Origin of the sequence: Streptomyces sp. CB01201, assembly GCF_002803085.1 — a bacterium.
Taxonomy (GTDB): Bacteria; Actinomycetota; Actinomycetes; order Streptomycetales; family Streptomycetaceae; genus Streptomyces; species Streptomyces hundungensis.
In genome coordinates this window covers 969-57,200 of record NZ_NNBJ01000004.1, presented here as the reverse complement: position 1 = coordinate 57,200, position 56,232 = coordinate 969, and the positions used below count along the sequence as shown (strand labels likewise).

Below are 56,232 nucleotides of genomic sequence, written 5' to 3'. Positions count from 1 at the left end.
GCGCCGTCGATGGTGATGGTGCCCTCGTCCGGCTTCTGCATGCCGTAGAGGATCTTCATCAGGGTCGACTTGCCGGCGCCGTTCTCACCGCACAGCGCGTGCACGGTGCCCTTGCGGACGGTGATGTCGATGTCCTTGTTGGCGACGACACCGGGGAATCGTTTGGTGATGCCGCGCAGTTCGACGGCGGGAGGGCTGGACGCGTTGATGGCGCACTCTCCTCGTGGGCAGGAGCGGGGGGCGGGAAGCTTCCGGGGAAGCCTGGAAGCGCACTGGGCCACCGGCCGGACGCCCGGCCTAGTAGTTCAGCACACTCCTGGCGCGCCAACTCCGGCCTACGCGCGTAGAGTTGACACTTCGTTATGGCCCGGTGAGGCAGGGCGGTCCCTGCTTCACCGGGCCGGATGCAACGGGAGACGGTCAGTGACCGTCCCGGGTCACGGGGTCGTCTTGACCTTGATGGAGCCGTCGACGATCTTCTTCTGGGCCGCGTCGAGCTGCGGCTTCAGGTCGTCGATGAAGCCACCGCTGGTGGCGAGCGAAACGCCGCCCTTGGCCAGCGGGTAGCTGTTGGTGCCGACCAGCGGCTTGCCGTCCTTGATCGACTTGATCAGGTCGTAGACGCCGATGTCGACGTTCTTGACGACCGAGGTCAGGATCGAGTTCTTGTACTTGGAGAGCGAGGCCTGCTGGTACTGGTCGGAGTCGACCCCGATCGCCCAGGCGCCCTTCTTGCCCGCGACGGCCTCGATCGCACCGGTGCCGGAGGAGCCGGCGGCGGTGTAGATGACGTCCGCGCCGTTGTCGAGCATGCCCTGGGCGGCTTCCTTGCCCTTGTCGGGGCTGGCGAAGCCGGACGTGTCCGAGCCGTGCGACAGGTACTGGTTGTCGACCTTGACGTCGGGCTTGGTGTCCTTGACGCCCTGGTTGAAGCCCGCCTCGAACTTCTTGATGAGCGGGACGTCGACGCCGCCGATGAAGCCGACGTGGTTCGTCTTGGTCTTCAGCGCCGCGGCGACACCCGCGAGGTAGGAGCCCTGCTCCTCGGTGAAGACGATGTTGTCGATGTTCTTGGGGCCCTCGACGACGGAGTCGACGATGCCGAACGTGACGTTCGGGTACTTGACCGCGACCTTCTTCATCGAGTTCGCGTACGCGTAGCCGATGCCGATGACCGGGTTGTAGCCCGCACCCGCGAGGTCGGTCAGCCGCTGCTCGCGGTCGGCCTCGGTGTCGGTGGTCTTGGCGGTCAGCTCCTTGACGTCACCGCCGAACTCGGCCTTGGCCTTGTCGATGCCGCGCGCGGCGGAGTCGTTGAACGAGTGGTCGCCACGGCCGCCGACGTCGTACGCGACACCGATCTTGACGCCCTTGCCGCCCGCGGCGGACGAGGAGGAGTTGCCCGAGTCCTTCTGGGAGGACGTGGAGCCACAGGCGGTGGCGGAAAGCGCGAGCGCGGCGGTGGCGATACCTGCCGCAGCGATCTTGGATACCCGGCGCACGAGGAGGTCCCTTCAAACCTGAACCGAGGCGCCCCTACCGGCGCTGGTTTCGCGTCGGATCGTAACGCGCGTAGATGTCGCGTAAAGCCCTGTTCGTAAGCCGTTATCGAATCGCCGCGAACAGAGGATGAAGTGTCCGGTTACGAGCGGTTGCCATCGAGCAGCGCCGCGGCGGTGAAGAGTTCGACCCCGACCTTGATGGCGGCCTCGTCCGCGTCGAAATCACCCCGATGCAGGTCGAGCCGGGCATTCGAGCCCGGAGTGCGGACCCCGAGGCGGGCCATCGCCCCGGGTACGTGCTCCAGGTACCAGGAAAAGTCCTCGCCACCCAGCGACTGCTCCGTGTCCTCCACCGCGTGCGCCCCGCGGCGGGCCGTCATCGCCTCCGCGAGCAGCTCGGTGACGATCGGGTCGTTGACGACCGGGGGGACTCCGCGGACGTAGTTGATCTCCGATTTGGCCCCGTGCAGGGTGGCCACCTCGTCGATCGCGGCGTGCACCAGGTCGGGCGCGTCGCGCCAGGCCGCCAGCTCCAGGCAGCGCACGGTTCCGGCCAGCTCGGCGTGCATCGGGATGACGTTGCAGGCGTGGCCCGCCTCGATGCGGCCCCAGGTCAGCGCGAGGCCCGCGCGGGCGTCGATGCGGCGGGCGAGCAGCGCGGGCACGTCGGCGGCGACCCGGGCGACGGCGGTCACCAGGTCGGTCGTCAGGTGCGGGCGCGCGGTGTGGCCGCCGGGCCCGTCCAGGGAGACCTCCAGGCGGTCGCAGGCGGAGGTGATCGCGCCGTGCCGCAGGCCGATGCGCCCGGCGTCCACGCGCGGGTCGCAGTGCACCGCGATGATCCGGCCCACGCCGTCCAGGCAGCCGGCCGCGATGGCATCGGCCGCACCCCCGGGCAGCACCTCCTCGGCGGGCTGGAAGAGCAGCCGCACGGGGGCGGGCAGCAGGCCCTGGCGGTGCAGCTCGGCGAGGACCAGGCCCGCGCCGAGGACGGTGGTGGTGTGCACGTCGTGGCCGCAGGCGTGCGCGCGGTCGGGCACGGTGGAGCGGTAGGGCACGCCCGCCTTGGCGTCGGGGATGGGCAGCGCGTCGATGTCCGCGCGCAGCGCAAGCACGGGACGCTCATGGTCCCAGGTTCCGATGTCGCAGATGAGGCCGGTGCCGGAGGGGAGCACCCGCGGTTCGAGGCCGGCCGCTTCGAGGCGGGCCTTGATCGCGGCGGTGGTCCGGAACTCCTGGTTGCCGAGCTCGGGATGCATGTGCAAGTCCCGCCGGAAGGCGACGAGTTCGGCGAACAGCGCCTCGCTCAGCTCGCCGGGCAGCGGTGCTTCGCCGGGCAGATCGGCTTCGGACGACTCACGGGACATCAACTGGTTCACTCGTTGAGGGTAGGCCTCTCGGAGGGTCAACTCACGCGCGATCAACAAAAGTTCAGCCGCATAGGGGAAAGAAAGCTGGTCGCACGGCGCATGCCGTTCGTGACAACTGGGTAAACTATTTCATCCTTCCGCCCGATGTCCGGGCATGGACGTTCCCCCCAGAGTAGGAGCGGCCGTCCTCCCCCGGGCCGGACGACATCCGCCGCCCCGCCCTAGGCAGCCACTCTGGCCAGGCCGTGGGCCCGGCGCGCCGCCCCCGTCACACCGTCGAGGAAGCCCTGGGCGCGCGGCGAGGCCTTGTCGGTGAGCCACCGGGGGTCTATGTCGCAGACCACGACCCGTACCCCGGTCCCCGCGAGCGCGAGCGGCAGGGTGTGTACCACGGTGGAGGGGAAGCTGAGGATCGTGCGGCCCACCGGGCCCCGGCGCGCGATGAGTTCGAGCGGCAGATCGGGCCGTACGACTTCGAGGCCGGTGCGGGCATGCAGGGTGTGCAGCTTCTCGGCGGACTCCCTGCGGTGCGCGAAGTAGCGGGTCACCCCGTGCGTACGGGCCAGCTGCTCGACCGCGGCGAGGTAGCTCTCCGGGTCGACGACCCCGGTCTCCACCAGTGAAGTCCCCACCAGGTCGGCGCCCTTGGTCAGGCGCGGCGGCCCGAAGCCCGCCCGCGTCCAGCCGAAGGTGTTGGCGGTGACGGTGACGCCCTCGGGCGCCTCGACGGGCATCGCGCTGAACACCTCCACGCTGCGGCGCCGCGCCGGGGTGAGCCGGCGGCGGGCCGCCGCGGAGACCGGCGCGAACACGAGGTCACGTATGCCGGCCCGGCTGCCCCGCCGGTGCCAGCGCACCAGGCGCTCGCCGCGGGCGAGTTGGGAGACGAACTCCATGGTGGCCGTCCCGTCGTCCACGACCACCAGGTCACGGGCGCGCGAGACGGTGAGCAGGAGCTGGACGTAGCGCGAGAACGGGTCGCCCATGACGATCCGGTCGGCCCTGCGCAGCATCGGGGTGAGCCCGCCGATGGTGTGCAGCGGCGCCGTGAGGCCGCCCCGGGCCTCCTCCCAGCGCACCTTCGTGCCGGCGTCCCGGGCCAGCTCGGCCATCCGGCGCAGCTGGCCGCGCGACATGGGGTCGGTCGGCGAGAGCACCACGACGGTCAGCCCGGAGAGGTCGGGCGCCTCGGGACGCTGCTGTGCGGGTACGCCGTCGAGCAGCGGGCCCGCCGAATGGGCCCACTCCAGGACGTTGAGCAGCTGGACCGGGCTCTCCACGAAGGCGAGCGTGGCGGAGGTGTCCCGAGGCACGGCGGGCCCGCCCCCTCAGACCGCGGCCGGGGCGCGGTCCCCGGCGCTCTCGGCGTCGGCGGCCTCGGCCTGGGCGACGACGCCGGCGACGCGGCGCAGCTTCTTCATCGGGGCCAGCTCGGAGTCGTAGACCTTCTTGACGCCGTCGCCGAGCGCCGCCTCGATGGTGCGGATGTCACGGACCAGGCGGGTCAGGCCGCCGGGCTCGACGGAGGCGGCCTGGTCGGAGCCCCACATCGCGCGGTCCAGAGTGATGTGGCGCTCGACGAACGCAGCGCCGAGCGCGACGGCGGCGAGCGTGGTCTGGAGGCCGGTCTCGTGGCCGCTGTAGCCGATCGGCACGTTGGGGTACTCGGCCATCAGGCTGTTGATCACGCGCAGGTTGAGCTCCTCGGCCTTGGCCGGGTAGGTCGAAGTGGCGTGGCACAGAAGGATGTTGTCGCTGCCGAGCACCTCGACCGCATGCCGGATCTGCTTCGGCGTCGACATGCCGGTGGAGAGGATGACGGTGCGGCCGGTGGCGCGCAGGGCGCGGAGCAGCTCGTCGTCGGTGAGCGAGGCGGAGGCCACCTTGTGGGCCGGCACGTCGAACTTCTCCAGGAACGCGACGGCCTCGGTGTCCCACGGCGATGCGAACCAATCGATGCCGCGCTCCTTGCAGTGCGCGTCGATGGTGCGGTACTCGTCCTCGCCGAACTCCACCCGGTGGCGGTAGTCGATGTACGTCATCCGGCCCCACGGGGTGTCCCGCTCGATGTCCCACTGGTCGCGCGGAGTGCAGATCTCCGGGGTGCGCTTCTGGAACTTGACCGCGTCGCAGCCGGCGTCGGCGGCGGCGTCGATCAGGGCGATCGCGTTGTCGAGGTCGCCGTTGTGGTTGATGCCGATCTCGCCGGTGACGTACACGGGGTGGCCCGGGCCTGCGGTGCGGCTGCCGAGGGTGCGCAGACGGTTGCTCATGAGGGTCTTTCCTTACATCGGATGGGGAGGTCGGGCGGGGAGGTCAGGCGGGGGTGTGGTGGGTCTCGGGGGCGTGCGGGGGCGGTGGGGTGTGGGTGAGTTCGGGTCCGAGGAGCCAGGCGGCGATCTCGCGGATCGCTCCTTCGCCGCCGGGGGTGCGGGTCACGGCACGCGCCGCTGCGCGCACCGAGTCGTGGGCGCTGCCGACGGCCACCGGCCAGCCGGCGAGGGCGAAGCAGGGCAGGTCGTTGACGTCGTTGCCGGCGTAGAGCACCCGCTGGGGGTCGACGCCCTCGTCCTCGCACCACTGCTTGAGCGCGAGGTCCTTGCGGTCGATGCCGTGCAGGACCGGGATCTTGAGCTTGCGGGCGCGGGCGGCGACGACGGGGTTCTGCTCGGTGGACAGGACGAGCAGCCTGAGCCCGGCCCGGCGCAGGGCGGCGATGCCGAGCCCGTCACCGCGGTGCACGGCGACGAGTTCGCGGCCCTCGGAGTCGATGAGGACCTTGTCGTCGGTCTGGGTGCCGTCGAAGTCGAGGACGACCGCGTCGACGTCGTCGCGGGTCGGGGTGGGCAGCCGGTCGAGGACGGGGGCGAGTGCGCGGGCCCGGTCCAGGTCGTGCGGCTCGTCGATCTCCAGGACCCGTGCCGGGTCGGTGCGCACCAGCGCGGTGCGGCCGAAGAAGCGGTGCTGGTGGGTGCGGAAGCCCTCGGCGTCCATGGCGTAGGCGGCGCCGGTCTCCAGGAAGTCCTGCGGACGGTCCTGGCGGCGCGGCCGGAACGACTTGTCGTGGCCCATGCCCTGGCCGCCGCCGAGTTCGTCCTCGCGCCACAGGAAGCCGTGGAAGGGGGCGACGGTGACGGCGGTCTCGGCGCCGTCCTCCAGGACCGCCGCGGCCACGCCCTCGACGTCCTCGCGGGTCAGGAACGGGCTGGTGCACTGCACGAGCAGCACCACCCGGGCGTCCGGGTGCGCGTCCAGGGCGTGCAGGACGGCGGCCTCGCTGCTGGCGGTGTCGCCCGAGATCCCGGCCGGGCGGACGACCACGTCGGCGCCGGCCGAGCGGGCGGCGGCCGCGATCGCCGGGTCGTCGGTGGAGACGACGACGTCGGTGACGAGCCGGGCGGCCCGGCAGGCGAGCACGGCCCGCACCACGAGCGGCACCCCGGCGACGGAGGCGAGGTTCTTGCCGGGCACACCCTTGGAGCCGCCCCGGGCGGGGATGACGGCGAGCACCTTGGGGGGCGTGCTCGGTGCGGCGGTCGGGGGCATCACAGTTCTCCCATCCGGCGGATGACGGGCGCGACCCGCTGCACGCCGTGGCGGTAGGCGCCGCGCGCCGCGTCGCGCACGGCGTCCCTGATCACCCGGCGCAGCCCGGTCCGCTCGGTGGCGGGGGCCGCGCCCGGCAGCGGGGTGCCGTCGGGGGCGAGGTGGTGGCGGGCGAGGATGCCCGGGAGGTAGCCGGGCGCGGTGGCGGCGGTGTAGTAGGGGGCGATCGGCGGCAGGCTCGCCGCGGCGAGCAACTCGGCCACGCGGGACCGCACTTGGTCGAAGGCGCGGTGGTACGCGTCACCCGGGGCCACACCCTGGGCGGCGAGCCACTCGGGGTCGGGCACGGGCCGGTGCCCGGCGTCGAGCCGGTCCCAGGAGGCCAGACAGCCGGAGCCGAGGAAGTGGTGGTTGCCGAGGACCTCGCGGACACCGAGGTCGGTGAGGACGGCCGTCGGCACCGAGCGGTGCAGGGACTCCAGGGCGGCGGTCGAGGAGACCGTCACCAGGAGGTCGGCGCGGTCCAGGATCCCGCCCATGTTCCCGTACGCCAGCGAGAAGTTGGGCGGCAGGTCGATGCCCTTGGCGAGCTTCTGGAAGGGGTGTTCCTCGATGTGCGTGGTGTGCTCGCCCGGCTTGGAGCGGAGCTTGAGGACGACCTCGCGCTCCGGGTGCAGCCGGGCGTGCCCGACCAGGCGGTCAAGGAGGTACCGGCGGTCGGCGCGGCTCTCCGGCACGGAGGGCTGGGCGGCGAAGACGACCGTGTCGCGGCCGGGCTCGGCCGTGTAGGCGGCGCCGCCGAGGAAGGGCAGCGCGGCCTCGGTGACGGCGGAGGCGTCGGCGCCCACGCCTTCGTACACCGCGCGGAAACGGGCCGCGTCATGGCGGGAGTTGGCGAGCACGATGTCGGCGCCGTGCCGCAGGAGCAGACCGTCGGCGAGCTTCTCGTAGACGACGCCCACATAGCCGGTGACGATCACGGGGCGGCGGCTCCGGCCCCGCAGCCGGGCGGCGAGCCCGTGCAGCGCGGCCTGGGCGGCGCCGCCGACGAGCGCGAGCACGATGACGTCGTACGCCGCACCTGCCGAGCCCGACTTGGCCACGGCATCCAGGAATTGAGCCATCGTCACTTCGCGCAGGGCGTCCGCCGCGACCCCCACCTCGGCGAGCTGGCGAGGCGTGGGGGTGGCGCGGCCCCGGAGCAGGAAGCCGTCGAGTTCGGGGGCGAGGGGCGCGGTCGCGGCGGAGTCGGTCCCGGGAGCCTGTTCGGCGAGGCGGCGCGCGGTGAGCGCACCCCATTTCCACCGGGTGTCCGAATCCGCGAGAACCGCGATCCGCAGCCTTGAATCGGTACGTGATGGCACGCCGTAGAAACTAGGAAGCCCCGCGTATTCGCGGCCCAACTCGACTGCAACAACTGGTTAACAGCGCGACTACTCAAGGAGTGCGGGGCGGCCCGGCGGACGGGTTAACAGTCCCGCCATTCTTCGTTCACCCATCATCTTGGTGCCGGACAGGACGAATGACGGAACGGCGCCATAGCGTCACCGCCGTGGTCAAGCTCTCCGTCATCGTGCCGTTCTACAACGTGCGCGCCTACGCATCCGACACCCTGCGAAGTCTGCGCGCGAACGCCCGCGACGACTTCGAGTTCCTGCTGGTCGACGACTGCTCGTCGGACGGCACGATCGAGCTGCTCGAACGCGCCGAGCGCGAGCTGCCGGGGGCGGTGCTGCTCAGACACGAACGCAACGGCGGTCTGGCCACGGCCCGCAACACCGGCCTGGACGCGGCCCGCGGCGAATATCTGACGTACCTGGACGGCGACGACTGGCTCGCTCCCGGTTACTTCTCCCAACTCCTCTCCGTCATCGAGGAGTTGGGCTGTGACTTCGTCCGCACCGACCACGTCCAGGTGACCGGCCAGGAGCGTACGGTGCACCGGGTGCCGCACGGCCGGCGCGGTGAGGTGATGTCTCCGCGCGAGGCGATCCTGCCCGCCACCCGCTCCACCTCGGTGGACTACGCGTTCGCCTGGGCCGGGATGTACCACCGCAGGCTGGCCGAGCGCGGGCTGCTCCACTTCACCGACGGGCTGCGCACGGCCGAGGACCGGCCGTGGATCTGGCGGCTGCACCGCGAGGCGGAGTCCTTCGCGGTGACGGGGCAGCTCGGCGTGTTCTACCGGCGCGGGGTCGCCTCCTCGCTGACGCAAATCGGCGATGTGCGACAACTCGATTTCATTCGCGCATTCGATCAAGTAATAGCGGAGACGGCCGCGGACCGGGATGCGGACGAATTGCTCCCGAAAGCCGTACGGACGTACTGCGCGATCATTTCCCACCATATGAGCGGCATCGAAAGGTTCGAACCGGCCGTGGCCAGAAAACTCAAGGCCCTGAGCGCGGGCGCGCTGAAACGGCTGCCGCAGGACCACCTCAGGGACGCGCTGAACTCGATGGACGCGCGCCGCGCCGCCCGGCTGCGCAGGCTGCGCCACCGCCCGGCCGCGCCCTCGGCGGGAGCTGCCGCCTGATGCCCACGACCCAGATCTTCGCGGCGTCCACCCTGTACGGGGTGGCCACGCTCGCCGCCGCCCTCGACAGCGGCTGCTTCCCCACGGCCGACCGGCGGCTGCTGCTCATCAGCAACAACGCGCCCGCGCCGGAGGTGTCGCCGTCGCTCGACACCATGCCGGGCTTCGAGCTGCTGCGCGGCCGATTCGACGGGGTGCTCTCCTGGAACGACACGATCGCCCCCTTCCACCCGGGCGGCTGGTCCCCGCGCCCGGACGATGTCCCGCTCTGGGAGCGGCAGTTGAGGGTGCTGTGGGACCTCGGGGACGACCGGATCGAGCTCGCCCTTGAGTCCATCCAGGTGAACCCGGCGCAGGCGGTCGCCCAGCTCTTCCCGGACGCGCCGATCACGGTGTACGCGGACGGCCTGATGACGTACGGCCCGACGCGCAACAAGCTGGACCCGCTGATCGGCTCACGGGTGCGCCGGGTGCTGCACCTGGACCTGGTTCCGGAGCTGCGGCCCCTGCTGCTCGGGGAGTTCGGCGTGCCGAGCGAGACGGTGCCGACGGCGGCCTTCGTGCAGACGGTGGGTGAACTGGCCGCAGCGGAAACCGAGTTGGGCCTGCCTTCGGAGGGCGAGCCGCCGGCCCTCCTGCTCGGCCAGTACCTGTCCGCGCTGTCCATCCTCACCCCGGCCCAGGAGGAGGAGCTGCACCTGCGCATGCTGCGGGGCGCTGCGGCGCGGGGCCATCGGCGGATCGTCTTCAAGCCGCACCCGTCGGCGCCGCCGGCCTGGTCGCAGGCGCTGGAGGCGGAGGCGGTGACGCTCGACGTCCAACTGACCTTCCTCGAACGCCCGTTGATGGCCGAGGTGCTCTACGAGCGCCTCTCCCCCGCGCTCGTGGTGGGCTGCTTCTCGACGGCGCTCCTGACGGCGTCGGCGTTCTACGGCATCGCGGTGGCCCGGGTCGGCACCGAGCTGCTCCTGGACCGGATCGCCCCGTACCAGAACAGCAACCGGGTCCCGGTGACGATCGCGGACGCGATGCTCCCGCCCCTGGAGGGCGAGGCACACCCGGCCGTGGACCTGCCGGAGCTGCTGCGTGCGGTGGGCTATGCGATGCAGCCCGAGCTGCGCCCGGACCTGCGCGGCGCGGCCGAGCGCTATCTCTCGGCCTCCCTGAACACCCACACCTGGCGGTACTTCAAGCGCCGCCGCCTGACCGCGCTCGCCCTGCCCGGCGCGATCCCGTCCCAGCTGGGCTTCATCCCGCGCAACGCGACGGTGCGCCGGGTGGCCCGGCGGGTCCGGCGGCTGACGCCGCGGCGGGCCTAGCCACCAGGAGCCGCGGACTCCGGCGCCGGGAAGCCGCGGCTCACCCCCGTGGGCGGTACGTCGCCTCGATGCCGGCCACCAGGACGGTCAGCCCCTCCTCGAACCGCTCGTCGAACGACTCGAAGATGTCCGCGCCCGCCGCGGCCGCCAGCGGGTAGGCGGACAGGCGCTCCGCGCGGGCGGCCACGTCGACGGACTCGCCCTGCCCGCCCGGCGCGGGCACGCTGCCCTGCTCCTCCGCGACGAAGCCCATCGTGTAGGCGTACGCCAGCGTGCCCGCCCGTACCGCGTCGCGCAGCGTCCAGCCCTCCTGGCACATCCGGCCGAGGTGGGCCTCCAGGGCCTCCGCGTGGTCGGTACCGGTGAAGCGGGCGCCGCCGTACACCTTCGCGCCGTCGCGGTAGCCGAGCAGCATCGCGCGCAGGGCGCGGTTGACGGCGCACAACTGGCCCTGCCAGGTGGGCTCGGCGAGTCCCGGCGGGCCGTCCGCGGCCATCCGCCGGTACATGACGGTCGCCATCTCGTCCAGCAGCGCCTGCTTGTTCTTGAAGTGCCAGTACAGCGCGGGCGCCTGGACCCCGAGTTCCTTCGCGATGGCGCGCAGTGTGAGCCCGTCGAGGCCCACCTCGTTCAGGAGCCGCAGCGCGGTGTCGGCGACCTGCGCCCGGTCGATCTTCGTCGTAGCCACCTTGACAACTTAACACCGTTAAGCGCACGCTTCCGAACATGGAACTTAACGACGTTAAGGAACCCGTGCCCGCGACCGCTCCCGCCACCGGCTCCGGGGCCCTTCCCGAGTCCACCGACGTCCTGATCGTGGGCGCCGGGCCCACCGGTCTCGTGCTCGCCATCGACCTCGCCCGGCGCGGCGTCCCCGCCCTCCTCGTCGAGAGGTCCGACCGGCTCTTCCCCGGCTCGCGCGGCAAGGGCCTCCAGCCGCGCACCCTGGAGCTGCTCGACGACCTCGGCCTGGTCGAGACCGTGCTGCGGGCCGGCCGCGCCTACCCGCGCATGCTGGAGTGGGTGGGCCCCGACGGCACCGAGCGCGGCCGCGAGTGGGACATGATCGAGCGCTACGAGCCCACCGAGCGCGAGCCCCACGCCAACGGCCTGCTCATCGGCCAGGCCCGCTTCCAGGACCTGTTGTACGCGCACCTGCGGAGCCTCGGCGGCGATGTCGTCTTCGACGCCGAGGTGACCGCGGTCACCCAGGACGCCGACGGCGTCACCGCCGCCCTGGCCGACGGCCGTACCGTCCGCTCCCGCCACCTCGTCGCCGCCGACGGCGGCCGCTCCGGCATCCGCCGCGCCCTCGGCATCGCCCTGCGAGGCGAGAGCGTCGACCCCCGTCCCATGCTCGTCGCGGACCTGACCATGACCCCGGACGCACTCGTCGACGACCTCAACTGGCATCTGTGGAACGGCAGTCCGGAGGGCAGCGTGTTGATCTGCCCGCTGCCCGGCGGGCCCGGCCTGTTCCAGCTGATCGCCCAGTACGCCGACGAGGGCGCCGTCCCCGACACCAGCGACGCGGGCGTCCGCAAGGTGGTCGCGGCCCGTACGCCCATGACCGAGGAGCAGGTCGCCGAGGTCCACTGGGCCTCCGACTTCCGGCCCCGGGCAGCGCTCGCCGACCGCTACCGCGCGGGCCGCGTCCTGCTCGCGGGCGACGCGGCGCACATCCACTCCCCGGCCGGCGGCCAGGGCCTCAACACCAGCGTCCAGGACGCGTACAACCTGGGCTGGAAGCTCGCCCAGGTGCTCCGCCACGGCGCCCCCGACACCCTGCTCGACACCTACGAGGAGGAGCGCAGGCCGATCGCCGCCGGGGTGCTCGGCATGAGCACCCGGCTGCACCGCACGGCCATGGTCGGCGAGAACAGCAGACGCCGGTCGGAGACCGGCCAGCTCGGCCTCGGCTACCGGGGCGGCCCGCTCTCCGCCGGGCGGGCCGGAGCCCTGGAAGCCGGCGACCGCGCCCCGGACGGCATCCTGCCCGAGGGCAGGATCTTCGACCTCCTGCGCGGCCCGCACTTCACCCTGCTCGCCTTCGACACCCCGGCCCCCGCCCTCGCGTCCGACCTCGTCCGGGTGCACGAGCTGGGCCCGTACGAGGCGTACGGGCGCGGCCTCTTCCTGGTCCGCCCCGACGGATACGTGGGCTGGGCGGGAACGGACGCCACCGGACTGGACGACTACCTCGCCCCGCTCGGCGCGGCCTGACGCCCGCCCCAGGCGACGCCCGGGCAAACCCGTTCCGGCAGCAGATGAACGCTCCGCGTCGGACAGCGGAACTCCACCGCCACGGCCCCGTTCGCGGGCCGTGGCGGTCCTACTCTGTCGACGCCAAGGCCCGACGGGCCGCAGCGGAACGCCGGGAAGAGGAGCGCCGTGACCAACACCCTGCCGCGGGTACGAAGCACCGGCGGCGGTCAGCCGCAGGAGGAGGCGCCCGAGCGCGCCCCGGTGGCGGCCCCGGTCTCCCGGCTGCGCGCGCTCGACGGGCTGCGCCTGGTCGCCGCCCTGATGGTGGCGCTCTACCACTACGGCGGCCGCTCGGGCGACATCAGCCGGGGCTGGGGCGCCTCCCCCAAGAAGCTGTTCCCGTCCGCCCACGAGTGGTTCTCCTACGGCTGCCTCGGGGTGCAGATCTTCTTCGTCATCAGCGGCTTCGTCATCTGCATGAGCGGCTGGGGCCGGCCCCTGCGCTCCTTCTTCGCCTCGCGCGTCTCCCGGCTCTACCCGGCGTACTGGGCCGCGCTGATCATCATCACCGCCGTGTTCGCGCTGCCGTGGGTGGTCTACAAGACCGTCACGCCCAGCGAGTTCGTGGTGAACCTGACCATGCTCCAGATGCCGGTCGGGGTGCCCCGGGTGCTCGGGGTGTGCTGGACGCTCTGGGCGGAGCTGCGCTTCTACGCCCTGTTCGCCGTCTGTGTGGTGCTGCCCGGCGCGACCCGGCGCCGCGTCGTGCTGTTCTGCGCGGGCTGGACGCTGGCCGCCGCGCTCACCGCGACGGCCCAACAGCCCTTCCTGAACGCCGTGTTCATGCCCGAGTACGCGTCCTTCTTCATCGGCGGCATGGGCCTGTACCTGCTGCACCGCAACCGGCGTGACGTCACCGCGTGGGGCATCGTCGCCGTCAGCTGGGCCATCGGCCAGCACTGGGCGGTCGCGGGCCTGTGGCACAAGCCGAATCCGGCGGCCTTCTCCAACCGGCACGCCTCGGTGATCATCGCCATCATCACGCTGGGCTTCGTGCTGGTCGGCCTGATCGCGCTCGGCCACCTGCGCTGGGCGAACTGGCGCTGGCTCACCGTGGCGGGCGCCCTCACCTACCCGTTCTACCTGGTCCACGAGCACCTGGGCTGGGTGGTCGTGGGCGTACTCCACCGCGGCCTGCACATCCCGGCCCCGGCCACCTTCGCCCTCACGGTCGCGGCGATGCTGCTCCTGGCCTGGCTGCTCAACCGCTACGTGGAACGCTGGGCGACGCCGCTCCTGCGCGGCGCACTGGCCCGCAAGCCCATCCCGGCGGGCAGACCCCGCTGACCCCGGCCGAACGAGAGTCGCGGGGTCAGTCGCCGTCGAGCAGGGTGTCCACGGACAGTTCCAGGGCGACGCCCACGACTTCCGGCACCGGCACGCTCTGCCCGCGCTTGTAGAGCTGGGGCTTGGCGTACTTACCGTCGACGGGGTCCTGGTACAGGAGCACCTCGTCGTGCTTACGGTCGGCGACGAGGTAGACGGGGATCCCGGCCTGGGCGTAACACTCGACCTTCGGGCCGAGGTCGTCGGACCAGTCCGACGACGTCACCTCGACCACCAGGCGGAAGACGTTCGGTGCGTAGCAGTTCTTCCGGACGTGGGCATCACGAAAGTCCTCGTCCACGACCGCGAAGTCCGGGATCGCGAAGTCCTGCGGAAGCGTGGGCAGCCAGAGGCCGACGCCCTGGACGTACTCATACCCCGCCTCCACGATCCCCGCCCGGTCGAATGCCCGGCCGAGCCTGGTCAGCGTCAGTTGATGCGAGCCGTCCGGCGGCGGTGTCACAGTGAGCCTCCCCTGGAGAATCTCCACACGGTGACCACGCAGCGCACTGGAGAGCAGGTCGGCGGCTTCGCTCATCGTCAGCTCGTGTTGCACTACGGCCACGGCATCCTCCCTGTCGGAAGCTCACTCTTCACGAGAGTGACCGGGGGCGTGCGGTTTCCGCCCCCGGTCACCCGTACGAATGAAAAGCGCAGATCAGAACGCGTCCGTGGGAACGTATGTCCCCCACACCTCGCGCAGCGCGTTGCAGACCTCGCCCACCGTGGCGCGGGCCTTGAGGGCATCCTTCATCGGGTACAGGACGTTGTCCTCGCCCTCGGCCGCCTTCTTCAGCTCGGCGAGGGCCGCGTCCACCGCCGCCTGGTCGCGCTCGGCGCGCAGGGTGGCGAGCCGGGCCGCCTGCTGGGCCTCGATCGCGGGGTCGACGCGCAGCGGCTCGTACGGGTCCTCGGTGTCGACCTTGAAGCGGTTCACGCCGACCACGACGCGCTCGCCGGAGTCGGTCTCCTGCGCGATGCGGTACGCGGAGCGCTCGATCTCGCCCTTCTGGAAGCCGTGCTCGATCGCGTTGACCGCGCCTCCCAACTCCTCGACCTTCTCCATGAGTTCGACGGCCGCCGCCTCCACTTCGTCGGTCATCTTCTCGACGACGTACGACCCGGCGAAGGGGTCGACGGTGGCGGTCACATCGGTCTCGTACGCGAGCACCTGCTGGGTGCGCAGGGCGAGTCGGGCGCTCTTGTCCGTCGGCAGGGCGATCGCCTCGTCGAAGGAGTTGGTGTGCAGCGACTGGGTGCCGCCGAGCACCGCCGCGAGACCCTGGACGGCGACGCGGACCAGGTTGACCTCGGGCTGCTGGGCGGTGAGCTGCACGCCCGCGGTCTGCGTGTGGAAGCGCAGCATCAGCGACTTGGGGTTCTTCGCGCCGAACTCGTCCCGCATCACCCGGGCCCAAATGCGACGCGCGGCACGGAACTTGGCGACCTCTTCGAGGATCGTGGTGCGGGAGACGAAGAAGAAGGAGAGGCGCGGCGCGAAGTCGTCCACGTCCATGCCGGCCGCGACCGCCGTGCGGACGTACTCGATGCCGTCGGCCAGCGTGAACGCGATCTCCTGCGCGGGCGAGGCCCCGGCCTCGGCCATGTGGTAGCCGGAGATCGAGATGGTGTTCCACTTGGGGATCTCGGCCCGGCAGTACTTGAAGATGTCCGCGATCAGCCGCAGTGAGGGCTTCGGCGGGAAGATGTAGGTGCCGCGCGCGATGTACTCCTTCAGCACGTCGTTCTGGATCGTGCCGGTCAACTTGTCGGCGGCGACGCCCTGTTCCTCGCCGACCAGCTGGTACATGAGGAGCAGCAGCGCGGCGGGGGCGTTGATCGTCATCGACGTCGACACCTTGTCGAGCGGGATGCCGCCGAACAGGATGCGCATGTCGTCGACGGAGTCGATGGCGACGCCCACCTTGCCGACCTCGCCGGAGGCGATCGCCGCGTCCGAGTCGTGGCCCATCTGGGTGGGCAGGTCGAAGGCGACCGAGAGGCCCATGGTGCCGTTGGCGATGAGCTGCTTGTAGCGGGCGTTGGACTCGACGGCGGTACCGAAGCCCGCGTACTGCCGCATGGTCCACGGCCGGCCGGTGTACATCGACGGATAGACACCGCGCGTGAACGGGTACGAGCCGGGCTCGCCCAGCTTCTCCGCGGGATCCCATCCGGCGAGGGTGTCCGGTCCGTAGACCGGCTCGATGGGCAACCCGGATTCAGACTCGCGCGCCATGTGCTGTGCCTCCCGCTAGAGCTCTACTACTCACTGGTACCCAACCCTCGCGACGGACTGTAGCGGCGGGCGTGCGGCGGGTGGAGAGGCGCACGCTGGGAGCTTGCTCACAACATCCGCGATGCCCGCGGCAGCTTTTGCAACCGTTCGGGCCGGGAATCTGTCTCAGGGGACACCACAGGAACAGGGGGCGACCGATGCGCCGGAACCAACGCACCACTCTCATAGCCAGAACCCTCGCCGCGACCGCGGTCATCGCGGTGGCCGTGGGCTGCGGTCCGCAGGGCGGCACCGCGGACGCGGGCGCGCCCGCCACTCCCGCGGCACCCTCCGCCTCGACGCCGGCCAAGGGCACGCCCGCCGCGTCCGCCTCCGCGGCCACCGACGACAAGCCGTCCGGTTCGCCGGCCGCTTCCGGCGCCCCGGCCACCAAGACGGCCAAGCCGGCGCCGCCGGCGAAGGTCTTGATGTCCAACGGCTCCAAGGGCGCCCAGGTCAAGGAGCTCCAGGCCCGCCTCGCCCAGATCGGCTGGTTCGACGACACCCCGACGGGCACGTACGGGGCCGCGACCACCGCCGCCGTCAAGGGCTTCCAGGGCAAGCGCGGGCTCCCGGCGACGGGCGCGACGGACACCGTGACCTGGGACAAGCTGCTCGGCATGACCACCAGGCCGACGGCCGACGAGCTGGCGGGCCGCGCGGTCAACAAGCCGACCGCCAAGCTCGACCCGCGCTGTATGACGGGCCGCACGATCTGCATCAACAAGACCAGCCGCACGCTGTCGTGGGTGGTCGACGGCAAGGTGCAGTCGACGATGGACGTCCGCTTCGGCTCGCAGTACACGCCGACCCGCGAGGGCGTCTTCAAGGTCTTCGAGAAGAGCCGCGACCACGTCTCGACGATCTACCACACGGCCATGCCGTTCGCGATGTTCTTCAGCGGCGGCCAGGCGGTGCACTACTCGTCCGACTTCGCGGCGCGCGGCTACAACGGCGCCTCGCACGGCTGCGTGAACGTCCGGGACAAGGCCAAGGTCTCGGCCCTGTTCGACCAGGTGCACATCGGCGACAAGGTCGTCGTCTCCTGGTAGCCGAAGCGTCGCGCGGTCGCTCTGCGTGGGGGGGGGCGCGGGCGGGACCGGGGGAACGTGTCCCGCCCGCGCCATTCGCGCGGAGCCATGGGTACGGGGGGAACCCCGGCTCATCTGCGCCGCCGATGACCAGTCGGCTCACTCTGTACTGCGCCGCCGTCTCAAAAAACGTTACTGCGGGCTCTTGGGCCTCAGTGTGAGGCGGCCGGGCCGAGCGTTGCGGGCTTGAACCAGTCCAGGAGCCGGCCGGGGCGGGGCCCGACGGAGCTCTGCTTGCCGCCGCCTCCGCCGCCGTACTTGTTCCCGGGGCTTTCGCCGTCGCCGTTGCCCCTGCCACCGCCCTTGCCGCCGCCGTGCCCGTCGCCGCCGGAGCCGCCGGAGCCCGTGCCGCCTCCGCCGTTCGACTTGCCGGGCTTGCCGTCGAGGACCAGATCGCAGAAGCCCTTCAGGGCGGCCGACCCATGGGCCTCGGACTCCAGGTCACGGCGCTTGTTCGAGTCGAGCTTCCCCGAGCGGTACTCGCGGCAGGCCTCGGTCGTCCGGGCCAGCCACCGATTACCGTCCGAGCCGCCCGCACCGCCCTCGTCCCCGCCCGGGCCGGACGTCGGGTCGGGGTCCTTGCGGCCGGGGTCGGAGGTGCCGCCCGTGGCAGCTCCTCCGGGGCTCGCCCGGTGGGTGGGGTCGCCCGGTGCGGGCGTGCCGAAGGACGGCACCGCCCGGTCGGGGCTCGGGGAGCCCGGGGGCAGGGAGTAGGTGGGCGAGGTGGCGACGGGGCCCGGGGTCACCGCCGCCGAGACGGTGGAGGCGGGTACGGGATCCTGCCCGTCGGAGGCGAAGGGACCGGGCAGCACACCGGTGCCCGCGGCTACCGCGACCCCGCCGATCGCACAGCAGGCCAGCGCCGCGGCGAGGCCGAGGCGTACCGGTGCGAACCGTCTGCGCCGGGGTGCCCCGGGCAGCTCGGCCACCCGTCCGACCCGTACGACACCGAGCGCTTCGCCGTCGTACGCGGTGCCTTCGGGGCGGGCCTTGCGGAAGGCGGCCAGGGCGGCTTCCTCGCCGGGGAGTTCGGTGGTGGCCGGCTCGGCGGGACCGAGGGAGCGCAGCAGGGCCGTGAGGCGGTCCGCCTCGGCGCGGGCCCGCTCGTCACCGGGCTCGACCCCTTCGCCGCGCAGCAGTCGATCGGCGGCATCCCCGTCAAGCCACTCGTGCCGCTCGTCAGCCATCACATGTCCTTCTGCGTCCGGGCGCGCGATTGCGTCACACCGCGTTCCGGCGCTCGCTGCGACGGCACGGCGCCCAGCTCCTCCACATCCTGGGCCACGTCCCCCGGGGAGCCGTCCGCGCCGAGCAGTTCAGCAAGCCGCTTGAGGCCCCGGTGCGCGGCGGTCCGCACCGCGCCGGGCCGTTTGCCCAGAGTCCGCGCCGCGCTCTTCGCGTCGAGGCCGACCACCACGCGCAGCACCACGGCCTCGGCCTGGTCCTGCGGGAGTTGGGCAATGAGCGCCATCGTACGTCCGGTGCCGAGGGCCTCCATAGCCTCGTCGGCGGTGTCGCAGGCGGCGGGCCGTCCGGTCAGCTCGCTCTCGTCGCCCCCGACGGCGGGTCTGCGGCCGCGCATCCGGATGTGGTCGAGGGCGCGGTTGCGGGCGATGCGGGCGGCCCAGCCGCGGAACCGGTCGGCGTCGCCCTCGAAGCGTTCGAGGTCACGGGCGATCTGGAGCCAGGCCTCGGAGGCCACGTCCTCGGTGTCGGGCTCGCCGACCAGGGTGCGGATGTAGCCGAGCAGGCGCGGGTGGACAGCGCGATAGACAGCACGGAAGGCTTCCTCGTCCCCGTCCTGCGCCCTGAGCACCGCGGCGGTCAGCTCCGCGTCGTCCCCCAGCAATCCCTGCACCCTGTCTTGACTGGCTGTTTCGATGTCACCGCTGGTCACCACTGTCGCGTCCCCGAACGCGAGTCTGCACGCTACGGCCTCGGCGCCCCCTAAGTCCACGACTTGTACAACCTGCAACGACCCACTGACACAGCGGGGTGTGACAGAAAACGCACGCTCGGCGCTGAAGCAAGTACGGGGTCGCCACAACGGCCCCGCCGGAAGACGGCCGGGGCCTCTCCTGTGGGGGGTGGCGGCCCCGGTCGTCCTCCGCACATGTGGCGCTCTGACCAGGCGGCATCCGGCGCGCACGGCTTCCGTACAACCACCGCGTGACCAACGGGTGGCCAACGCGTCCTGGCGCTCAGCCACCCCTGCGCACGCCGACGCCTCCGGGTCGCTCCCTGTCCGCGTCCCCGATTCCGTGGATCCAGGGAGCTTCCGGCCTCCCGAGACCGCAACCGCTACCGTGAAAAGCCATGACCGCACTGCCCGACTGGATGCGCCCGCCCCGCGCGGAAGGCTGGTTCGCGGAGGATCTTGATCACCTCCCCGATGCGCCGCGCCACACCGAGTTGATCGACGGAGCCCTCGTATTCGTGCTGTCGCCCCAGCGGTCCTGGCACGGCCGGCTCATCACCGTTCTGACCACCAGCCTCATGGCGCAGGCACCGACCGGCGTCGAGGTCGAACGGGAAATGACCATCCGCCTCGATGCCCGTAACCGACCCGAGCCGGACCTCCTGCTGACGGATCTGCCCTACGACCCCGACCGCACTTGGTACGCCCCCGGGGACGTGAAGCTCGTCGTGGAGGTCGTCTCCCCCGAGTCCGCCCACCGTGATCGGACGGTCAAGCTCCGCAAGTACGCAGAAGCCGGCATTCCGCACTACTGGTGCATCGAAGATGAGGATGGCGCACCCGTGGTTCATGTGTACGAGCTCGACGAGCCTACGGCGGCCTATGCGCCCGCCGGGATCTTCCGGGGCTCGCTTCGGCGCCCGGTGCCCTTCGAGATCAGTCTCGACCTCGACAAGCTCACGCCTCCACGGAGCAGCTGAGGGGCCATGACCGCCCTTCCCGGCGGCGCCTTTACAGCCGGCCCGCTCAACCCAGCCGGCCCGCTCAACCCAGCCGGCCCGCTCAACCCAGCCGGTCCGCCAGGGACTTGAAGTCCTCCCAGTCCATCGTCGGCGTGCGCGCGTCCCACAGCTTCTGGGCCGTGGCCCGCAGCGGCAGCCGGATGCCGCGCGCCACCTGCTCCTCGGTCTGCGCACCCGGCACGTCCGACCAGACCGCGAACCGGCCGCCCAGGATCTGCGGGGCGTACTTGCCGTCCACGGGCTTGGTGCCGCGCACCACGAGCGGCGTCCACTCCTCGTAGATCCGCTTGCCCGTCGGGTACTTGAAGGGGCCGGGCTCCCCCAGGACGTAGTACAGGTACTCGTCGTTGAGGTTGACCAGCGGGCGGCCCTGGGCCAGCAGGTCCTCGGGCGCCCGCTCGCCGGGTTCCTTGCCGGTCCAGTACTCGACCTCGCGGCCCTGGTCGGCGGCCACCTCGCCGCCGGCGAAGAAGCCGTCGTTCCACGCCTTCAGGGTGCGCCCGGCGTTGGCCGAACGCAGCACCGCCGCACGGTCGTTGAGCCAGCCCGTCGCCAGGTCCCGGATGCCCGCCTTGGAGCCGTACTTGTCCCGGGCCGCGGTGGCGAGCCCCGGGAAGGACGTCTCCGGGGACTTCACCGTCAGGGCCTGGTACTCGTCACCGCCCAGGTGCCAGTACGTGCCGGGGAACAGGTCCGCGTACTCGCGCAGCAGGTCGTCGACGATCCGGCCGGAGGCGGGGTTGGCGATGTCGATGGCGCCCTTGACCGCCTTGCCGTCCTTGTCGCGCAGCTGGAGGTCGGGGTGGGCGGCGAGCACCGCGCCGAGGTGTCCGGGCGAGTCGATCTCGGGGACCACCGTGATGTGCAGCTTGGTGGCGAGCGCGACGATCCGCTGCACATCGCGCTTGCTGAGGTGCTCGCGCGAGACGATCTCGGGGTGGCTCGACGACTCGATGCGGAAGCCCTGGTCGTCCGAGAAGTGCAGCCCGAGCTGGTTGAGCTTGAGGTCGGCCATCTGGCGCAGCTGGTCCTCGATCCACGCCTCGGTGTACGGCTTGCGCGCGATGTCGAGGTTGAGGCCGCGCTGCGGCTTGTCCGGCCGGTCGTCGACGACGCCCTCGGGCATCACGCCGCCGCCCTTGAGCGCCTGCTTGAGGGTGCGGGTGCCGTAGAAGACCCCGGCGTCGTCGGCCCCGGTGATCCGCACCCGGCGGTCACGGGTGGTCAGCGTGTACGACTCGGGCACCGGCTTCTGGCCGGCCGGCGGCGGGGTCAGGGCCAGCTCGACGTCGCCCTCGCGGGGCTGTCCGCCCAGGACGTAGTCGGCGCCGAGCTCCTGCGCGAAGAGCTTGCCCTCGTCCGCGAGGCTCTGGCTGTTGACATCCACGATCACCCGCGTCCCGTCCACCGGCCGGAAGCCGGGCCCGCGCGCGGGCCGGTGTTCGCGTACCGAGGGGATGGTCCGGGGCGGCGAGGAGATCGGGTAGATCGGCGAGGGGGAGGGCAGCGCGGAGGACGCGCGCTTGTTGTCGGCGGGGCCGCCGTGTCCGCCGTGGGTGTCGTCGTCCGGCCAGACCGCGATGATCAGGGCGAGCACCGCCGCGCCCGCGACGGCGACCTTGAGCACCAGCGCGCGCCGGCCACGGGGCCGGTGCAGCCAGGCGGGGCGGGACCGCGGCGCACGAGGCTGGGAGGCACGCGCCTCGGACGACGGGGAGGACGACCGCTTCGGGTCTTCGGATCCCGCCTTCCGGGCCCGTGACATCCTGAAACGCGACATCACTCAGAAACCTCCCGTCCAACAACAGTAAGGCCGGACCCGGCGGCCCCCGATACCGGCCGGACAACTGGGGCGAAGGTACGCCGAAGGGCCCGGGAGTCCGTCCACCGCGGGCGACCCGGTGTGCACGTCCGGGTGAAAATCGCGCAACAGTCGGGCAGCTCGCTTTCCACGTGGATAGCGTGGCGGCACTCCCACCTCACTTTCCACTCCAGTCTCCGTGCTTCGCAGCACGCCCCGTCCCGTACTGCCGCGTCCCGCGCAGTGTTCGAGGAGCCCACGCTGTCCAGCGATTCCCACGCCGGCCCCCGGAAGCGACCGCCGACACTTCATCACACTCCTCGTGCCCAGGGGCGGGCAGCCATACCGAATCAGCTCCGGGGCACATCCGTTCCGGCGGCCCCGCCACGGCCCGACGGGCTCGACCGTTTCAATCTCGCCCCGGTCGGCGCCGCCGAAACCGCCCTGCTCGCATGCTGTGCCAGCCGCCGCTGGGCACTGCGGCTCGCCGCCCACCGCCCGTACCCGGACCTGGAGTCGCTGCTCGCCGCGGCCGACGAGGCCAGCTACGACCTGAGCGCCGCCGACCTCGCCGAGGCGCTGGCCGACGAGTCCTCGCCGGGCCTGCACGAGAGCGCGCCGCAGTCCGCGCGCACCGCGCTGCGGGCCGCACACGCAGCGTACGAGAGCACCTTCCGGCACGCCTTCGTGATCTGTCTCGACGCTTTCAGTCCGGCCGAGCACCTCGACCAGGTGCTGAGCGGGATCCGGCTGCGGATGAACAACGATCCGGACGAGGAGCGCTCGATCGCCGCCGACGAACTGCGCCGCCTCGCCCGCGCCCGGCTCGCCCATCTCGTGGCAAGCCAGCCCGAACCGGACGCCCCGAGCGCGGCACACGGCGTTCTCTAGGCCGTACGAGCCTGTTTGATTGCCTGTTTGATCACACCTATGGACCCGGCGCAAGGGAACCGACATCTCGTCGCTACGATGACCGGGGCCGGTGGACCGTACCCGGCCGGGTCAGACCGACACTGAAGCCGGCCGGCCCTCGACACCGCTCCCGGAGGGTTCTTCCGTGCCGGCTGGAACGCTGTACCGCGGCCGGGAAGGAATGTGGTCCTGGGTGGCTCATCGAGTCACCGGCGTCCTCATTTTCTTCTTCCTGTTCGTCCACGTCCTCGACACCGCTCTCGTGCGTGTCTCCCCCGAGGCGTACGACAAAGTCGTGGCGACCTACAAGACGCCCATCGTCGCGTGTCTGGAGTACGGCCTGGTGGCCGCCATCCTGTTCCACGCGCTCAACGGCCTGCGCATCATCGCGGTCGACTTCTGGGCCAAGGGCCCGCGCTACCAGAAGCAGATGCTCTGGACCGTCGTGGGTGTCTGGGTCGTGCTGATGGTGGGCGCGCTCTACCCGGTGCTCGGCCATGCCGTCCGTGAACTGTTCGGGAGCTGAGGACTGAGATGTCTGCCGAAACCTCTTCCGCTGCCGCGATCGGCGAAGTCGAGGGCGCGAGCCTGTACGACACCGATCACCCGGCCCCGCTCATCGAGGCCCCGCGCAAGCGCACCAAGAAGACCCCGAAGTCCACCCGTACGAACTTCGAGCTGTACGGCTGGATGTTCATGCGGCTGTCCGGCATCGTGCTGGTCGTCCTGGTCCTCGGCCACCTGTTGATCCAGCTCGTCCTCGACGGCGGCGTCTCCAAGATCGGCTTCGCGTTCGTCGCGGGCCGCTGGGCGTCCCCGTTCTGGCAGATCTGGGACCTGGCCATGCTCTGGCTGGCCATGCTGCACGGCGCCAACGGCCTGCGCACCGTCATCAACGACTACGCGCAGCGGGACAACACCCGCTTCTGGCTGAAGATGCTGCTCTACACCGCCACGGTGTTCACCGTCCTGCTGGGCACGCTGGTGATCTTCACCTTCGACCCGAACATGCGCTAGTCCACGGGCTGAGGGACTGAGGAATTCAACGATGAAGATCCACAAGTACGACACCGTCATCGTCGGCGCCGGCGGCGCCGGTATGCGCGCGGCCATCGAGTCGACCAAGCGCAGCCGCACCGCCGTGCTGACGAAGCTCTACCCCACCCGCTCCCACACGGGCGCGGCGCAGGGCGGCATGGCCGCCGCGCTCGCCAACGTGGAGGAGGACAACTGGGAGTGGCACACCTTCGACACGATCAAGGGCGGCGACTACCTGGTCGACCAGGACGCCGCCGAGATCCTGGCGAAGGAGGCCATCGACGCGGTCCTCGACCTGGAGAAGATGGGCCTGCCGTTCGGCCGCACGCCCGCCGGTGAGATCGACCAGCGCCGTTTCGGCGGTCACTCCCGCAACCACGGCGAGGCCCCGGTCCGCCGTGCCTGCTACTCGGGCGACCGCACCGGCCACATGATCCTCCAGACGCTCTACCAGAACTGCATCAAGGAGGGCGTGGAGTTCTTCAACGAGTTCTACGTCCTCGATCAGCTCCTGGTCGAGGAGGACGGCGTCAAGAAGTCCGCCGGCGTCGTCGCCTACGAGCTGGCGACCGGCGAGATCCACGTCTTCCAGTCGAAGTCGGTCATCTACGCCTCGGGCGGCACCGGCAAGTTCTTCAAGGTGACCTCCAACGCGCACACCCTGACCGGTGACGGCCAGGCCGCGTGCTACCGCCGCGGACTGCCCCTGGAGGACATGGAGTTCTTCCAGTTCCACCCGACGGGCATCTGGCGCATGGGCATCCTGCTGACGGAGGGCGCCCGCGGTGAGGGCGGCATCCTCCGCAACAAGGACGGCGAGCGCTTCATGGAGAAGTACGCGCCGGTCATGAAGGACCTCGCGTCCCGTGACGTCGTCTCGCGCTCCATCTACACGGAGATCCGCGAGGGCCGCGGCTGCGGTCCCGAGGGCGACCACGTCTACCTCGACCTGACGCACCTCCCGCCGGAGCAGCTCGACGCCAAGCTCCCGGACATCACGGAGTTCGCGCGCACCTACCTCGGCATCGAGCCCTACACGGACCCGATCCCGATCCAGCCCACCGCGCACTACGCCATGGGCGGCATCCCGACGAACGTCCAGGGCGAGGTCCTCAGCGACAACACCACGGTCGTCCCGGGTCTGTACGCGGCCGGCGAGGTCGCCTGTGTCTCCGTGCACGGCGCCAACCGCCTGGGCACCAACTCGCTCCTGGACATCAACGTGTTCGGCAAGCGCGCGGGCATCGCGGCGGCGGAGTACGCGCACACCGCGGACTACATCGAGCTCCCCGAGAACCCGGCGGCGCAGGTCCAGGCGCAGGTCGAGAACCTGCTGTCGGCGACCGGCACCGAGCGCGTCGCGGTCATCCGCAAGGAGCTCCAGGAGACCATGGACGCCAACGTCATGGTCTTCCGCACCGAGCAGACGATCAAGACCGCGGTCGAGAAGATCGGCGAGCTGCGCGAGCGCTACCGCAACGTGTCCGTCCAGGACAAGGGCAAGCGGTTCAACACCGACCTCCTGGAGGCCATCGAGCTGGGCAACCTGCTCGACCTGGCCGAGGTCATGGCCGTCTCGGCCCTGGCGCGCAAGGAGTCCCGCGGCGGTCACTACCGCGAGGACTACCCGAACCGCGACGACGTCAACTTCATGCGCCACACCATGGCGTACCGCGAGGTCGCGGACGGCGGCAAGGACTCGATCCGCCTCGACTACAAGCCCGTCGTCCAGACCCGCTACCAGCCGATGGAGCGTAAGTACTGATGGCAACCCCGACCCTGGACAAGGCCGACACGGCAGGCGCGCCGGAGCCCGGCTTCGCGGACTCGCCCTACATCACGGTCACCTTCCGCATCCGCCGCTTCAACCCGGAGATCTCCGAGGAAGCGACGTGGGAGGACTTCCAGCTGGAGATCGACCCGAAGGAGCGCGTGCTCGACGGTCTCCACAAGATCAAGTGGGAGCTGGACGGGTCCCTGACCTTCCGCCGCTCCTGCGCGCACGGCATCTGCGGCTCCGACGCCATGCGCATCAACGGCAAGAACCGTCTCGCCTGCAAGACGCTGATCAAGGACATCAACCCCTCCAAGCCCATCACCATCGAGGCCATCAAGGGCCTCACGGTCCAGAAGGACCTGGTCGTGGACATGGAGCCGTTCTTCCAGGCGTACCGCGACGTGATGCCCTTCCTCATCACGAAGGGCAACGAGCCGACGCGTGAGCGTCTCCAGTCCCCCGAGGACCGCGAGCGCTTCGACGACACCACGAAGTGCATCCTGTGCGCGGCGTGCACGTCCTCCTGCCCGGTCTTCTGGAACGACGGCCAGTACTTCGGCCCGGCCGCGATCGTGAACGCGCACCGCTTCATCTTCGACAGCCGTGACGAGGCGGGCGAGCAGCGCCTGGAGATCCTCAACGACAAGGACGGCGTGTGGCGTTGCCGCACCACGTTCAACTGCACCGACGCGTGCCCCCGTGGCATCGAGGTCACCAAGGCGATCCAGGAAGTCAAGCGCGCCCTGATCACGCGCCGCTTCTGATCCCGGCATGTGCCCGAGGGCCCCGCACCCGGAAGTTCGCTTCCGGGTGCGGGGCCCTCTCGCACGTACGGGTGAACGCGCGGTGATCCCCGCCGGGGGGCCTGTCCGTCCTACGATGACGGCCTCGACCAGCACAGCCACGGGAGGCACGAGATGTCCGCCCGAACCCTCACGTCGCCCCGACCGCCTGGCCGATTAGGCTCTTGCCGTGGCAGAGAACGCGCGTGACGAGACGGATTCCGAGGCGGTGGGGTCCCGGCCCGCCAAGGGGGAGCAGACCCGCACTCTCATTCTGGAGACCGCCATGCGGCTCTTCCAGGAGCGGGGGTACGACAAGACCACGATGCGGGTGATCGCGCAGGAGGCCGGGGTCTCGGTCGGGAACGCGTACTACTACTTCGCCGGCAAGGAGCACCTGATCCAGGGCTTCTACGACCGGATCGCGGCCGAGCACCAGGCGGCGGTGCGCGAGGTGCTCGACACCGAGACCGACCTGGAGGCCCGGCTCGCGGGGGTGCTGCGGGTGTGGCTGGACATCGCGTCGCCGTACCACGAGTTCGCGGCGCAGTTCTTCAAGAACGCGGCCGACCCGGACAGCCCGCTCAGCCCGTTCTCCGCGGAGTCGGAGCACGCGCGGCAGGAGGCGATCTCCGTGCACCGGGAGGTGCTGGCCGGCACGAAGACCAAGGTGCCGGCCGAACTCGTCGACGTACTGCCCGAGTTGATGTGGCTGTCCCAGATGGGGCTGGTCCTGTACTGGGTCTTCGACCGCTCCCCCGACCGCGAGCGGAGCTACCGGCTCGCGGCCCGGGGGGCCAAGCTCACCACCCGGGGCATCGCCCTCGCCCGGTTCCGGGTGCTGCGGCCGCTCGTGCACGAGGTGCACGAGCTGTTCACGGACTTCCTGCCGGGGATGTCCCAGGCCGCCGCCTCCCGGAAGTCCGCCAAGTAGGGCTCCGGGAGGGTGAGTTCAGAGTCGGTTCAGAAGTGGTTCAGAGGTCCAGGGCCTCCCTGACCTCTCGGGCCACCTTCACGATGTCGCCCTTCGGCTCGGTCCCGTACGCGGGGTGGGTGCGCACCCAGGTGTCCTCCAGGGCGTACCAGTCGACCGGCTCCGGGGGGCGGCCCGTGGTCAGCGAGGCGGTCAGAGTGTCGAAGTAGGTGCGCCAGCGCAGCGTGTAGAGGCCGCCGACCAGGCCCGACCACTCGCGGTTCGCGTAGTCGCGCAGGGTGCCGCCGTTGGCCGCCGCGCGCGGACCCCACACCGTGAGCAGCGACACCGCGTCGTGGGCGAGGCGGTCCATCTCCTGCGCGGTGCCGCCCCAGGAGCGCGCGTCCGCGATCCAGCGGCCGAGCAGATGGCCCCGGTCGGTGGCCACCACCCGCTCAAGCAGGGCCAGATCGCGCAGCCACTCCCCGGTCAGTGCCGCGAGCGCGTCCTTGTCGGCGTTCTCGAAGGCGTCCCGGATGCGCGGGAGCAGCCGGCGGGACTCGTTGGAGAGGGTCTGCCGGGTCACGTCGAGGAGGTCGTAGCGGTAGGCCGACGAGCCGCGCAGGTTCGGGGAGACCGCGAGCAGGGCCGGCAGGGCCTCGGCGAACCCGGCCGCGTCGTAGCGGAGCGCGGGCGGGGACCAGAAGCCGCCCGAGGTGGCCTTCAGGTCGGGCCGGGCGCCGAAGAGGCCGTCCGCGGCCTCGCTCCAGGAGTCGGCCCGGGTGGTGCCGTAGGCGGTGCGGCGCAGCACGTCCCACGCCTCGGTCGCGTGCCGGTCCCTCGCGCCGTACCGGTAGCGCGGCCACTGCTCGAACCACTCCTCCAGATCGACGGGGCCGTCCGTCCAGGGCAGGTCGGAGAAGAGCGCGAAGGCGGCGGGGTTGTTGTCGGCACCCTCCGGCATGAGCGCGATGCCGTCCAGCGCGCTGTTCGGCTTGGTGCGCCAACTCTCGTACAGGGAAGCCCAGTCGGGGGTGTTGGCGCCCATCGCGGTGTGGCCGCCGAAGTTCCAGATGGAGCCGAACGCGTACGGGGTGCCCTCCCAGGACGCCTCGCGGTCGGTCACCGAGGGGTAGTGGTCGGAGAGGCCGTCGACGACGAACAGCTTGGTCTTGTCGACCGCCTCGATGATCTCCTTGTGCGGGTTCTGCTGCCAGCCGAGGATGCTCCAGATCGCCCCGGGGTGCGCGGTGCGCAGCGCCTTCTCGACGGCTCGGGCGGCTGCGCCGATCGGCACGTCACCGGGGGTGCCGCCCTCGTGCAGCAGGTCCATCTTGTACATGGTGGTGGCGCCGAGCAGCTCGTCCTGGACGCGGTAGAACGTGGCCGCGATCCGGGCGAAGTGCTCGGAGCGCGGGTCCAGCCAGTCGGGCCGGGCGAAGCCTCCCCAGATCCCCTGTGGCACCACGTGCGCGCCCGGGTTGCGGTCGGCGAAGCCGGGCGGGAGCGTGCCGAAGTAGCCGGGCAGCACCGGGGTCATGCCGAGCTCGCGCAGGCGGTGGACGATCCGGGTCGCCAACTCGGCCCGTTGATCGAGGAGTTGTCGGGACACCGGGCCGCCGAAGCCGGACATGTTCTGGAGCAGCCACCACGGCTGGTGCGCGGGCCCGGGGAGCCAGCTGCGCAACTCTGCGTCGCGGTAGCCGTGTTGGAGGAAAGTGCGGTGGTAGACGGTGTCGGCTCCGAGGTAGACGAGCACCTCGTTGTAGCCGTGCAGGGCCAGGACGTCGAGCTCGCGCTCCCAGTAGGACCAGTCGTGGTAGGGCCCGGTATAGCCGTCGTTGGTGTCGTTGAAGACGAACCGGTGGGTGACGTTGGCCGTGCTCGTGAGGGGCGAGGGCACCGCGGGGAGCAGCCGGGGCAGCCGGGTCTGCTCGCCCGCCCAGGAGATGTGGGCGTGCGCGATCTGTCTCAAGTACCGGTGGAATCCGGTGAGTTGGACGGCCGGGGTGCTGCCCTCCACCAGGATCTCGCCGGTCCCGCCCGAGACCCGGAAGCGGTCCCGGCCGGCGGCCGGCGCGAGCGTACGGAAGGTGACCTGATCGCGATGGTCCGGCAGCAGCCGGGCCAGGGCCCGGGCGGCGGGCCCCGGGCCGGCCGCTCCACCGGCCTCGGCGGCGTGCCCGGCCTCGGTGCCCGCCCCGAGGGCGAGGGCCGATCCGGCGAGTGAGCTCAGCAGCGTACGACGGGAAAGGCGCATCCCCCGACGGAAGCAGCGTGTCCGTGCGCGGTCAATGGAACAGAACCGGTGGGCGCCCGGACAGCAGCCCTTTGGGCCAACGCGGGCGCCCCCGGCCGGGGGCCGGAACTCAGATCCAGCCGAGTTCCCACAGGCGCCACACGCCCGTGCCGTCCGACAGGTACTGCGAGCCGCTGACGTCCTTGTTGCCGAGGACGTAGTTCTTGCCCTGCCACAGCGGGATCAGCGGGACGTCCTGGGCGACCTTCTCCTGGATCGCCTTGAAGTCGTCGGCCGCCCGGCCGCGGTCGGTGAACTCCTGGGTGCTCTTGATGAGATCGTCGACGGTCTTGTCGGAGTAGTTGTTGTGCAGGCTGTTGCCCGTGCCGACGAGCGGCGCGCCGAAGTTGTCGGGGTCCGGGAAGTCGGCGAGCCAGCCGGCGGTGTACGCGTCGTACTTGCCCTCGGCGTAGTTCTGCTGCATCTTCGGCCAGTCCGGCTCGGCGATGAGGTTGACCTTGAACAGGCCGTCCTTCTCCAGCTGCGTCTTGATCTGCTCGGCCTCCGCGCCGTTCGCGCCGAGCTTGCGGTACGCCATGTTGAACGTGACCGGCAGCGACTCGCCCGCGGACCGCAGCAGGCTCTTCGCCTTGACCGGATCGGGCTTCGGATAGGCGTCGAAGAAGGCGGTGCTGTGGCCGGTGAAGCCCTGTGGGATCACGGAGAACAGCGGGTCGACGGTGCCGAGGTAGACGTTGGAGGCGAGCGCCGCCCGGTCGACGAGAGCGGCCGCGGCCTCGCGGACCTTGGTCTTGGAGACCGGGCTCGACGACTTCAGGTTGAAGGTGAGCTGGCGGATGTCGTAGCCGGGCGAGGTGCTGATCCGCACGTCGGCCCCGGGCGAGAGCTTGGCGAGCACCTGGGGCGGCATCTCGCGGTGCGCCACGTCGACCTGCTTGGCCTGCCAGGCCGCGTTCAGCTGGTCGGCTTCGGCGAAGTACCGGACGGTGATGGGCATGCCCTGCTTGGTCACCGCGCCCTTGTAGCCGGTGTTGGGCTCAAGGCTCGCGCTGACCGGCGCCCCGGAGGCGTCCTTCTTGTACTCCTTGAGCAGATAGGGCCCCGAGCCGACGACCGAGTCGTCCTTGCGCAGGGCGTTCGCCGGGTACTGGCTGCTGTCGACGATCGAGCCCGCACCGGTGGCGAGCTTGGACGGGAACGTGGCGTCCTTGCTCTTCAGGTTGAAGGTGACCGTGTCGCCCTGCGCCTGCACCGAGCCGAGCATCGAGAACAGCGGGGCGGGGCCCAGCTTGTCGGCGATCTTCAGCATCCGGTCGAAGGAGTACTTCACGTCCTCCGCGGTCATCTTGCGCCCGCTGGAGAAGCTGATGTCGTCGCGCATCACGCACTGGTACGTCGTCAGCTTCTGCCCGACGAAGGCGCAGCTCTTGGCCGCGTCCGGGACCGGGGTGGTGCTGCCCTGCCGGAAGGTGAGCAGCGACTGGTAGACGTTGTTGTAGATCGCCCAGGAGCCCGCGTCGTACGCGCCCGCCGGGTCGAGCGAGGTGATGACGTCGGTCGTGCCGACGGCTATGGGGTCCTTCTTCGCCTGATCGGACGGCAACAGCTGCCAGCCGCCCACTCCGGCGACCACCACGGCCGCACCAATCGCCATAATTCGCATACGGATCGACCGCATCGCCGTGCTCTCCTCGGAACGCCCCACCCTGCCAGACGCGCGGAATCAGCACGCTGCGCCTGTGATGACGCTCACCCAATCACACGACCTTCACATTGTGGAAGGGTCAACCTTCCGCTCACAGCTACTTGTTAGCCGAGCGTGACGCAGCTCTCCGTAGCCGAGCGTTCACGCCACGACCGGACCGGCGAACGGAACCCCGCCCACCGGGCCCCGCCCGGCCGGTTCGATACTGGCAGTGCACGCCGTGCCCCACCCCCTCCCGAAGGACCTCCCCCATGAAGCTCAGCCGCCGCGTCTCCTGGTTCCTGCTCGCGTTCGGGGCCTGGTCCTGGGTGGTCTGGGTGACCTTCGCCAAGAACCTGTGGGCGGACGCGAGCGGGCTCGCCTTCGACGACGGCCACCCCACGGCGTACTTCTGGGTCCACCTGACGCTCGCGATCGTCTCGTTCGTCCTCGGGACGGTCATCGGGGTCATCGGGCTTCGGGGGATCCGGGCGAACCGGGTGAACCGGGTGAACCGGGTGAACAGCGAGGACCGGGCGGGGCATTCCACGACGCCCGCGAAGTAGCTGAATGCGTTCGCCGGTCGTCAGGACACCCCCGGCCGGGTGGGAGCTGTCGGCGGGTCATCCGTACGATGATCCGATCCGTGCCCGCAGCCTGTACGTTCTCGGACGTGTCTGCCCTGAACGTGAAGAAGAGCGCCTCGCGCCGGCGCGTCCCGCAGCGGCCCGCCGGGCTCGCCCTGTCCGTCGTCGTGGCCGCCGCGGCCACGCTGCCCGCGCTCGCCGCGGTCCCCGCCGCGGCGGTGCCCCGGGACGACAAGCCGGCCGCCTCCGCCACGCCCGGCGCGCCGGGCAAGCGCAATGACGCGCCCCCGACCGGCATGTCCAAGGTCGGCGGTGACCAGCTCGGCGAGGCGGGCACCCAGGCGCGGCTCGGCGCCGGCGCGCCGGTGCTGCCGAAGGAGGTGACCGGACGGTCCTGGATCGTCGCGGACGCCGAGAGCGGGCAGGTGCTCGCCGCGCACAACGCGCACTGGCGGCTGCCGCCCGCCTCCACCCTGAAGATGCTGTTCGCGGACACCGTGCTGCCCAAGTTCGACCGGAGCGAACAGCACACGGTCACCGCGGCGGACCTGTCCGGGATGGGCACGGGCAGCAGCCTGGTCGGGGTCAAGGAGAACCTGTCGTACTCGGTGCACGACCTCTGGCTCGGGGTGTTCCTGCGCTCCGGCAACGACGCCGTGCACGTGCTCTCGTCGATGAACGGCGGGGTGGCCCAGACCGTCTCCGACATGCAGCGCAAGGCGGACGACCTCCAGGCGCTCGACACCCGGGTCGTCTCGCCGGACGGCTATGACGCCCCGGGCCAGGTCTCCAGCGCGTACGACCTGACCCTGTTCGCCCGTGCGGGACTCCAGAACAAGGACTTCCGCGAGTACTGCGCGACGGCGACCGCGAAGTTCCCCGGCGCCGAGGGCAAGGACAAGAAGCGCGAGATGTTCGAGATCCAGAACACCAACCGGCTGCTGACCGGGGACTTCGGGCTCAACCCCTACAAGGGCATCGCGGGCGTCAAGAACGGCAACACCACCAACGCGGGCGCCACCTTCACCGGGGTCGCCGAGCGCAACGGCAAGGTGCTGCTCGTCACCGTCATGAACCCCGAGTCCACCGAGAGCCAGGCCGTCTACAAGGAGGCGGCCCGGCTGCTCGACTGGGGATTCGCGTCGAGCGGGAAGGTCACCCCGGTCGGTGAGCTGGTGCCGCCCAAGTCCGCGACGGCGAACCGGGACACCGCGTCGGGCGGCGCGCAGAGCGGCTCGAAGAACCGGCCCGGGCGGCCGGCCCACGCTGCCGAGGCCGAGAGCGGCGGGGTCGGCATGGCGCTCGGGATCACGGGCGGCGCGCTGGTTCTGATCTCGGGTGCGGTGTTCCTCATCAACCGCCGCTGGCCGCTCAGGAAGCGCTGAGCCCCGTACATCGCCGCCGGCCGGTCAGGACGCCGTGGGCCCCGTACATCGGCGCCGGCCGGTCAGGACGCCGTGAGGCCGGGGCCGTCGTCCTCCATGAGTTCGGGGGCGTCCTCCTCGGCCAGGGCCGGGTCGTCCTCCTTGGACGGGGTGGCCGTCCACGCGGCGCAGAACAGGAGCAGCTTCGCCGTGAAGTTGATCCACAGGAGCAGCGCGATGGGCACCCCGAAGGCCCCGTACATGCTCTTGGCGGCGACGCCCTTCATATAGCCGCCGAGCAGCAGCTTGAGCAATTCGAAGCCGACCGCGCCGAGCAGGGCCGCCACCATCAGGCGGCGGCGCGGCGGGTTCACGCCGGGCAGCAGCGTCAGGACGTAGAGCAGCAGCAGGAAGTCGGCGAGGACGGCGACGGCGATCGCCGCGACGCGCAGCAGCACGCCGCCCGCGCCGCCCTGGTCGATGCCGAGCTTGTCGGCGGCCCAGCCGACCGCGGTGGAGCCGACGGACGAGGCGGCCGCCGAGGCGAGTCCGGCGGCGCCGAGGCCGAGCAGGATGCCGCCGTCCTTGAGCTTGCGCAGCACCGGGTTCTCGTCGGCGTCCGCCTCCTCCATCTCCCACACGACCTGGAGGCAGCCGCGCATCTGGGAGATCCAGCCGATGCCGGTGAAGAGCAGCAGGGCGCCCGCGACGATGCCGACGGTGCCGGCGTTGTCGATGAGCGCCTGGAGGTCGAGCTGGTCGGAGATGCCGGGGACCTGCTCGGCGATGGTGTTCTGGAGCTTGTGCACCTGGTCGCCGGAGAGCAGCGCGGCCGCGACGGCCGCGCCGACCGTCAGCAGCGGGAACAGCGCCAGAAAGCTGATGAAGGTGATGGCGGCGGCCAGCCGGGACCAGTAGACCCGGTCGAGCCGCTCGTACGAACGCCAGGCGTGCGTCCGCATGAGCCGGGTGATCCAGGGCCCGACGACGGGAAGTTTCTTCAGCCAGTCCATGACGTACGACTACCCTCTTCAGCTCGGCTGTGTCGTTCCGGAGGCAATCCTTCCGGCTGCCCGCCGAAGACCAGCGTCCTCGTCCCCCAAAAGCGCAGACAGGTCGCGAGCGCCATGCCGAACACGGCTCCGGAGAGCGTGTCGGCGCGCGGTGAGGTGAACCCGAGACCGTAGTGCGAGACACCGATGCAGAGCAGCTGGACGACGGCGCCCGCGATGTTGACGGCGAAGAACACCGTGTACTCGCGCCAGCCGACCCGGCGTCCGCGATAGGTGCCGAACGCGTTGCCGAGGTAGGCGACCGTGCAACCGGCCACGAAGGAGAGGGACTTGGCGGTGATCGGGTCCCAGCCGAGCCCCGAGCGCAGCCACACGAAGAGCCCGAGGTCGGCGGCGTACGCACAGATCCCGGCCAGCGCGAAGCCGATCACCTCGGACTTGGCGATGCTCACAGGTCGGCCACCGCGAGCGCGTACAGCGTGACCCAGACCAGGCCGATGACGGCCAGCGCCCGGTCGTGCAGGACGACGTCCTCGGGCGCCCCCGCGCTGCCCCGGTCGGCGAAGACGGCGTAGCGAAGGATCGCGCCGATGAAGGGGACCATCGACAACTGCCGCCAGGGCAGCAGCGATCCGCCCTCCATGCCGCCCGCCTCCAGGGCCCACATGCAGTACGCGAGCACGGCGACACCGGCCGCGAGCTGCCACACGAAGCGCAGATAGCCGGTGGTGTAGGCGTCCAGGAGCGCGCGGGTGGCGCCGCCGCGCCCCTCCATCTGGAGGGCCTCGGAGTACCGCTTGGCGGAGACCATGAACAGCGCGCCGAACCCGGCGGTGATCAGGAACCAGCGGGACAGCGGGATGCCGAGCGCGACCCCGCCGGTCATCGCCCGCATCAGGAATCCGGCGGTGACCACGACCAGGTCGACGACCAGGACGTGCTTCAGCTTGACGCAGTAGGCGAGTTGCATGACGACGTACCCGCTGAGCAGGGTGGCCGTCATCGCGTTGCAGGTCAGCGCGGCGGCCAGCGGGGCGAGCACGGCGAGCGCCGCGCCGGTCGCGTACGCGACGCCCACCGGCACCTCTCCGGCGGCGACCGGGCGGCGGCACTTGTCGGGATGCGCGCGGTCCGCCTCGGCGTCGCGGGCGTCATTGATGAGGTAGACCGCCGAGGCGGCCATGGTGAACAGGCAGAAGACCAAGGAGAGTTGGGCGATGTCGTACGGGCTCGCCAGGCGGCCGGCGGCGGCCGGGGCGGCCACCACGAGCACGTTCTTGATCCACTGGCGGGGCCGCGCGGTGCGCACCAGGGCACCGGGCAGTGCGAGCAGCCGCCGGGCCGCGGGGGCGGCCGGAGCCGCCGGGGTGCCGCCCTCGTCGAGGAGTGCCGCGCCGGGCTCGGTCATCGGCGCTCCCCTTCGAGCGGTTTGCGCATCCAGGCGGCGCCGGCCCGCGCGGTGACACCGCCGAGCAGCGCGCCGGCCGCGATGTCGCTCGGGTAGTGCACCCCGGCGACCAGCCGGGACACGCACATCGCGGCGGCCAGCGGTGGCACCAGGCGCGCCCCGGCCGGCCGCAGCGCGCCGAACGCGACGGCCGCGGCCGCGGCCGAGCTGGCGTGCGAGCTGGGGAAGGAGTGCCGCCCGGCGGTACGCACCAGGGGCTCGGCGGCGGGCAGGTGCGGCCGGGGCCTGCGCACCACGCGCTTGACGCCCATGCTGGCCAGGTGGGCGACGGCGACCAGGGCGGTGCCGCGCAGCCAGGCGCCGCGCCGGTCGCGGTCGGCGGCGGCCGCGCCGAGGCCGGCCGCGAGCCAGAGCGCGCCGTGCTCGCCCGCGAAGGACAGGGCGCGGGCGGCGGCGGCCACCCGCGGATCCGCGGCGCAGTCGCGCAGCGCGGCCAGGAGTCGTTGGTCGGCGTCGGTGCACGACGGCTTCTGCATCTGCCACCCCTCTTCCGTGACGTCGGCCCGCCAACTGGCCGTAGGCCACCGGCGACTCTCCTGCGCCGGGGAGGACTAATACGGGACAAAAGGGACTGACACTCAGGTAATCACCCATTTCGGTGAGTGATTTACCGAAGAGTTATCGGCGGGCGGCTGCCGCGAACCGCCACCCGCCCCGGGGCGGGTGGCTAAACGGAAGGGGACGAGTTAGGCGATACCGTCACATTCATGGCTGCCGACACGACATCCGACACCGCGCCCGCGCCCACCGGCCCGCCGACGTCCGTGAGCGGCTGGGGCCGCACCGCCCCCTCCACCGCCCATCTGCTGCGCCCGCACAGCTACGAGGAGGCGGCGGCCGCGGTGCTCGCGTGCGGGGCGCGCGGCACGATCCCGCGCGGTCTCGGCCGGGCGTACGGGGACGCCGCACAGAACGCGGGCGGCGCGATCCTCGACATGACGGGCCTCGACCGCATCCGCACGGTCGACGCCGAGGCGGGCGTCGTGGTCTGCGACGCGGGCGTCAGCCTGCACCGCCTGATGGAAGTCCTGCTGCCGCTCGGCTGGTTCGTGCCGGTGACCCCCGGCACCCGGTACGTGACCGTGGGCGGCGCGATCGGCGCCGACATCCACGGCAAGAATCACCACGTGTCCGGCTCCTTCGCCCGCCATGTGCGCGAGTTCGAGCTCCTCACCGCCGACGGCACGGTACGCACCGTCACTCCGGACACCGCCCTTTTCGACGCGACCGCGGGCGGCATGGGCCTCACCGGGGTGGTACTGCGCGCCACGATCCAACTCCTGCCCGTACGCACCTCGTTGATGACGGTGGACACCGAACGGGCCGTAGATCTTGACGACTTGATGAACCGGCTCGAATCGGGGGACCACCGCTACCGGTACTCGGTCGCCTGGATCGACCTCCTCGCACGGGGCGCGCGGACCGGCAGATCGGTGCTGACCCGCGGGGACCACGCCCCGCTCGACATGCTGCCGCCCCGCGCCGCCCGGGCCCCGCTCGCCTTCCGGCCCCGCCGGCTCCCGGCCGCCCCCTCGTTCCTGCCCGAGGGACTGCTGGGCCGCGCCTCCGTGTCGGCCTTCAACGAGCTCTGGTACCGCAGGGCGCCCCGGCACCGCACCGGCGAACTCCAGCGCATCTCCACGTTCTTCCACCCGCTCGACGGGGTGCCGCACTGGAACCGCGTCTACGGCAGGGGCGGTTTCGTGCAGTACCAGTTCGTCGTCGGATACGGGCAGGAGGAGGCCCTGCGCGCCATCGTGCGGCGCATCTCCCGGCACGGCTGCCCCTCCTTCCTCGCCGTCCTCAAGCGCTTCGGCGACGCGGACCCGGGCTGGCTCTCCTTCCCCGTCCCCGGCTGGACCCTGGCCCTGGACATCCCGGCGAACCTGCCCGGCCTCGGCGCCCTGCTCGACGACCTCGACGAACAGGTGGCGGGCGCGGGGGGCCGGGTCTATCTGGCGAAGGACGCGCGGATGCGGCCGGAACTGGTGGCACGCATGTATCCACGCCTGGCCCAATTCCGGCAGCTGCGGGCCGAGTTGGACCCGAAGGGCGTCTTCAGATCGGACATGAGCAGACGCCTGGACCTGTGAGTCCGACCGCGCCGGGGCCGCCCTGAAAGCCACCCGCGGCTCCCGCCTCCTCCCCCTCCCCCCTTCCCTCCTCCCCAGGTTTCCAAGGAGCCCCGATGAAGGACGCATTCGGTACCCCGCAGTCACTGCTCGTGCTCGGCGGCACCTCCGAGATCGGCCTGGCCACCGCCCGCCGTCTGATCGCGCGCCGCACCCGTACGGTATGGCTCGCGGGCCGGGCCTCCCCCGCCCTCGAAGCGGCCGCGGCCGAGCTGCGGGCGCTCGGCCCGGACGTCCACACCCTCGCCTTCGACGCGCTCGACCCCGCGGCGCACGAGGTCGCGCTGGGCAAGGTGTTCGCGGAGGGCGACATCGACATGGTGCTGCTCGCGTTCGGGGTCCTCGGCGACCAGTCCCGCGACGAGAGCGAGCCGCTCGCCGCGGTGCGGGTCGCGGGGACCAACTACACCGGCGCGGTCTCGGCCGGCCTGGTGTGCGCGAAGGCCCTCCAGGCCCAGGGCCACGGCTCGCTCGTCGTGCTCTCCTCGGTGGCCGGCGAACGCGCCCGCCGCAGCAACTTCATCTACGGGTCGAGCAAGGCGGGCCTCGACGCGTTCGCGCAGGGCCTCGGGGACGCGCTGCACGGCACGGGGGTGCACGTCATGGTCGTACGCCCCGGATTCGTCCGCACGAAGATGACGGCCGGGCTCGCCGAGGCCCCGCTGGCCACCACCCCCGAGGCGGTGGCCCTGGCCATCGAGGCGGGGCTGCGGCGCCGGGCGGAGCTGGTGTGGGTGCCGGGCGTGATGCGGGTGGTGATGTCGGCCCTGCGGCACGTGCCGCGCGGGGTGTTCCGGCGGCTTCCGGTGTGAGCCGCCGTCCGGTGCGGGCGGGCCTCCGGTGGGAGCCGGCGCCCCGTCCGGGCGGGCGGAGCTAGCGCAGCGAGGGGTGGTCGAGACAGGCGCCCTGGGCGGGGACGCCGAGCGCGCCGATGCCGAAGGGGTAGTCGCGCAGCTTGCGCCACACCCCGTCGCCACCCTGCTCGTACAGGGCGAACCCGCCGCACATCCAGGACGCCGAGAACCCGGCGAGGGACTCGTACGCCACGTCCATCGCCTCCTCGGAGATGCCGTGCGCGACCGTGACGTGCGGGTGGTACGGGAACTGGAGCTCGCGCACCAGCGGGCCCGTCTCGTCCCGCACCTTCTGCTGGAGCCACGCGCACTCGCCCGCGCCCTCCACCACCTGCACGAACACCACCGGGGACAGCGGGCGGAAGGTGCCCGTGCCCGCCAGCCGCATCGGGAACGCGCGCCCGGCCGCCGCGACCGAGGCCAGATGCGCCTCGACCTCCGGCAGGCACTGGGCCGCGACCTCGTGCGGCGGCAGCAGGGTGACGTGCGTGGGGATGCCGTGCGCGGCGGGGTCACCGAAGCCCGCGCGCCGCTCCTGGAGCAGGCTGCCGTAGGGCTCCGGGACCGCGATCGAAACGCCGAGCGTTACGGTCCCCACGTCGTTCTCCTCCGTGCTGTGGTGTCGATGGTGTGCAGTGTGACGGCCCGACCGGCCGCTGACCAGAGCCCGGGGTCGAGCTCCGGCCACGGCGTCGGTCTCAGTGCTTGGCGGGCAGCAGGCCGACCTTGTCGTACGCCGTCGCCAGCGTCTCGGCGGCGACCGCGCGGGCCTTCTCGGCGCCCTTGGCGAGCAGCGAGTCCAGCGTCTCGGGGTCGTCCAGGTACTGCTGGGTCCGGGTACGGAACGGCGTGACGAACTCGACCATCACCTCGGCGAGGTCGGTCTTGAGCGCGCCGTACATCTTGCCCTCGTACTCGGCCTCCAGCTCCGCGATCGCCTTGCCCGTGAGGGTCGAGTAGATGGAGAGCAGGTTGGAGACGCCGGGCTTGTTCTCGGTGTCGTACTTGATCACCGTGTCGGTGTCGGTGACCGCGCTCTTGACCTTCTTGGCCGTCGTCTTCGGGTCGTCGAGCAGGTTGATGAGGCCCTTCGGCGTCGACGCCGACTTGCTCATCTTGATCGACGGGTCCTGGAGGTCGTAGATCTTGGCCGTCTCCTTGAGGATGTACGGCTCCGGGACGGTGAACGTCTCGCCGAACCGGCCGTTGAAGCGGTCGGCGAGGTCACGGGTGAGCTCGATGTGCTGGCGCTGGTCCTCACCGACGGGGACCTGGTTCGCCTGGTACAGCAGGATGTCGGCGACCTGGAGGATCGGGTACGTGAACAGGCCGACGGTCGCGTTGCCCGCGCCGTGCTTGGCGGACTTGTCCTTGAACTGCGTCATCCGGCTGGCCTCGCCGAACCCGGCCAGGCAGTTCATGATCCAGGCGAGCTGGGCGTGCTCGGGCACGTGGCTCTGGACGAACAGCGTGCAGCGCTCGGGGTCGAGACCGGCGGCGAGCAGCTGGGCGGCGGCGAGCCGGGTGTTGGCGCGCAGCTCGACCGGGTCCTGCGGGACGGTGATCGCGTGCAGGTCCACGACCATGTAGAACGCGTCGTGGGACTCCTGGAGCGCGACCCACTGGCGGACCGCGCCGAGGTAGTTGCCGAGGTGGAACGAGCCGGCGGTGGGCTGGATTCCGGAGAGCACGCGGGGACGAGTCGAGGGCATGCTCAGCATTCTCTCAGGTGGGCCCGTCGTGGCGGAAACCCCGCGCTTGTGACCGGCCCCACAAGGTGCCCCAGCACCTCGGGGGGCGCTGCCCCCGAACCCCCGTTTGCGCAGTTCCCCGCGCCCCTCAAATCCTTTCTCGTCTGCGGACCGTGCTCGCTTCTCGCGCAGTTCCCCGCGCCCCTGTAGGTGACCCCGAATGCCTCGGTGCTGGCCCGCACAGGCATGCCCAGCCCGTCATGGGGGTCCCCCCTGGCCCTTAAGGCCTTGGGGGAGATTGAGGACGAGCGCCCTTAAGGCGCGAACGGGGTCTGGGGGCGGAGCCCCAGGGGGTCAGTCCTGGGGGAGGCCCGGGGCGGGGTAGGCGGACAGGAGGTCCGTCACCTCCGCGCGGATCGCGGACAGCGCGCCCTCGTCGCCCGCCCGGGCCGCCGACACACCCCGGTCGAGCCACTCGGCCACCCGCGGCATGTGGTCGACGCCGAGCCCCCGGGACGTCAGGGACGGCGTCCCGATCCGGATCCCGGACGGATCGAACGGCTTGCGCGGGTCGTACGGCACGGTGTTGTAGTTGACGACGAGCCCCGCCCGGTCCAGCGCCTTCGCCGCCACCTTGCCGGGCACGTCCTTGGGGGTGAGGTCCATCAGGATCAGGTGGTTGTCCGTGCCGCCGGACACGAGGTCGAAGCCCCGCTCCAGAAGCGCGTCCGCGAGGGCCCGGGCGTTGGCCACCACCTGGTGCGCGTAGGCGCAGAACGCGGGCTGCGCCGCCTCGTGGAGCGCGACCGCGATCGCCGCCGTGGTCTGGTTGTGCGGGCCGCCCTGGAGCCCGGGGAAGACCGCCTTGTCGAGGGCCTTCGCGTGCTCCGCGCGGGACATCAGCATGGCCCCGCGCGGCCCCCGCAGGGTCTTGTGCGTGGTGGTCGAGATGACGTCCGCGTACGGCGCCGGGGAGGGGTGGGCACCGCCCGCGATGAGGCCCGCGATGTGCGCGACGTCCGCGACGAGCACCGCGCCCGCCTCCTCGGCGATCTCCGCGAACGCGGCGAAGTCGATGGTGCGGGGCAGCGCCGTACCCCCGCAGAAGATCAGCTTCGGCCGCTCCTTGAGCGCGATCTCGCGCACCTCGTCGAGGTCGACGAGCCCGGTGTCGGCGCGCACCCCGTACTGCACGCCCCGGAACCACTTGCCGGTCGCCGAGACGCCCCAGCCGTGCGTGAGGTGCCCGCCCATCGGCAGCGCCATGCCCATCACGGTGTCGCCGGGCTCGGCGAAGGCGAGGTAGACGGCGAGGTTGGCGGGCGAGCCGGAGTACGGCTGGACGTTGGCGTGCTCGACGCCGAACAGGGCCTTGGCCCGGTCGACCGCCAGCGTCTCGACCTTGTCGATGTTCTGCTGGCCCTCGTAGTAGCGCCGGCCCGGGTAGCCCTCGCTGTACTTGTTCTGGAGCACCGTGCCCGAGGCCTCAAGGACCGCCGTCGAGACGTAGTTCTCGCTGGGGATCAGGCGCAGGGTGTCCGACTGGAGCCGCTCCTCGGCGGCGACGAGGGAGGCCAGCTCGGGGTCGGCGGCCAGCAGGGCGGGGTGGGAAAGGGGAAGGCTCATGGCGTCCTCCGGGGTCCGTTGACAGGTTCCCGGGGTGCCCAGGCGGGCGGCACCTCGTGCGGCAGGCCGCGCGCGGCTTCCCCGGGGTCGCTTCCCCGTTCGCCAGTCGCCGCGCGTACCGAACACCCTACCGGCCGGTCCCGGCGGCAAGGTTTCTTCGTCCGACATCCGAGCGACGATAGAAAAGGGCACCACCAACGCCCCATGCCGCATGACGATCGGAGAACCCGTGTCGACACACGCCGCGACCGAAGACGCCATCCGTTCCGCCGAGGCCCACAGTGCGCACAACTACCATCCGCTGCCCGTCGTCGTCGCCTCCGCCGAGGGCGCCTGGATGACCGACGTCGAGGGCCGCCGCTACCTCGACATGCTGGCCGGCTACTCGGCGCTCAACTTCGGGCACGGCAACCGCCGGCTCATCGAGGCGGCGAAGGCCCAGCTGGAGCGGGTGACGCTGACGTCGAGAGCGTTCCACCACGACCGCTTCGCCCAGTTCTGTACGGAGCTGGCGGAGTTGTGCGGCACGGACATGGTGCTCCCCATGAACACCGGGGCGGAGGCGGTGGAGACCGCCGTGAAGACCGCCCGCAAGTGGGGCTACCGGGTCAAGGGCGTGCCGGACAACACGGCGAAGATCGTGGTGGCGCGGGACAACTTCCACGGCCGTACGACCACGATCGTCAGCTTCTCCACGGATCCGGAGGCCCGCGCGGACTACGGCCCCTACACGCCCGGCTTCGAGATCGTGCCGTACGGCGACCTCACCGCGATGCGGGCCGCGGTCACCGACAACACCGTGGCGGTGCTGCTCGAACCCATCCAGGGCGAGGCCGGCGTGCTCGTCCCGCCGGCCGGATACCTGGCGGGCGTACGGGAGTTGACGCGCGAGCGGAACGTTCTGTTCATGGCGGACGAGATCCAGTCCGGGCTCGGCCGCACCGGGAAGACCTTCGCCTGCGAGCACGAGGGCGTGGTGCCGGACGTCTACATCCTGGGCAAGGCGCTTGGCGGCGGCGTGGTCCCGGTGTCGGCGGTGGCCGCGTCGGCGGAGGTGCTCGGCGTGTTCAAGCCCGGGGAGCACGGTTCGACGTTCGGCGGCAACCCGCTGGCCTGTGCGGTCGCCCTGGAGGTCATCGCGATGCTGCGCACCGGCGAGTACCAGCAGCGCGCCGCCGAGCTCGGCGACCACCTGCACCACGAGCTGGGCCTGCTGACCGGCGCGGGCGCGGTCGAGGCGGTCCGTGGCCGCGGCCTGTGGGCGGGCGTGGACATCAACCCGGCGCACGGCACCGGGCGGCAGATCTCGGAGCGGCTGATGGCCCGGGGCGTCCTGGTCAAGGACACCCACGGTTCCACGATCCGCATCGCCCCGCCCCTGGTGATCAGCAAGGAGGACCTGGACTGGGGCCTCGACCAGCTGCGCGCGGTCCTGGCGGAGCAGCAGGTGCCCTCAACCCGTCGCGGGTGACGGGCAGTTCGTGCCCGCGCAGAAGACACTGAGCGCGGTCTTCAGGGTCCCCTCCTGCTCGGGCCACACGTTCGCCGGGGCCGCGGACAGGACGGCGTAGTGCTCGCCGCCGGGCGTCAGGAAGGCGTAGTCCACCACCTGGCGCCGGTGGCCGAGCTGCTGGTTGTCGTACGCGTAGACCAGCCGTGCGGCCTGCGTACCGCCGGGCACAGCGGCGTCGTTCGCCAGGCTGATCTCCTGGTACCCGGGGTTCTTCGCCAGCTCCCCCGAGGTCTGCTTGAGCGCGTCGTACGGGCTCAGGCCCGCCTCGGAGACCGGGTACACCTGGATCAGCCGGGCGCCGTCCGCCGAGTTGTAGAAGACGCCCTTGGCGCCCTGGTCCTGCCGGGTCCAGCCCGTCGGCACGTACAGCCTGAACCCCCTTGGATCCTGCTGGAGTTGGAACCCGGCGGGCACGGTGGCGCTCGGCGAGGCGGACGCCGAGGGCGAAGCGGTCGGGCCGCCGTCGCCGGTGCGCCCGGCCGTGCCGGAAGGCAGCTCGGAAGGCGGCGCGGAGGGGGTGGCGGTGGCCTTCGGGTGGCCGGAGCCGCCACGGGCCAGGAACCAGCCGCCGCCCGCACCGGCCACGGCGACGACGACCAGCGCGATCACCACGGCGACCGGCACCCGCCGGGTCCGGCGCGGCTCCGGGAACGGCGGGGGGTCGGGGAACGGCGGGGGCTCCTGGTGCGCCCCCGCGGGCGGATACGGGCCGGGCGCCCGGGGCGGCATCGCCGGAGGCGGCGGGGGTGCGGCCGGCGGGGCCGCTACCGGGGGCGGAGGCGCCGACGAGGCGTCCTCCACCGTCTCCCACTTCTGGGTCGCCGCGTTCCAGCGGACTTCGCCCGTGCCCCCGCTCACCGCGGCCTCACATCCCGATCAGTTCGCGGACCCGCTGCACCAGCGTCTCGCCGGAGGCGAGCAGGCCGGTCAGGGCGGTGGCGCCGGTGAGCAGCTCGCCGAGGCGGGCGAGCCGTCCGGGGCTCGCCTGTCCGTCGGCGCGGATCTCCTCCTCGGTGTCGGCGAGCTCGGCGTCCAGGGCGCGGGTCTGGTCATTGCGTACCAGCTGCGCGAGGCCGGTCCTGAACTCCGTGATCGCGTCCAGGAGTTGGAGGTGCGCCTCGTCGGCGGCGCCGGCACGGTAGACGCTGGACACCCGGTTGTTGTCACCGACCGAGACGGACCCGGTCACTCCGCTGATGTGGACGGAGCGCTGCGCGCCGCCCCGCTGTGTGCTGTCGTCACCCGGCATGGTCATCTCAGCCCTCGTTGTTGACGGTGTTGTGGTCGCCGACGCTGATCGCCCCTCGGGCGTTCTCGATCATGACACCGCCCTGGGCGATGTTGACGATCTTCTGCTCGAACTGCCCGGTGTCGTAGCCCGCTTCGTACAGCGCGTCGCGCACACCGGTGGTCACCCGGTCCTCGATGGACTTCACATAGCGCCGGTAGTCCATCGCCTGGAACAGGGAGGTACCGGGCGCCGCCGCCAGTTCGCGCACCGAGCGCGCCGGGCCGTCGGGCAGCGCCCGGGCGTGCCCTCCGGTAAGCCGGTGCCACAGCGAGCCGACCGCGCGGACCAGGACGGCGAGGGCCTCGATCAGGGACCTCGGCGTCCGCTTCAGCGCCCACGCCGCCTTGCCCACCGGGGTGAGGCAGGCGAAGCCGCGGGCGGTGTGGTCCGCGCGCAGGAAGTCCTCGCGCAGCGGCGGCAGGACGTGCGGGGCGATCTCCAGGACCAGCATGCCGCCCTGGGTGTGGACCCGTACGAACACGGTGGTGACGAGGTGCTCCTCCCAGCCGCCCACCCGGATCCGCAGGAAGTGCCGGCGCGCCTCGCCGCCCTCCTCCAGAGCGGCGGCCCGGTGCTCCTCGAACGCGCCGTCGCGGTAGGGCGCGTAGCTGCGCGAGGGCAGCCCGTCGACCGGCAGGAACACGTACTCGGACACTTCGAGCTGGCGCAGCCGGTCGCGTACGGCCTCCGCCGCGGCGGGCGCGGCCGGGGCGGGCACGCGGAGCCGGGTGACCAGGGGCTCGACGATGCGCAGGACCTCGGCGTTGCTGACCCGGGTCGGGCTCCGGTCGCCCAGGGACTTGCGCGGGCGCAGCTGGATGGAGACCGACCAGGGCTCGAAGGGGTCGCCCGCGCCGCGGAAGGGCGCGTCGGAGCGGTAGACGGCGAGCGGGGCGTGCTGCTCGGCGCGGATCGTGGCGGCCAGGCGCTGGAACCTGCCGTTGTCGCCGCGCTGCGCGGGGTCGGCGGCGAAGTCCTGGAAGCCCTGCGGGGACAGCTCGGCCGCCATGAGCCGGGCGAACTGGAGGCGCTGGAGCCCGACGCACAGGGCGATCACCGCGAAGCAGCCGACGATCCCCCAGCCGAGGCCCGGGCTCAGACCCTGGTCCACCAGGCCGACGGTGCCGCCGCCGAACACCAGGGCCGGGCCCGCGACGACCGGCGCGACGGTGTTGCCGCTCGCGGCGGCGTCCCCGAAGACGTCGTATCCCCCGCTTCCGGGGCCGCCGTAACTCCCGTACCCGGACGAGTAGTTGTGCGAGGAGGTGTCGTATCCGCCGAACAGCGAGACCAGCAGCACGGCGGCGAACAGGACGAGCACCAGCCTCGCCCACCAGCGCAGGAAGAAGGCCGGCACCGTGCGGTACCAGGGTGCGGTCCTGGACCTGCCGCGGACGAGGCGGGCGAGGCCGAGCTGGAGGCAGGGGCCCACGAGGATCAGGAGGGTGTAGTCCGTGACGACGACGGCGAGCGCCCAGAGCGCGACGATGCCGATCGACCAGGCGATCTGCAGATTGCGGGCGCGCAGCGCGTGAGCGAGGACGCGGGCCGCGTCGAAGCCGAGCGAGGGCGCGACGACCCGCTCCTCGTGGACGTACAGCTCGTCGATGACGGCGTCGCGGAACCCGTCGTCGAGATAGGTGCCCGCGGCCATCAGGCGAGTCGCCTCGCTGAGCGAGGGATGCACCGGCGGCAGCCCGCCGGGCGGCGCTCCCGCCGGCTGCGCCTGCTGCGGCACCTGGGCCTGCGTCATGTCCTGCTCCCCCGGGACGGTGGGCGGACGCGTGACCTCAACTGAGCCGAACGGAAGGGGTGTTCGAGGGCGCCGCCAGGGTGAACATGGTAGCGGCGCACCACTGGTGGCGCCGCCCCGTTCACGGTGCGCGCACATCGTGTCCCGGGCGCGGGCCACCGGGCGCGCGCACCGGGCCGTCGACGGGCGTACCGGCGGGCCGGGTCAGCGGATCACATGCGGAACGAACCTCGCGTACTCGTCCGTCACCAGGCCCGCCGACTCCCGGATCCCGAGCCCGGCCGCCTCGTCCTCCACGACCCACGCGCCCAGCACCACCCGATTGCCGTCGAAGTCGGGCAGGGGCGCCAACTCCTGGTAGCAGGAGGGCTCTTCGGGCCGCGGAGCCGGGGCGGATCCCGGCGGGTGCAGGCTGATGCCCGCGCCCTCGCGACCGAGCAGGGGCTTGGCCACGTAGCCCCGCCCGGAAGCGAGGTCGCGCGGTCCGTCCAGATAGGCGGGCAGCAGGTTGGGGTGACCCGGGTAGAGCTCCCACAACACCGCGAGCAGCGCCTTGTTGGAGAGCAGCATCTTCCAGGCCGGCTCGATCCAGCAGGTGGTGCCCGTGCCGCCCCCGTTGTCGAGGGTGTCCAGGACCTGCGGCCCGAACGCGTCGGCCGCCAGCCACTCCCACGGATACAGCTTGAAGCAGGCCCGGATGAACCGCAGGCGGTCGTCCACGAAGCGGCCGGTGATGCTGTCCCACCCGATGGTCTCGACCGAGAGGGCCTCCGTGTCGAGCCCCGCCTGCTCGGCCGTCTCGCGCAGATAGGCGACGGTCATCAGGTCCTCGCCGAGCTCGTCGCCGTCGGAGTGCGCGAAGTGCACGGGGCCGGGCGGCAGCAGGCGCGCCTGGCGCCGCCAGGCCTCGACGAGGCGTTCGTGCAGCGAGTTCCACTGGTCGGCGCCGGGGAAGCGGTCCTCCATCCAGAACCACTGCGCGCTCGCCGCCTCGACGAGCGAGGTCGGGGTGTCGGCGTTGTACTCCAGCATCTTGGCGGGGCCCTCGCCGTCGTACCGCAGGTCGAACCGGCCGTACAGGGACGGGAGTTCGGCCCGTCGGCGCCAGGACTCGGCGACCAGGTCGGCGAGCCGGCCGTCCATGATGCCGAGGTCCGCGAAGCGGCCCTTCTCGACGATGTGGGCCGCCGCCGCGAGGCACATGCCGTGCAGTTCCTCGACGGTCTCCTCCAGGGCCTCGACCTCGGGCAGCGTGAAGGAGTAGTAGGCGCTCTCGTCCCAGTAGGGCCGCAGTGAGTCGTCGGGATACCGCGTCAGGGGGTAGATCACACCCTGTTCCTCGACAATCCGCTGCCAGTCGGGGCGCGGCTGTATGTGATGGCGTTCCATGCGTCTGCCCTGCGTCGTTCCGTCCGGCCCCTCAGCCGCCGCTCGACCCGTCGTGGCCGAAGCCGCCGCGCGAGACGCCGGACTTGTCGAAGGAGCCGCCGGAGACCTTGCCGCCCCGGCTGGTCCCGCCGTAGTAGTAGGTGCCGCTGCCGCCGCTCTTGCACTCGTACTTCGGCAGTTCCTTGTACGTGACCGGGTTGACGCACCGCTTGTCCGGCTCGTGACTGCACGCGGCGAGCGTGGCGGCGAGCACTCCCATCCCGCCGAGCACCACGGTCGTGGACCTGAACCTGCGCATCGTGCGACCTCCCCCGTTCACGTACTGGCTTCGCTGTGGGACGCGTTTTCGCCACACCCTAGTTCCCGTCCGGCGGCGGCCCACTCCCGGGCTTTCGGCCGGCCGCTCGGCCTGGGACTACAGTCCCTGTGTGTTCCTCGGGATGATCTGCGCGCTCGCCTCCGCCGTCTGCTTCGGCACGGCCACCGTCCTCCAGGCCGCCGCGACGCGTGCCGCCGAGCCCGGCACGGGGGCCGGTGCCGGGTCCGGTGTCGACGCGGCGCTGCTGTTTCGGGCCGTGCGCCAGTGGCGCTATGTCGTGGGCCTCGCGCTCGACGGCCTCGGCTTCGTCTTCCAGATCGTGGCCCTGCGCTCGGTGCCGATCTACGCCGTCGGCGCAGCCCTCGCCGCCTCGCTCGCGGTGACGGCGGTGGTCGCGTCCCGCCTCCTGAAGGTCCGGCTCTCCGGTACCGAGTGGGCGGCGGTCGGCGTGGTGTGCGCGGGCCTGGCCATGCTCGGTCTGTCGTCGGGCGCGGAGGGCAGCGACCCGGGTCCGTCCTCGCTGCCCTGGTGGCTGCTCGGGGTGGCGGCGGCGGTGCTCGCCGCGGGGGTGGCCGGCGGGCGGCTGCCGGACCGGCCGCGGGCCCTGGTCCTCGGCCTCGGCGCGGGCTGCGGCTTCGGCGTGGTGGAGGTCGCGGTCCGGCTCATCGACGACCCCTTCGACCTGACGAACCCGGCCCTGTACGCGCTGCTGCTCGGCGGCGGCGCGGCGTTCCTGCTGCTGACCTCCGCCCTGTCGCGCGGCTCGGTCACCACGGCGACGGCCGGCATGGTCATCGGCGAGACCATCGGCCCCGCGCTGGTCGGCGTGGCCTGGCTCGGCGACCGCACGCGGGACGGCCTCGGCTGGCTGACGGTCGCCGGCTTCGCGGTGGCGGTGGCCGGCGCCCTCGCCCTGGCCCGCTTCGGCGAGGCCCCGGAGCCGGTGCCCGGGCCGGGCGCGGTGCGGGGGGCGGATCAGCGGGGCTGAGGCGCGGTGCGGGGTGCGGGGTGGCTGATCGGGGTTGCTTCGGCCGTGGCGCCCGGAGCTGGGAACGGACGCCAGGGCCGCACCCGGCCGGGCGCGCCGGCCCGCACCTACGCCTTGAGCGCCGCAACCGCCTGCACTCGCGTTGCCAGTCGCCGCACCGCCCGGGCGTTCCTGTGCGGTTTCAGACGGAGCCGCATGGTGTCGAAATGCTCGTCCCCGCGGGCGGAGGACACGAGTTCGTAGTCATCCAGGAAACGCCCCCACGACTCACACGCCGCATCCAGATGTCCATGCTCCAGCTGCCGCTGCGCGAGGACGGCATGGAAGTGGACCCGGCCCTGACGCTCGTTCGTGGGCTGCACTCGCAGCGCGTGCTGGAGCGCTTTGATCGAACCCGGCAGGTCTTTCCCCTCGTACAACACGTGGGAGGTATGGAAGGCGTACGCGGACTGGTCGTACCCGCCGATGGACTCGCGCCGGTTGTCGGCCCTCATCAGGGCGGATTCCGTTGCGGAAAGCAGACTTCGCGCCCGTCGATGGTCGCCCACCATTGAGGCCGCATGTGCCTGTTGGCCGGAGAGGAACGCCTGCAACCGGGGGCCCGCCTTGGGGGCGGCTTCAGCCGCCGAGTCCGCGAGTTCGAGGGCGAGGGGCCCGTACCCGAGGTTGGAGGCCTGCAGACTCATGCCGCGTAGCGTCCGGCAGTACGTGACATGGTCTTCGGCCCGGTCGGCCAGTTTCAACGCCTTGAGGTAGTACGTCTGCGCGGTGCCGTGGTCGCGCTCGTACATCGCCATCCACCCGGTCAGATAGACGAGGTCCGACGCCGCCGACCACATGTCCTTCCGCACGGCGTCCGTGGCCTCGGCCCGGAGCCACGGAACCACCGTGTTGACCAGGAACGCGGCTGCCATCGGTCGCGCGTGCGCGCCGCCGAGATCGTCGAGGATGTCCGCGATCCTGTCGGTCATGATGCGGACGGACTCGACCTGGCCCGCACCGATCCGGGCCGTCTTGCCGGGCGCCGCTGAGGGAGCGTCGGCGGCACGCGCGGTCCCGGAGAACAGGGGCACGGCCAAGGCGGCGGAGAACAGGCCCGCGGCCATCAGTCCACGGCGTGAGGGATCCATGTCGGCCCTTCCCAGATCGACGATCTCTTCAACCGTGTCGATCCCGGACGGGGCCTGGTCCGACACGGCCGGAGGCAGCCCCGCCTCCGAGTGGGTCACGGGCCGGTGCAGCTTCCGGGAGAAGGCTTCGAGGATCAGGCGCCTGACGGGTGGGTTGGGCACCGTGCCACGGACCCAATGAGACACGGCCGACTGGTCGTAGTGCAGATCCATTCCGGCTTCGGCGCCCATGCGGTTGACGATGAGCGCGAACTGGGAGCGAGACCATTTCGCCTGTTCGAGCAGGAGGCTCAAGTTCTCGTTGGGGGTTCGCGTGCGCTTGGTCATGCCCTCAACTCCCCGCATGATGGCTGGCGTTCATGGCTTTCATGCTCCGACCGCCCCTACACGGTACCGCCGTGCGTGATCGTGCGGTTGCGTAGTGACAGGAGAGATCGCCGATCGCGGGAGCGACGCAGTGGACGTGAACCGGGCTGCCCAGCAGCCACATTGGCCGACGGCCCACCGGGCGGGGACGGCCGCTCCCTCAGCGCGGGACGGGTTCTGGCGGCTCGCCCCGCCGTACGCCGCGGCGGTCCCGGACTCCCTGGGAGCGACGCTGGCAGAACTCCAGGCGCGACTGGATGCCATGCCGCGGGAGGTCGTCCCCGAACCCGGTTGCCCCGTCTGCCGAAGGGCGAGCATCGCGCGGGGGCGGGCCCACGGGAAGGGCGACGCCGACGGCGTGCGCCGGGCCGGCGGGGTCATCCGGGCGCACCGACTCGGGCACGGGCGGCACAGCGCCCGGGTCATGGCGCTGGACCTCGCCGAGCTACGGTTCACGGACTTCGGCGAGCGCCGTCCCGGCGACATCGACCCCACGACGTGTCCCGCTTGCGCGATGGTCGTCAGAATCCTGTACGAAGCGGCCGCGACGCGGAGGACGGAGCTGCTGACCAGCGGCGTGGAACTCGGCACGTTGCACGCCCTGGTGGGGCATCCCCTGGACCGGCGCCCGGCGCGCAGGGACTTCCTCGCTCGGACGCCGGGCGGCCGGTGAGGGCCCGGCCGGCCGACGGGCCCGGGGCGTCGGTCCCCGTACCGGCCGCCCCGGCGACGTGGCCGCGGCACCACGCCGGATCCTCACCCCGCCACCGCCGCCAGAACATCCAGCAGAACCTCCAGCGTCCCCGCCCAGGCGGAGTCGGACGGCGTGCCGTACCCCACCACCAGGCCGCCCCACTTCGCGGACGTCGCGTCGGGATGGCGGAATGCCCCGAGGCCCTGGATGGCCAGGCCCCGCCAGTTGGCCGCTCGGACGATGCTGCGCTCGTCGAGTCCCGGCGGCAGGCTGAGTACGACGTGGAGGCCCGCGGCGAGGCCGGTCACGCCGATGTGCGGGGCGTGTTCGGCGAGGGCCGCCACCAGTTCGTCGCGGCGGCGGCGGTAGCGCAGCCGCATGCCCCGCACATGGCGGTCATAGGCGCCGGACCGGATGAACTCCGCCAGCGTCAGCTGGTCGAGGGCCCCGCACGAGTCCCCGAGGCCCTTCGCCTCCGCCACCTCCGTGACGAGCGATTCCGGCAGCACCATCCAGCCCAGCCGCAGCGCCGGCGCCAGCGACTTGCTGGCGGTGCCCATGTAGACGACCCGGTCGGGGTCCAGGCCCTGGAGGGCGCCCACCTGGCCCTTCCAGTACCGGACCGGCTTCCCGTGGGGTCGCAGGGGTGCGGGGGCCGCCGGCTGGCGGTCGTAGCGGAACTCGCCGTCGTAGTCGTCCTCCAGGATCAGTCCGCCGGTGGCCCGCGCCCAGTCGATGGCGGCCGCGCGCCGGTCGGGCAGCAGCGGAAGCCCGATCGGGAACTGGTGCCCGGGCGTCATGAGGACCGCGCCCACAGCACGACTGTTCCCCAACTCCCCTGTGTGCGTACCGAGTTCGTCCAGGGGCAGGGCCGGGGTGCGCAGCCCCTCATCGGTGAGCAGCTTCCAGTGGAAGTCGAGCCCGTACGTCTCGACCGCCACCTCCCGCACCCGGCGCGCCCGCAGCACCCGGCCCATCAGCGCCAGGCCGTGCACGAACCCGGAGCAGACGACGATGCGCTCCGGCGAGGCGTACACCCCCCGGGAGCGGGCCAGATAGTCCGCGAGGACCGTGCGCAGCTCGATCCGGCCGCGCGGATCGCCGAACCCGAAGGCCTCGTGCGGGGCCTCGGCGAGCGCCCGCCGGGCCGCCTTGAGCCATTCGGCACGCGGGAAGGAGGCGAGGTCGGGCGAGCCCGCCATCAGGCTGTAGGTGGGTTTGCCGCGGGCCGGCGGGCGGTGGGGGTGGCCGCGGTCCTGGCGGGCCGCGGCACGCTGGGCCACCCGCGTCCCGGAGCCCTGGCGCGCGGTGAGCCAGCCCTCGGCGACCAGTTCGGCGTACGCGTCGGCGACCGTGTTGCGGGCGATCCCCAGGTCGGCGGCGAGCGTGCGCGAGGACGGCAGCCGGGTGCCCGGCGTGAGCCGGCCGCCGCGCACGGCCTCGCGCAGGGCGTCCATGAGGCCCGAGCGCAGGCCCGCACCGCCCAGCTCGATATGCAGATCGACACCGAGTGTTTCCGGAGAAGTGGCCCAGGATTTCACCATGGAAATGGACCATACCCGTGTGCCACACGAGACGTACCTTCGTTCCATGACCACGAACGAGAGCAAGAACCACGCGCCCGAGCACACTCCCCGCCTCCAGTGGGCCAAGGCCGCGCCCGAGGTCTACAAGGCCATGATCAAGCTGAGCGCGGCCGCCGAGCAGGGCCTGGATCCGACGATCGCCGAGCTGGTCAAGATCCGCGCCTCGCAGCTGAACCACTGCGCCCTGTGCCTGGACATGCACACCAAGGACGCGCTGGCGGCGGGCGAGACGGTCGAGCGGATCATCCAGCTCAACGCGTGGGAGGAGTCCAGGCACTTCTACACCGAGAAGGAACTGGCCGCCCTGGAGCTGACCGAGGCGATCACCGTCCTGACCGAGGGCTTCGTGCCGGACGCGGTGTACGCGAAGGCCGCCGAGCAGTTCGAGGAGGCCGAGCTGGCCCATCTCATCGCGGCCATCACCGTCATCAACGCCTGGAACCGCTTCGGCGTGACCACCCGCGGCGTACCCGGCCACTACACCCCCGGGATGTACAAGTGAGCAGCGGGGCAAGGGAGTTCCAGGTCCCCGAGCCGGTCTATCTGAGCCTTGCCGGGCTCGGTGCGGCCGCGAAGCGGGGCCTGGGCGACCCGGCCCTGGCCGAGCTGGTGATGGTCCGCGCCTCCCAGCTCAACCACTGCGCGTTCTGCCTGGACATGCATCTGACCGCCGCCCGCAAGGGCGGCGAGTCCCAGGAGCGGCTCGACCTCGTCGCCGCGTGGGAGGAGTCCGGCGACACGTTCACGGGGCGCGAGCGCGCGGCCCTCGCCCTCACCGAGGCGGTCACCGTCCTGACCGAGGGCTTCGTGCCCGACGAGGTGTACGGACGCGCCGCCGAGCACTTCACCGAGACCCAACTCGCCCATCTCATCGCGGCGATCGCGGTCATCAACAGCTGGAACCGGCTGATGGTGACCCGCCGCACGGCACCCGGAGAGACGGAATGGCACAGCTGAGCCCCGCCGCCACCTTTCGCGCCCTGCACCAGGGCCGCGCCGCCGGCGACCCGCTGATCCTGCCGGGTCCCTGGGACGCGGCCAGTGCCCGGGTCTTCGAGGAGGCAGGTTTCCCCGCCCTGGCGACGCCGAGTGCGGGGGTCTCGGCGTCCCTCGGATACGAGGACGGCTCGACGCCGGCGGACGAGATGTTCGCCGCGGTGGCCCGGATCGTCCGGTCGGTCTCGATCCCCGTCTCGGCGGACGTCGAGGGCGGCTACGGCCTCGCCCCGAAGGAGCTGGTGGCCCGGCTCCTGGAGACCGGCGCGGTCGGCTGCAACCTGGAGGACTCCATCGACGGCGTCCTCAACGACCCGGCCCGGCACGCCGATTGGCTGGCCGAGGTGCGCGCGGAGGCGGGTGACGCGCTGTTCATCAACGCCCGGGTCGACACCTATCTGCGCGGGCTGCCCGAGCGGGACGCGACCATCGCGCGGGCGCGGGCGTACGTGGCGGCCGGCGCGGACGGGGTCTATCCGTTCGCCGCCGCGCCGGAGCACCTCCCGGAGATCGCCGCGGCCGTGCCCGTACCGGTCAACATGGTGGTGCTCCCGGACGCACCGGGGCCGCGCCGCCTGGGCGAGCTGGGCGCCGGCCGCATCACCTTCGGCCCGGGCCTCCAGATCCGGGCGACGCACGCGCTGCGGGACATCGCCCGCCAGGTGCGCGAGCTGTAGCGGCGCCTTCCGCGTGCGCGAGACCCCGGCCGGGAAGGACCGGGGATTTCGCCATGGGCCGGTCCCCCGGCCTACATTTGATGATCACGACCACGATCATCGGGGAGTTTGCATGTTTGGCCGCAAGGAACTTTCAGTCCTGGTGCTGCGTGACGCGGACGACATCGCGGCGGCGCTGCGTTCGGCGCTCGCCGACGCCGGGGAGGCGGAACGGCCGGGCCTTGAGGCGGCCCTGGTGATGGCCGAGGAGGCGGCGGCCGTGCCGGAGCGCGAGCTGCGCGGGCGCTGGGTGCGCGAGCAGCGGGCCTCGGTGGGCTACACGGGCCCGGACGACGAGTCGGTGCGCGCGGTCAAGGCGCTGCGCGACGCCCAGCCGGAGCTCAGCCTGCTGGCCGCCGTACAGCTGACCCGGGACGCCGTGCGGGAGTAGGGCGGCGGCGCGACGGCAGCGGGAACGGGCGAAGCCCCGGCAGTGGCTGCCGGGGCTTCGTCACGGATGCGGGCGCAGAGGCGGATGCCTCAACGGGCGTTCCGCCAGGCTCAGATGAGGCCCAGCTCGCGCACCGCGTCGCGCTCTTCGGTGAGCTCCTTGACGGAGGCGTCGATGCGCTTGCGGGAGAACTCGTTGATGTCCAGGCCCTGGACGATCGAGTACTTGCCGTCCTTGACAGTGACCGGGAAGGACGAGATGAGGCCCTCGGGGACGCCGTAGGAGCCGTCCGACGGGATGCCCATCGAGGTCCAGTCGCCCTCGGCGGTGCCGTTGACCCAGGTGTGCACGTGGTCGATGGCGGCGTTGGCGGCCGAGGCGGCCGAGGACGCGCCACGGGCCTCGATGATCGCGGCGCCGCGCTTGGCGACGGTCGGGATGAACGCGTCGGCCAGCCACTGCTCGTCGTTGACGACCTCGGCGGCGTTCTTGCCGGCGATCTCCGCGTGGAAGATGTCGGGGTACTGGGTCGCCGAGTGGTTGCCCCAGATGGTCAGGCGCTTGATGTCGGAGACCGTGGTGCCGGTCTTCTTCGCCAGCTGCGAGATCGCCCGGTTGTGGTCCAGACGGGTCATCGCGGTGAAGCGCTCGGCCGGTACGTCCGGGGCCGAGGCCTGCGCGATGAGCGCATTGGTGTTGGCCGGGTTGCCGACGACGAGGACCTTGATGTCGTCCGCGGCGTTGTCGTTGATGGCCTTGCCCTGCGGCTTGAAGATGCCGCCGTTGGCGGAGAGCAGGTCGCCGCGCTCCATGCCCTTGGTGCGCGGGCGGGCGCCGACGAGCAGGGCCACGTTGGCGCCGTCGAAGGCGACGTTGGCGTCATCGGTGATCTCGATGCCGCGCAGCAGCGGGAAGGCGCAGTCGTCGAGCTCCATGGCGGTGCCCTCGGCGGCCTTCAGGGCCGGGGTGATCTCCAGGAGGCGCAGGTTGACCGGCACGTCCGGGCCCAGCAGGTGACCGGAGGC

General features: G+C 71.6%; 53 protein-coding genes and 1 riboswitch (1 of these 54 cut by a window edge). Of the genes, 23 read left to right on the top strand and 30 right to left on the bottom strand.

The features are described from left to right. The 7 genes from CG740_RS10395 to CG740_RS10365 form a co-directional block, all read right to left on the bottom strand. Positions 1-281, bottom strand: the 5' end (the start) of a protein-coding gene (locus CG740_RS10395) for an ABC transporter ATP-binding protein (RefSeq protein WP_100574755.1). The gene continues 1,357 nt to the left of window position 1, outside the view; the window shows 281 of its 1,638 coding nt (coding positions 1-281); the start codon lies at positions 279-281; its stop codon lies beyond the left edge, outside the window. A 156-nt stretch (positions 282-437) separates the two neighbouring features. Continuing rightward, positions 438-1,502 (bottom strand): BMP family lipoprotein, encoded by a 1,065-nt coding sequence (locus tag CG740_RS10390; RefSeq protein ID WP_100574754.1) that lies wholly within the window; start codon positions 1,500-1,502, stop codon positions 438-440. A gap of 140 nt (positions 1,503-1,642) precedes the next feature. Further along, on the bottom strand, positions 1,643-2,869 hold the full coding sequence (locus CG740_RS10385; protein WP_100574753.1) for an amidohydrolase: 1,227 nt from the start codon (positions 2,867-2,869) through the stop codon (positions 1,643-1,645). A gap of 224 nt (positions 2,870-3,093) precedes the next feature. Then, positions 3,094-4,185, bottom strand: coding sequence for a hypothetical protein (locus tag CG740_RS10380; protein WP_100574752.1), 1,092 nt, complete (start codon positions 4,183-4,185; stop codon positions 3,094-3,096). Positions 4,186-4,200: 15 nt separating this feature from the next. Then, a complete protein-coding gene (locus tag CG740_RS10375; RefSeq protein WP_100574751.1) occupies positions 4,201-5,145 on the bottom strand; it encodes an N-acetylneuraminate synthase family protein in 945 nt (314 codons plus the stop codon). Positions 5,146-5,188: 43 nt separating this feature from the next. After that, complete coding sequence (locus CG740_RS10370; protein WP_100574750.1) at positions 5,189-6,418, bottom strand: acylneuraminate cytidylyltransferase; 1,230 nt, start codon at positions 6,416-6,418, stop codon at positions 5,189-5,191. After that, positions 6,418-7,782, bottom strand: a complete 1,365-nt coding sequence (locus tag CG740_RS10365) for a DUF6716 putative glycosyltransferase (RefSeq protein WP_100574749.1) — start codon at positions 7,780-7,782, stop codon at positions 6,418-6,420. Before CG740_RS10365 ends, CG740_RS10370 begins: the two co-directional genes overlap by 1 nt. 188 nt (positions 7,783-7,970) lie before the next feature. Between CG740_RS10365 and CG740_RS10360 the strand changes: the two genes are divergently transcribed. Both CG740_RS10360 and CG740_RS10355 read left to right on the top strand, forming a co-directional pair. Then, positions 7,971-8,954, top strand: coding sequence for a glycosyltransferase family 2 protein (locus CG740_RS10360; RefSeq protein ID WP_100575071.1), 984 nt, complete (start codon positions 7,971-7,973; stop codon positions 8,952-8,954). Beyond that, positions 8,954-10,273 (top strand): alpha-2,8-polysialyltransferase family protein, encoded by a 1,320-nt coding sequence (locus tag CG740_RS10355; protein ID WP_100574748.1) that lies wholly within the window; start codon positions 8,954-8,956, stop codon positions 10,271-10,273. Before CG740_RS10360 ends, CG740_RS10355 begins: the two co-directional genes overlap by 1 nt. A 40-nt stretch (positions 10,274-10,313) precedes the next feature. Here the strand turns inward: CG740_RS10355 and CG740_RS10350 are convergent, their stop codons facing one another. Next, positions 10,314-10,961 (bottom strand): TetR/AcrR family transcriptional regulator C-terminal domain-containing protein, encoded by a 648-nt coding sequence (locus CG740_RS10350; protein WP_100574747.1) that lies wholly within the window; start codon positions 10,959-10,961, stop codon positions 10,314-10,316. Positions 10,962-10,999: 38 nt separating this feature from the next. On the opposite strand from CG740_RS10350, the gene CG740_RS10345 reads away from it, so the two are divergent. After that, complete coding sequence (locus CG740_RS10345) at positions 11,000-12,496, top strand: FAD-dependent monooxygenase (protein ID WP_100574746.1); 1,497 nt, start codon at positions 11,000-11,002, stop codon at positions 12,494-12,496. Between the two features lie 168 nt (positions 12,497-12,664). Then, positions 12,665-13,825 (top strand): acyltransferase family protein, encoded by a 1,161-nt coding sequence (locus CG740_RS10340; protein ID WP_384495027.1) that lies wholly within the window; start codon positions 12,665-12,667, stop codon positions 13,823-13,825. A 25-nt stretch (positions 13,826-13,850) separates the two neighbouring features. Here CG740_RS10340 and CG740_RS10335 read toward each other — a convergent pair whose 3' ends face one another. Together CG740_RS10335 and CG740_RS10330 are read right to left on the bottom strand one after the other, a co-directional pair. Next, positions 13,851-14,429, bottom strand: a complete 579-nt coding sequence (locus CG740_RS10335; protein WP_234376182.1) for a Uma2 family endonuclease — start codon at positions 14,427-14,429, stop codon at positions 13,851-13,853. A gap of 93 nt (positions 14,430-14,522) precedes the next feature. Next, positions 14,523-16,103: an acyl-CoA mutase large subunit family protein gene (locus CG740_RS10330; RefSeq protein ID WP_100574744.1), complete on the bottom strand. Its 1,581-nt coding sequence runs from the start codon at positions 16,101-16,103 to the stop codon at positions 14,523-14,525. A gap of 197 nt (positions 16,104-16,300) precedes the next feature. Here CG740_RS10330 and CG740_RS10325 point away from each other — a divergent pair, with 197 nt between their 5' ends. Next, the gene (locus tag CG740_RS10325) at positions 16,301-17,194 is read left to right on the top strand and encodes a L,D-transpeptidase family protein (RefSeq protein ID WP_100574743.1); all 894 of its coding nucleotides are present in this window, start codon (positions 16,301-16,303) and stop codon (positions 17,192-17,194) included. A 191-nt stretch (positions 17,195-17,385) separates the two neighbouring features. On the opposite strand, the gene CG740_RS10320 is transcribed toward CG740_RS10325, so the two are convergent. Both CG740_RS10320 and CG740_RS10315 read right to left on the bottom strand, forming a co-directional pair. After that, a complete protein-coding gene (locus CG740_RS10320) occupies positions 17,386-18,420 on the bottom strand; it encodes a hypothetical protein (RefSeq protein WP_199846398.1) in 1,035 nt (344 codons plus the stop codon). Beyond that, complete coding sequence (locus tag CG740_RS10315; RefSeq protein ID WP_100574742.1) at positions 18,420-19,082, bottom strand: RNA polymerase sigma factor; 663 nt, start codon at positions 19,080-19,082, stop codon at positions 18,420-18,422. The genes CG740_RS10320 and CG740_RS10315 overlap by 1 nt, the downstream gene beginning before the upstream one ends. A gap of 467 nt (positions 19,083-19,549) precedes the next feature. Here CG740_RS10315 and CG740_RS10310 point away from each other — a divergent pair, with 467 nt between their 5' ends. Further along, on the top strand, positions 19,550-20,131 hold the full coding sequence (locus tag CG740_RS10310; RefSeq protein WP_100574741.1) for a Uma2 family endonuclease: 582 nt from the start codon (positions 19,550-19,552) through the stop codon (positions 20,129-20,131). Between the two features lie 82 nt (positions 20,132-20,213). On the opposite strand, the gene CG740_RS10305 is transcribed toward CG740_RS10310, so the two are convergent. Next, entirely contained in the window at positions 20,214-21,938 is a 1,725-nt protein-coding gene (locus tag CG740_RS10305) for a beta-N-acetylhexosaminidase (RefSeq protein ID WP_100575069.1), read from the bottom strand. 279 nt (positions 21,939-22,217) lie between these two features. Between CG740_RS10305 and CG740_RS10300 the strand changes: the two genes are divergently transcribed. The 6 genes from CG740_RS10300 to CG740_RS10275 all read left to right on the top strand — a co-directional run bounded on the left by CG740_RS10300 (position 22,218) and on the right by CG740_RS10275 (position 27,417). Further along, positions 22,218-22,865, top strand: a complete 648-nt coding sequence (locus CG740_RS10300; RefSeq protein WP_234376180.1) for a 2-oxo-4-hydroxy-4-carboxy-5-ureidoimidazoline decarboxylase — start codon at positions 22,218-22,220, stop codon at positions 22,863-22,865. 166 nt (positions 22,866-23,031) lie between these two features. Beyond that, positions 23,032-23,412, top strand: coding sequence for a succinate dehydrogenase, cytochrome b556 subunit (sdhC, locus tag CG740_RS10295; RefSeq protein WP_100574740.1), 381 nt, complete (start codon positions 23,032-23,034; stop codon positions 23,410-23,412). An 8-nt stretch (positions 23,413-23,420) separates the two neighbouring features. Beyond that, complete coding sequence (locus CG740_RS10290) at positions 23,421-23,903, top strand: succinate dehydrogenase hydrophobic membrane anchor subunit (protein ID WP_100574739.1); 483 nt, start codon at positions 23,421-23,423, stop codon at positions 23,901-23,903. A gap of 31 nt (positions 23,904-23,934) precedes the next feature. Next, positions 23,935-25,689, top strand: coding sequence for a succinate dehydrogenase flavoprotein subunit (gene sdhA, locus CG740_RS10285; protein ID WP_100574738.1), 1,755 nt, complete (start codon positions 23,935-23,937; stop codon positions 25,687-25,689). Next, positions 25,689-26,465 (top strand): succinate dehydrogenase iron-sulfur subunit, encoded by a 777-nt coding sequence (locus CG740_RS10280; protein WP_100574737.1) that lies wholly within the window; start codon positions 25,689-25,691, stop codon positions 26,463-26,465. Before sdhA ends, CG740_RS10280 begins: the two co-directional genes overlap by 1 nt. A gap of 208 nt (positions 26,466-26,673) precedes the next feature. Next, entirely contained in the window at positions 26,674-27,417 is a 744-nt protein-coding gene (locus tag CG740_RS10275; protein ID WP_376212181.1) for a TetR/AcrR family transcriptional regulator, read from the top strand. A gap of 40 nt (positions 27,418-27,457) precedes the next feature. Here CG740_RS10275 and CG740_RS10270 read toward each other — a convergent pair whose 3' ends face one another. After that, positions 27,458-29,656, bottom strand: a complete 2,199-nt coding sequence (locus tag CG740_RS10270) for an alpha-N-acetylglucosaminidase (RefSeq protein ID WP_100574736.1) — start codon at positions 29,654-29,656, stop codon at positions 27,458-27,460. Between the two features lie 109 nt (positions 29,657-29,765). Beyond that, entirely contained in the window at positions 29,766-31,334 is a 1,569-nt protein-coding gene (locus CG740_RS10265) for an ABC transporter substrate-binding protein (protein WP_100574735.1), read from the bottom strand. A 278-nt stretch (positions 31,335-31,612) separates the two neighbouring features. On the opposite strand from CG740_RS10265, the gene CG740_RS10260 reads away from it, so the two are divergent. Then, a complete protein-coding gene (locus tag CG740_RS10260; protein ID WP_100574734.1) occupies positions 31,613-31,906 on the top strand; it encodes an SCO4848 family membrane protein in 294 nt (97 codons plus the stop codon). 68 nt (positions 31,907-31,974) lie between these two features. After that, positions 31,975-33,312 (top strand): D-alanyl-D-alanine carboxypeptidase family protein, encoded by a 1,338-nt coding sequence (locus CG740_RS10255; RefSeq protein WP_100574733.1) that lies wholly within the window; start codon positions 31,975-31,977, stop codon positions 33,310-33,312. 62 nt (positions 33,313-33,374) lie between these two features. Here CG740_RS10255 and CG740_RS10250 read toward each other — a convergent pair whose 3' ends face one another. Genes CG740_RS10250 through CG740_RS10235 form a run of 4 tightly spaced genes read right to left on the bottom strand, consistent with a single transcriptional unit; the run spans position 33,375 to position 36,248 of the window. Beyond that, positions 33,375-34,304, bottom strand: coding sequence for a YihY/virulence factor BrkB family protein (locus CG740_RS10250; RefSeq protein ID WP_100574732.1), 930 nt, complete (start codon positions 34,302-34,304; stop codon positions 33,375-33,377). Next, positions 34,292-34,756, bottom strand: a complete 465-nt coding sequence (locus tag CG740_RS10245; RefSeq protein WP_100574731.1) for a GtrA family protein — start codon at positions 34,754-34,756, stop codon at positions 34,292-34,294. The genes CG740_RS10250 and CG740_RS10245 overlap by 13 nt, the downstream gene beginning before the upstream one ends. After that, positions 34,753-35,712, bottom strand: a complete 960-nt coding sequence (locus CG740_RS10240) for a decaprenyl-phosphate phosphoribosyltransferase (protein ID WP_100574730.1) — start codon at positions 35,710-35,712, stop codon at positions 34,753-34,755. The genes CG740_RS10245 and CG740_RS10240 overlap by 4 nt, the downstream gene beginning before the upstream one ends. Beyond that, positions 35,709-36,248, bottom strand: a complete 540-nt coding sequence (locus tag CG740_RS10235) for a phosphatase PAP2 family protein (RefSeq protein ID WP_100574729.1) — start codon at positions 36,246-36,248, stop codon at positions 35,709-35,711. Before CG740_RS10235 ends, CG740_RS10240 begins: the two co-directional genes overlap by 4 nt. A gap of 231 nt (positions 36,249-36,479) precedes the next feature. Here CG740_RS10235 and CG740_RS10230 point away from each other — a divergent pair, with 231 nt between their 5' ends. Both CG740_RS10230 and CG740_RS10225 read left to right on the top strand, forming a co-directional pair. After that, the gene (locus tag CG740_RS10230; protein WP_100574728.1) at positions 36,480-37,865 is read left to right on the top strand and encodes an FAD-binding oxidoreductase; all 1,386 of its coding nucleotides are present in this window, start codon (positions 36,480-36,482) and stop codon (positions 37,863-37,865) included. 95 nt (positions 37,866-37,960) lie between these two features. Beyond that, the gene (locus CG740_RS10225) at positions 37,961-38,716 is read left to right on the top strand and encodes a decaprenylphospho-beta-D-erythro-pentofuranosid-2-ulose 2-reductase (RefSeq protein WP_100574727.1); all 756 of its coding nucleotides are present in this window, start codon (positions 37,961-37,963) and stop codon (positions 38,714-38,716) included. A 61-nt stretch (positions 38,717-38,777) separates the two neighbouring features. Here CG740_RS10225 and CG740_RS10220 read toward each other — a convergent pair whose 3' ends face one another. The 3 genes from CG740_RS10220 to glyA form a co-directional block, all read right to left on the bottom strand. Then, on the bottom strand, positions 38,778-39,356 hold the full coding sequence (locus tag CG740_RS10220; RefSeq protein WP_100574726.1) for a 2'-5' RNA ligase family protein: 579 nt from the start codon (positions 39,354-39,356) through the stop codon (positions 38,778-38,780). Positions 39,357-39,456: 100 nt separating this feature from the next. After that, positions 39,457-40,470 carry a tryptophan--tRNA ligase gene (gene trpS, locus CG740_RS10215; RefSeq protein ID WP_100575066.1) on the bottom strand — a complete coding sequence of 338 codons (1,014 nt, stop codon included), beginning with the start codon at positions 40,468-40,470 and terminating at the stop codon, positions 39,457-39,459. A gap of 333 nt (positions 40,471-40,803) precedes the next feature. Beyond that, complete coding sequence (glyA, locus tag CG740_RS10210; protein WP_100574725.1) at positions 40,804-42,075, bottom strand: serine hydroxymethyltransferase; 1,272 nt, start codon at positions 42,073-42,075, stop codon at positions 40,804-40,806. Positions 42,076-42,104: 29 nt separating this feature from the next. Next, positions 42,105-42,195: riboswitch (ZMP/ZTP riboswitch) on the bottom strand. 91 nt (positions 42,196-42,286) lie between these two features. Between glyA and rocD the strand changes: the two genes are divergently transcribed. After that, positions 42,287-43,546, top strand: a complete 1,260-nt coding sequence (gene rocD, locus CG740_RS10205; RefSeq protein ID WP_100574724.1) for an ornithine--oxo-acid transaminase — start codon at positions 42,287-42,289, stop codon at positions 43,544-43,546. Here rocD and CG740_RS10200 read toward each other — a convergent pair. From CG740_RS10200 to CG740_RS10180, 5 genes are all read right to left on the bottom strand, one after another. Beyond that, positions 43,529-44,446: a serine/arginine repetitive matrix protein 2 gene (locus tag CG740_RS10200; protein WP_100574723.1), complete on the bottom strand. Its 918-nt coding sequence runs from the start codon at positions 44,444-44,446 to the stop codon at positions 43,529-43,531. The two genes, rocD and CG740_RS10200, sit on opposite strands and share 18 nt — an antisense overlap. A gap of 7 nt (positions 44,447-44,453) precedes the next feature. Further along, a complete protein-coding gene (locus CG740_RS10195) occupies positions 44,454-44,843 on the bottom strand; it encodes a hypothetical protein (RefSeq protein ID WP_100574722.1) in 390 nt (129 codons plus the stop codon). Position 44,844: 1 nt separating this feature from the next. Next, positions 44,845-46,632: a hypothetical protein gene (locus CG740_RS10190; protein WP_100574721.1), complete on the bottom strand. Its 1,788-nt coding sequence runs from the start codon at positions 46,630-46,632 to the stop codon at positions 44,845-44,847. Positions 46,633-46,836: 204 nt separating this feature from the next. Beyond that, entirely contained in the window at positions 46,837-48,021 is a 1,185-nt protein-coding gene (locus CG740_RS10185; protein WP_100574720.1) for a glutathionylspermidine synthase family protein, read from the bottom strand. A gap of 31 nt (positions 48,022-48,052) precedes the next feature. Further along, positions 48,053-48,319: a hypothetical protein gene (locus tag CG740_RS10180; protein ID WP_100574719.1), complete on the bottom strand. Its 267-nt coding sequence runs from the start codon at positions 48,317-48,319 to the stop codon at positions 48,053-48,055. 142 nt (positions 48,320-48,461) lie between these two features. Between CG740_RS10180 and CG740_RS10175 the strand changes: the two genes are divergently transcribed. Beyond that, complete coding sequence (locus tag CG740_RS10175) at positions 48,462-49,328, top strand: hypothetical protein (protein WP_100575065.1); 867 nt, start codon at positions 48,462-48,464, stop codon at positions 49,326-49,328. Positions 49,329-49,435: 107 nt separating this feature from the next. Here CG740_RS10175 and CG740_RS10170 read toward each other — a convergent pair whose 3' ends face one another. Next, a complete protein-coding gene (locus tag CG740_RS10170) occupies positions 49,436-50,785 on the bottom strand; it encodes a hypothetical protein (protein ID WP_100574718.1) in 1,350 nt (449 codons plus the stop codon). A gap of 463 nt (positions 50,786-51,248) precedes the next feature. Between CG740_RS10170 and CG740_RS39595 the strand changes: the two genes are divergently transcribed. Continuing rightward, positions 51,249-51,497, top strand: a complete 249-nt coding sequence (locus CG740_RS39595) for a hypothetical protein (RefSeq protein ID WP_159030265.1) — start codon at positions 51,249-51,251, stop codon at positions 51,495-51,497. A gap of 83 nt (positions 51,498-51,580) precedes the next feature. Here the strand turns inward: CG740_RS39595 and CG740_RS10160 are convergent, their stop codons facing one another. Beyond that, the gene (locus tag CG740_RS10160; protein WP_100574716.1) at positions 51,581-53,062 is read right to left on the bottom strand and encodes an aminotransferase-like domain-containing protein; all 1,482 of its coding nucleotides are present in this window, start codon (positions 53,060-53,062) and stop codon (positions 51,581-51,583) included. Between the two features lie 46 nt (positions 53,063-53,108). On the opposite strand from CG740_RS10160, the gene CG740_RS10155 reads away from it, so the two are divergent. From CG740_RS10155 to CG740_RS10140, 4 genes are all read left to right on the top strand, one after another. Then, positions 53,109-53,606 (top strand): carboxymuconolactone decarboxylase family protein, encoded by a 498-nt coding sequence (locus CG740_RS10155; RefSeq protein WP_100575063.1) that lies wholly within the window; start codon positions 53,109-53,111, stop codon positions 53,604-53,606. After that, positions 53,603-54,061, top strand: coding sequence for a carboxymuconolactone decarboxylase family protein (locus CG740_RS10150; protein ID WP_234376179.1), 459 nt, complete (start codon positions 53,603-53,605; stop codon positions 54,059-54,061). The genes CG740_RS10155 and CG740_RS10150 overlap by 4 nt, the downstream gene beginning before the upstream one ends. Further along, positions 54,049-54,777, top strand: coding sequence for an isocitrate lyase/PEP mutase family protein (locus tag CG740_RS10145; protein ID WP_100574715.1), 729 nt, complete (start codon positions 54,049-54,051; stop codon positions 54,775-54,777). Before CG740_RS10150 ends, CG740_RS10145 begins: the two co-directional genes overlap by 13 nt. A 112-nt stretch (positions 54,778-54,889) precedes the next feature. Continuing rightward, positions 54,890-55,207: a hypothetical protein gene (locus CG740_RS10140; RefSeq protein WP_100574714.1), complete on the top strand. Its 318-nt coding sequence runs from the start codon at positions 54,890-54,892 to the stop codon at positions 55,205-55,207. 110 nt (positions 55,208-55,317) lie between these two features. On the opposite strand, the gene CG740_RS10135 is transcribed toward CG740_RS10140, so the two are convergent. Next, positions 55,318-56,232: malate dehydrogenase (locus CG740_RS10135; protein ID WP_234376178.1), on the bottom strand; the 915-nt coding region annotated here is incomplete at its 5' end.

Bases quoted from the DNA above. Each gene is read 5' to 3' on its own strand.
- CG740_RS10385 (WP_100574753.1), bottom strand. From the start codon at position 2,869: ATGTCCCGTGAGTCGTCCGAAGCCGATCTGCCCGGCGAAGCACCGCTG.
- CG740_RS10375 (WP_100574751.1), bottom strand. From the start codon at position 5,145: ATGAGCAACCGTCTGCGCACCCTCGGCAGCCGCACCGCAGGCCCGGGC.
- CG740_RS10370 (WP_100574750.1), bottom strand. From the start codon at position 6,418: ATGCCCCCGACCGCCGCACCGAGCACGCCCCCCAAGGTGCTCGCCGTC.
- CG740_RS10355 (WP_100574748.1), top strand. From the start codon at position 8,954: ATGCCCACGACCCAGATCTTCGCGGCGTCCACCCTGTACGGGGTGGCC.
- CG740_RS10345 (WP_100574746.1), top strand. From the start codon at position 11,000: ATGGAACTTAACGACGTTAAGGAACCCGTGCCCGCGACCGCTCCCGCC.
- CG740_RS10330 (WP_100574744.1), bottom strand. From the start codon at position 16,103: ATGGCGCGCGAGTCTGAATCCGGGTTGCCCATCGAGCCGGTCTACGGA.
- CG740_RS10325 (WP_100574743.1), top strand. From the start codon at position 16,301: ATGCGCCGGAACCAACGCACCACTCTCATAGCCAGAACCCTCGCCGCG.
- CG740_RS10320 (WP_199846398.1), bottom strand. From the start codon at position 18,420: ATGGCTGACGAGCGGCACGAGTGGCTTGACGGGGATGCCGCCGATCGA.
- CG740_RS10310 (WP_100574741.1), top strand. From the start codon at position 19,550: ATGACCGCACTGCCCGACTGGATGCGCCCGCCCCGCGCGGAAGGCTGG.
- CG740_RS10305 (WP_100575069.1), bottom strand. From the start codon at position 21,938: ATGTCACGGGCCCGGAAGGCGGGATCCGAAGACCCGAAGCGGTCGTCC.
- CG740_RS10290 (WP_100574739.1), top strand. From the start codon at position 23,421: ATGTCTGCCGAAACCTCTTCCGCTGCCGCGATCGGCGAAGTCGAGGGC.
- sdhA (WP_100574738.1), top strand. From the start codon at position 23,935: ATGAAGATCCACAAGTACGACACCGTCATCGTCGGCGCCGGCGGCGCC.
- CG740_RS10280 (WP_100574737.1), top strand. From the start codon at position 25,689: ATGGCAACCCCGACCCTGGACAAGGCCGACACGGCAGGCGCGCCGGAG.
- CG740_RS10270 (WP_100574736.1), bottom strand. From the start codon at position 29,656: ATGCGCCTTTCCCGTCGTACGCTGCTGAGCTCACTCGCCGGATCGGCC.
- CG740_RS10265 (WP_100574735.1), bottom strand. From the start codon at position 31,334: ATGCGGTCGATCCGTATGCGAATTATGGCGATTGGTGCGGCCGTGGTG.
- CG740_RS10260 (WP_100574734.1), top strand. From the start codon at position 31,613: ATGAAGCTCAGCCGCCGCGTCTCCTGGTTCCTGCTCGCGTTCGGGGCC.
- CG740_RS10255 (WP_100574733.1), top strand. From the start codon at position 31,975: ATGATCCGATCCGTGCCCGCAGCCTGTACGTTCTCGGACGTGTCTGCC.
- CG740_RS10250 (WP_100574732.1), bottom strand. From the start codon at position 34,304: ATGGACTGGCTGAAGAAACTTCCCGTCGTCGGGCCCTGGATCACCCGG.
- CG740_RS10240 (WP_100574730.1), bottom strand. From the start codon at position 35,712: ATGACCGAGCCCGGCGCGGCACTCCTCGACGAGGGCGGCACCCCGGCG.
- CG740_RS10235 (WP_100574729.1), bottom strand. From the start codon at position 36,248: ATGCAGAAGCCGTCGTGCACCGACGCCGACCAACGACTCCTGGCCGCG.
- CG740_RS10230 (WP_100574728.1), top strand. From the start codon at position 36,480: ATGGCTGCCGACACGACATCCGACACCGCGCCCGCGCCCACCGGCCCG.
- CG740_RS10225 (WP_100574727.1), top strand. From the start codon at position 37,961: ATGAAGGACGCATTCGGTACCCCGCAGTCACTGCTCGTGCTCGGCGGC.
- trpS (WP_100575066.1), bottom strand. From the start codon at position 40,470: ATGCCCTCGACTCGTCCCCGCGTGCTCTCCGGAATCCAGCCCACCGCC.
- glyA (WP_100574725.1), bottom strand. From the start codon at position 42,075: ATGAGCCTTCCCCTTTCCCACCCCGCCCTGCTGGCCGCCGACCCCGAG.
- rocD (WP_100574724.1), top strand. From the start codon at position 42,287: ATGACGATCGGAGAACCCGTGTCGACACACGCCGCGACCGAAGACGCC.
- CG740_RS10195 (WP_100574722.1), bottom strand. From the start codon at position 44,843: ATGACCATGCCGGGTGACGACAGCACACAGCGGGGCGGCGCGCAGCGC.
- CG740_RS10190 (WP_100574721.1), bottom strand. From the start codon at position 46,632: ATGACGCAGGCCCAGGTGCCGCAGCAGGCGCAGCCGGCGGGAGCGCCG.
- CG740_RS10185 (WP_100574720.1), bottom strand. From the start codon at position 48,021: ATGGAACGCCATCACATACAGCCGCGCCCCGACTGGCAGCGGATTGTC.
- CG740_RS10180 (WP_100574719.1), bottom strand. From the start codon at position 48,319: ATGCGCAGGTTCAGGTCCACGACCGTGGTGCTCGGCGGGATGGGAGTG.
- CG740_RS10175 (WP_100575065.1), top strand. From the start codon at position 48,462: ATGATCTGCGCGCTCGCCTCCGCCGTCTGCTTCGGCACGGCCACCGTC.
- CG740_RS10170 (WP_100574718.1), bottom strand. From the start codon at position 50,785: ATGACCAAGCGCACGCGAACCCCCAACGAGAACTTGAGCCTCCTGCTC.
- CG740_RS39595 (WP_159030265.1), top strand. From the start codon at position 51,249: ATGGCGCTGGACCTCGCCGAGCTACGGTTCACGGACTTCGGCGAGCGC.
- CG740_RS10160 (WP_100574716.1), bottom strand. From the start codon at position 53,062: ATGGTGAAATCCTGGGCCACTTCTCCGGAAACACTCGGTGTCGATCTG.
- CG740_RS10155 (WP_100575063.1), top strand. From the start codon at position 53,109: ATGACCACGAACGAGAGCAAGAACCACGCGCCCGAGCACACTCCCCGC.
- CG740_RS10145 (WP_100574715.1), top strand. From the start codon at position 54,049: ATGGCACAGCTGAGCCCCGCCGCCACCTTTCGCGCCCTGCACCAGGGC.
- CG740_RS10140 (WP_100574714.1), top strand. From the start codon at position 54,890: ATGTTTGGCCGCAAGGAACTTTCAGTCCTGGTGCTGCGTGACGCGGAC.